At 32.9% G+C, this 57,671-nt stretch carries 49 protein-coding genes and 1 pseudogene (2 of these 50 only partly in view); 33 read left to right on the top strand and 17 right to left on the bottom strand.

What is annotated here, in order from left to right; genetic code table 11:
- The 7 genes from NNL09_RS07180 to NNL09_RS07210 all read right to left on the bottom strand — a co-directional run.
- Window positions 1-234: the start of an RNA ligase family protein gene (locus NNL09_RS07180; protein WP_196911660.1), read on the bottom strand. Its footprint begins 789 nt before the window's first position; only the first 234 of its 1,023 coding nucleotides appear in the window; its start codon is at window positions 232-234; its stop codon lies beyond the left edge, outside the window.
- A 15-nt stretch (window positions 235-249) separates the two neighbouring features.
- Window positions 250-837, bottom strand: a complete 588-nt coding sequence (locus tag NNL09_RS07185) for a hypothetical protein (RefSeq protein ID WP_196911659.1) — start codon at window positions 835-837, stop codon at window positions 250-252.
- 201 nt (window positions 838-1,038) lie between these two features.
- Window positions 1,039-1,644 (bottom strand): SIMPL domain-containing protein, encoded by a 606-nt coding sequence (locus tag NNL09_RS07190; protein WP_196911658.1) that lies wholly within the window; start codon window positions 1,642-1,644, stop codon window positions 1,039-1,041.
- 113 nt (window positions 1,645-1,757) lie between these two features.
- Window positions 1,758-2,771 (bottom strand): kelch-like protein, encoded by a 1,014-nt coding sequence (locus NNL09_RS07195; protein WP_196911657.1) that lies wholly within the window; start codon window positions 2,769-2,771, stop codon window positions 1,758-1,760.
- A 23-nt stretch (window positions 2,772-2,794) separates the two neighbouring features.
- The gene (locus NNL09_RS07200; protein WP_196911656.1) at window positions 2,795-3,592 is read right to left on the bottom strand and encodes a hypothetical protein; all 798 of its coding nucleotides are present in this window, start codon (window positions 3,590-3,592) and stop codon (window positions 2,795-2,797) included.
- A gap of 295 nt (window positions 3,593-3,887) precedes the next feature.
- The gene (locus NNL09_RS07205) at window positions 3,888-5,510 is read right to left on the bottom strand and encodes a fibronectin type III domain-containing protein (RefSeq protein ID WP_196911655.1); all 1,623 of its coding nucleotides are present in this window, start codon (window positions 5,508-5,510) and stop codon (window positions 3,888-3,890) included.
- 187 nt (window positions 5,511-5,697) lie between these two features.
- Window positions 5,698-6,972 carry a helix-turn-helix domain-containing protein gene (locus NNL09_RS07210; RefSeq protein ID WP_196911654.1) on the bottom strand — a complete coding sequence of 425 codons (1,275 nt, stop codon included), beginning with the start codon at window positions 6,970-6,972 and terminating at the stop codon, window positions 5,698-5,700.
- Between the two features lie 203 nt (window positions 6,973-7,175).
- On the opposite strand from NNL09_RS07210, the gene NNL09_RS07215 reads away from it, so the two are divergent.
- Window positions 7,176-8,903, top strand: a complete 1,728-nt coding sequence (locus NNL09_RS07215; RefSeq protein WP_025666200.1) for an AraC family transcriptional regulator — start codon at window positions 7,176-7,178, stop codon at window positions 8,901-8,903.
- A gap of 232 nt (window positions 8,904-9,135) precedes the next feature.
- Window positions 9,136-9,312 (top strand): hypothetical protein, encoded by a 177-nt coding sequence (locus NNL09_RS07220; RefSeq protein ID WP_160170115.1) that lies wholly within the window; start codon window positions 9,136-9,138, stop codon window positions 9,310-9,312.
- A 110-nt stretch (window positions 9,313-9,422) separates the two neighbouring features.
- Here NNL09_RS07220 and NNL09_RS07225 read toward each other — a convergent pair whose 3' ends face one another.
- The 4 genes from NNL09_RS07225 to NNL09_RS07240 form a co-directional block, all read right to left on the bottom strand.
- A complete protein-coding gene (locus NNL09_RS07225; protein ID WP_196911653.1) occupies window positions 9,423-10,205 on the bottom strand; it encodes a hypothetical protein in 783 nt (260 codons plus the stop codon).
- Between the two features lie 106 nt (window positions 10,206-10,311).
- Window positions 10,312-14,268, bottom strand: a complete 3,957-nt coding sequence (locus NNL09_RS07230) for a PQQ-dependent sugar dehydrogenase (RefSeq protein WP_196911652.1) — start codon at window positions 14,266-14,268, stop codon at window positions 10,312-10,314.
- Window positions 14,269-14,494: 226 nt separating this feature from the next.
- Window positions 14,495-15,292 carry a hypothetical protein gene (locus NNL09_RS07235; RefSeq protein WP_196911651.1) on the bottom strand — a complete coding sequence of 266 codons (798 nt, stop codon included), beginning with the start codon at window positions 15,290-15,292 and terminating at the stop codon, window positions 14,495-14,497.
- Window positions 15,293-15,450: 158 nt separating this feature from the next.
- Window positions 15,451-17,154 carry a helix-turn-helix domain-containing protein gene (locus NNL09_RS07240; RefSeq protein ID WP_025666196.1) on the bottom strand — a complete coding sequence of 568 codons (1,704 nt, stop codon included), beginning with the start codon at window positions 17,152-17,154 and terminating at the stop codon, window positions 15,451-15,453.
- 577 nt (window positions 17,155-17,731) lie between these two features.
- Here NNL09_RS07240 and NNL09_RS07245 point away from each other — a divergent pair.
- Together NNL09_RS07245 and NNL09_RS07250 are read left to right on the top strand one after the other, a co-directional pair.
- On the top strand, window positions 17,732-20,902 hold the full coding sequence (locus NNL09_RS07245) for a TonB-dependent receptor (protein WP_196911650.1): 3,171 nt from the start codon (window positions 17,732-17,734) through the stop codon (window positions 20,900-20,902).
- Window positions 20,903-20,905: 3 nt separating this feature from the next.
- Complete coding sequence (locus NNL09_RS07250; RefSeq protein ID WP_196911649.1) at window positions 20,906-22,276, top strand: RagB/SusD family nutrient uptake outer membrane protein; 1,371 nt, start codon at window positions 20,906-20,908, stop codon at window positions 22,274-22,276.
- Between the two features lie 99 nt (window positions 22,277-22,375).
- Here the strand turns inward: NNL09_RS07250 and NNL09_RS07255 are convergent, their stop codons facing one another.
- Window positions 22,376-25,228, bottom strand: a complete 2,853-nt coding sequence (locus tag NNL09_RS07255; RefSeq protein WP_196911648.1) for a glycosyl hydrolase — start codon at window positions 25,226-25,228, stop codon at window positions 22,376-22,378.
- A gap of 185 nt (window positions 25,229-25,413) precedes the next feature.
- On the opposite strand from NNL09_RS07255, the gene NNL09_RS07260 reads away from it, so the two are divergent.
- From NNL09_RS07260 to NNL09_RS07280, 5 genes are all read left to right on the top strand, one after another.
- A complete protein-coding gene (locus tag NNL09_RS07260) occupies window positions 25,414-25,695 on the top strand; it encodes a hypothetical protein (RefSeq protein WP_025666192.1) in 282 nt (93 codons plus the stop codon).
- A gap of 183 nt (window positions 25,696-25,878) precedes the next feature.
- Window positions 25,879-27,171, top strand: coding sequence for an aminopeptidase P family protein (locus NNL09_RS07265; protein ID WP_196911647.1), 1,293 nt, complete (start codon window positions 25,879-25,881; stop codon window positions 27,169-27,171).
- Between the two features lie 154 nt (window positions 27,172-27,325).
- Window positions 27,326-27,721, top strand: coding sequence for a hypothetical protein (locus NNL09_RS07270; RefSeq protein WP_025666190.1), 396 nt, complete (start codon window positions 27,326-27,328; stop codon window positions 27,719-27,721).
- Window positions 27,722-27,914: 193 nt separating this feature from the next.
- A complete protein-coding gene (locus NNL09_RS07275) occupies window positions 27,915-29,639 on the top strand; it encodes an AraC family transcriptional regulator (protein ID WP_196911646.1) in 1,725 nt (574 codons plus the stop codon).
- A gap of 69 nt (window positions 29,640-29,708) precedes the next feature.
- Window positions 29,709-30,092: a VOC family protein gene (locus NNL09_RS07280; RefSeq protein WP_025666188.1), complete on the top strand. Its 384-nt coding sequence runs from the start codon at window positions 29,709-29,711 to the stop codon at window positions 30,090-30,092.
- Window positions 30,093-30,119: 27 nt separating this feature from the next.
- On the opposite strand, the gene NNL09_RS07285 is transcribed toward NNL09_RS07280, so the two are convergent.
- A complete protein-coding gene (locus NNL09_RS07285) occupies window positions 30,120-31,463 on the bottom strand; it encodes a cytochrome-c peroxidase (RefSeq protein WP_196911645.1) in 1,344 nt (447 codons plus the stop codon).
- A gap of 120 nt (window positions 31,464-31,583) precedes the next feature.
- Complete coding sequence (gene brnQ / locus NNL09_RS07290; protein ID WP_196911644.1) at window positions 31,584-32,855, bottom strand: branched-chain amino acid transport system II carrier protein; 1,272 nt, start codon at window positions 32,853-32,855, stop codon at window positions 31,584-31,586.
- 219 nt (window positions 32,856-33,074) lie between these two features.
- On the opposite strand from brnQ, the gene NNL09_RS07295 reads away from it, so the two are divergent.
- Both NNL09_RS07295 and NNL09_RS07300 read left to right on the top strand, forming a co-directional pair.
- Window positions 33,075-33,854: an alpha/beta fold hydrolase gene (locus NNL09_RS07295; RefSeq protein ID WP_196911643.1), complete on the top strand. Its 780-nt coding sequence runs from the start codon at window positions 33,075-33,077 to the stop codon at window positions 33,852-33,854.
- 247 nt (window positions 33,855-34,101) lie between these two features.
- Window positions 34,102-34,371, top strand: coding sequence for a hypothetical protein (locus tag NNL09_RS07300; protein ID WP_025666184.1), 270 nt, complete (start codon window positions 34,102-34,104; stop codon window positions 34,369-34,371).
- A 7-nt stretch (window positions 34,372-34,378) separates the two neighbouring features.
- Here the strand turns inward: NNL09_RS07300 and thiL are convergent, their stop codons facing one another.
- Complete coding sequence (thiL, locus tag NNL09_RS07305; RefSeq protein ID WP_025666183.1) at window positions 34,379-35,425, bottom strand: thiamine-phosphate kinase; 1,047 nt, start codon at window positions 35,423-35,425, stop codon at window positions 34,379-34,381.
- Between the two features lie 148 nt (window positions 35,426-35,573).
- On the opposite strand from thiL, the gene NNL09_RS07310 reads away from it, so the two are divergent.
- The 12 genes and pseudogenes from NNL09_RS07310 (at window position 35,574) to sufD (ending at window position 47,974) form a co-directional block, all read left to right on the top strand.
- Entirely contained in the window at window positions 35,574-36,824 is a 1,251-nt protein-coding gene (locus NNL09_RS07310) for a choice-of-anchor B family protein (RefSeq protein ID WP_025666182.1), read from the top strand.
- Window positions 36,825-37,098: 274 nt separating this feature from the next.
- Window positions 37,099-38,277: pseudogene (locus tag NNL09_RS07315) on the top strand (choice-of-anchor B family protein); the annotation flags it as partial.
- Window positions 38,266-39,801, top strand: coding sequence for a GEVED domain-containing protein (locus NNL09_RS07320; RefSeq protein WP_256525662.1), 1,536 nt, complete (start codon window positions 38,266-38,268; stop codon window positions 39,799-39,801). The pseudogene NNL09_RS07315 and the gene NNL09_RS07320, both read left to right, overlap by 12 nt.
- A 22-nt stretch (window positions 39,802-39,823) precedes the next feature.
- Window positions 39,824-41,191, top strand: a complete 1,368-nt coding sequence (locus tag NNL09_RS07325) for a hypothetical protein (protein WP_254514217.1) — start codon at window positions 39,824-39,826, stop codon at window positions 41,189-41,191.
- A 5-nt stretch (window positions 41,192-41,196) separates the two neighbouring features.
- The gene (locus tag NNL09_RS07330) at window positions 41,197-41,964 is read left to right on the top strand and encodes an MbnP family protein (RefSeq protein ID WP_025666179.1); all 768 of its coding nucleotides are present in this window, start codon (window positions 41,197-41,199) and stop codon (window positions 41,962-41,964) included.
- Window positions 41,965-41,973: 9 nt separating this feature from the next.
- Window positions 41,974-43,017: a cytochrome-c peroxidase gene (locus tag NNL09_RS07335; RefSeq protein ID WP_081748284.1), complete on the top strand. Its 1,044-nt coding sequence runs from the start codon at window positions 41,974-41,976 to the stop codon at window positions 43,015-43,017.
- A 132-nt stretch (window positions 43,018-43,149) separates the two neighbouring features.
- The gene (locus tag NNL09_RS07340; RefSeq protein WP_025666177.1) at window positions 43,150-43,479 is read left to right on the top strand and encodes an iron-sulfur cluster assembly accessory protein; all 330 of its coding nucleotides are present in this window, start codon (window positions 43,150-43,152) and stop codon (window positions 43,477-43,479) included.
- Between the two features lie 40 nt (window positions 43,480-43,519).
- Window positions 43,520-44,965 carry a Fe-S cluster assembly protein SufB gene (sufB, locus tag NNL09_RS07345; RefSeq protein ID WP_025666176.1) on the top strand — a complete coding sequence of 482 codons (1,446 nt, stop codon included), beginning with the start codon at window positions 43,520-43,522 and terminating at the stop codon, window positions 44,963-44,965.
- Window positions 44,966-44,990: 25 nt separating this feature from the next.
- Window positions 44,991-45,380: a hypothetical protein gene (locus NNL09_RS07350; protein WP_025666175.1), complete on the top strand. Its 390-nt coding sequence runs from the start codon at window positions 44,991-44,993 to the stop codon at window positions 45,378-45,380.
- 39 nt (window positions 45,381-45,419) lie between these two features.
- Window positions 45,420-46,172, top strand: coding sequence for a Fe-S cluster assembly ATPase SufC (gene sufC / locus NNL09_RS07355; protein ID WP_025666174.1), 753 nt, complete (start codon window positions 45,420-45,422; stop codon window positions 46,170-46,172).
- Window positions 46,173-46,216: 44 nt separating this feature from the next.
- Window positions 46,217-46,594 carry a four helix bundle protein gene (locus NNL09_RS07360; protein ID WP_196911642.1) on the top strand — a complete coding sequence of 126 codons (378 nt, stop codon included), beginning with the start codon at window positions 46,217-46,219 and terminating at the stop codon, window positions 46,592-46,594.
- Window positions 46,595-46,660: 66 nt separating this feature from the next.
- The gene (gene sufD / locus NNL09_RS07365; protein WP_196911641.1) at window positions 46,661-47,974 is read left to right on the top strand and encodes a Fe-S cluster assembly protein SufD; all 1,314 of its coding nucleotides are present in this window, start codon (window positions 46,661-46,663) and stop codon (window positions 47,972-47,974) included.
- Window positions 47,975-48,047: 73 nt separating this feature from the next.
- Here the strand turns inward: sufD and NNL09_RS07370 are convergent, their stop codons facing one another.
- The gene (locus tag NNL09_RS07370; protein WP_025666172.1) at window positions 48,048-49,400 is read right to left on the bottom strand and encodes a serine hydrolase; all 1,353 of its coding nucleotides are present in this window, start codon (window positions 49,398-49,400) and stop codon (window positions 48,048-48,050) included.
- A gap of 78 nt (window positions 49,401-49,478) precedes the next feature.
- Here NNL09_RS07370 and NNL09_RS07375 point away from each other — a divergent pair, with 78 nt between their 5' ends.
- The 10 genes from NNL09_RS07375 to NNL09_RS07420 all read left to right on the top strand — a co-directional run bounded on the left by NNL09_RS07375 (window position 49,479) and on the right by NNL09_RS07420 (window position 57,336).
- Window positions 49,479-50,693 (top strand): aminotransferase class V-fold PLP-dependent enzyme, encoded by a 1,215-nt coding sequence (locus NNL09_RS07375; protein WP_196911640.1) that lies wholly within the window; start codon window positions 49,479-49,481, stop codon window positions 50,691-50,693.
- Window positions 50,694-50,766: 73 nt separating this feature from the next.
- Window positions 50,767-51,477: a DUF4377 domain-containing protein gene (locus NNL09_RS07380; protein WP_025666170.1), complete on the top strand. Its 711-nt coding sequence runs from the start codon at window positions 50,767-50,769 to the stop codon at window positions 51,475-51,477.
- A 40-nt stretch (window positions 51,478-51,517) separates the two neighbouring features.
- Complete coding sequence (locus tag NNL09_RS07385; RefSeq protein ID WP_025666169.1) at window positions 51,518-51,940, top strand: SufE family protein; 423 nt, start codon at window positions 51,518-51,520, stop codon at window positions 51,938-51,940.
- Window positions 51,941-51,990: 50 nt separating this feature from the next.
- On the top strand, window positions 51,991-52,317 hold the full coding sequence (locus NNL09_RS07390) for an SUF system Fe-S cluster assembly protein (protein WP_025666168.1): 327 nt from the start codon (window positions 51,991-51,993) through the stop codon (window positions 52,315-52,317).
- Window positions 52,318-52,369: 52 nt separating this feature from the next.
- The gene (locus tag NNL09_RS07395) at window positions 52,370-52,807 is read left to right on the top strand and encodes a PaaI family thioesterase (RefSeq protein ID WP_025666167.1); all 438 of its coding nucleotides are present in this window, start codon (window positions 52,370-52,372) and stop codon (window positions 52,805-52,807) included.
- 324 nt (window positions 52,808-53,131) lie between these two features.
- The gene (locus NNL09_RS07400) at window positions 53,132-54,334 is read left to right on the top strand and encodes a histidine kinase (protein ID WP_196911639.1); all 1,203 of its coding nucleotides are present in this window, start codon (window positions 53,132-53,134) and stop codon (window positions 54,332-54,334) included.
- Window positions 54,335-54,609: 275 nt separating this feature from the next.
- On the top strand, window positions 54,610-54,774 hold the full coding sequence (locus NNL09_RS07405; protein WP_196911638.1) for a hypothetical protein: 165 nt from the start codon (window positions 54,610-54,612) through the stop codon (window positions 54,772-54,774).
- Window positions 54,775-54,788: 14 nt separating this feature from the next.
- Window positions 54,789-55,547, top strand: coding sequence for a LytTR family DNA-binding domain-containing protein (locus NNL09_RS07410; RefSeq protein WP_025666165.1), 759 nt, complete (start codon window positions 54,789-54,791; stop codon window positions 55,545-55,547).
- Window positions 55,548-55,688: 141 nt separating this feature from the next.
- Window positions 55,689-56,198: a DUF2480 family protein gene (locus NNL09_RS07415; RefSeq protein ID WP_025666164.1), complete on the top strand. Its 510-nt coding sequence runs from the start codon at window positions 55,689-55,691 to the stop codon at window positions 56,196-56,198.
- Between the two features lie 184 nt (window positions 56,199-56,382).
- A complete protein-coding gene (locus NNL09_RS07420; protein WP_196911637.1) occupies window positions 56,383-57,336 on the top strand; it encodes a DUF3078 domain-containing protein in 954 nt (317 codons plus the stop codon).
- A gap of 80 nt (window positions 57,337-57,416) precedes the next feature.
- Here the strand turns inward: NNL09_RS07420 and NNL09_RS07425 are convergent, their stop codons facing one another.
- Window positions 57,417-57,671, bottom strand: partial view of an N-acetyltransferase gene (locus NNL09_RS07425; RefSeq protein WP_025666162.1) — the 3' portion only. Its footprint extends 189 nt past the window's final position; only the last 255 of its 444 coding nucleotides appear in the window; its start codon lies off the right edge, out of view; its stop codon occupies window positions 57,417-57,419.

Consider the following 57,671-nt stretch of genomic DNA (forward strand, 5'->3'; position numbering starts at 1 on the left):
TTCAATACGCTGTACAACCATTTGAAACCCAAAAAAATCATCCTTCCATGATAAATACTCTTTTCTTTTAGCAAATTTTAGTTGTCCATTTTCATATACAAAACTAAAATTTGCTCCGTGTATTTTTTCTGTAACAACCCATTGTAATTTTTCCAGTTTGCGAAAATCATGATCATTGATCATTAAATTTTTAAGGTTTTTAGGTATTTTCTCATATCCAGAAAATTCTTTCATACTATCCCAAAAATGTTAATCCATCGTTTCTTTACAAGCTATAACTTGTTTTACCTCTGCCTCTAAACCATAGTTTTTCCATAAAGCCACATCCTTTTTTAGTTCTAATGCATTTTGATTAGACTGAATATATCTTTTAACGGATAGTAAAATAGGATCATTATCTCCTTTTATTTTTAACATCGACTTTCCTCCCGGAATACTATAATTATCTTCGTATTCATAGCAAAAAACCAATACCCGATCTCCTTCTTTTACATCTTGCTCATAGAAGTAATCTGAAACAAAGAACTTTTGTTTATCATATCTATTCTTCTTAAGGATTCTTGAGGTTAATACCTCATCGATATCAATAATCCCTCGTTGAGAAGTATAGAGCATATCATCATTCTTAATCGGATCATCAATATGTTGAATAGTGCCTAAAAAAACTAATGCATATGTATCGCCACAATTACCAATAAAAGGCCCAGATTGTGGCCACCAATATGTATATCCCACCCTAAGGGTGTCTGATGAATATAATGGTGTATTTGCTTCTTTTTTTTGTGCATAACTCGTACTAAAAAAAAGAAGAGCAAAAATTACTATCGCTTTTGTCAATATATGGTACATTTCTATTTCTAAATTTAATTTGTATTCACTCTCTTACTTTAGCTTTTGATTTACAACCAAATAAGAATGTCAATAATAGTACTATTATTGACATTCATTTCATTACTTACTTAATTTTAGCTTAAAGTTAATCATTTTTCGTTTCGTTTTTTAGAGATACCTCTACCGTTTTATTTGATTCTCAAAAATCTATTCTAAAACAAAGGTTACTGTTATGTAATGCTTTTGTAGTTCTTGTGATTTGTTCACATTATAATATTGTTGCTTATAATTGGTATCTTTTATGCTTTGTATACTCCCTACCTTTTTATTGATACTACCTGCAATTCGAGTGGCTTTACCTCTAGCATCCTGGATAGCTTTTTTATTTAATACCATCATTTCTTCATTGGTCTTTTCTTTGGCAATAACATCCACCCAAGTGATTGTTACTCCTTTCATTTTTTGAGCATGTATTTTTTTTACTTCATCAAGGGATTTTGTAACATAAAAATAATAGGCCTGTGCTCCATAACCCGTAGAGGTAATTTTGTATAAAACATTTTCCTTAAACTTTTCAAAATCCACACCTATAGTGTTCAATTTGTTCTTATAATCCTCTTTAAGTTGTGATATACTTTTGGATTCAATATTTTGATATCCATCTGCCATAACTTCTCTGAATTCGACATTAATAATATATTTTTCGATATCAACTTTTTTAGAACATTCTCCTATTACACTTATTGTATTATTTTGTTGCTGCCCAAACATAGGAACAGTGCTTATTAGCAGAATTAGAATTAATTTTTTCATTATTTATTGTTTTTATTTAAGTAATCACAAACGTTGACACATACCATTGCTTAAAAATTGGATATAAAATTCAATAGTTAGAATAGTCACGTGTATCAGAAATGTCATTGTTATTATTCAAAAGACCAGATATCGTCATAAAAATCATCTGGACTTCCGTTATCCAACGCATACCCATTAATGATCCACAATTTCTTGTCAAAATACACAGATGTATGCTCCGTTCTTTCTTGAAATTTTTTAGTTAAATAAGTTTTTTTCCAATCTATACCATTGGTACTATACCAGAAATCATTAAAATACTCGAAGTCGTTATTTCTTGTTCCGGCAGTTAACCACATTCCCTTTTTATCTACTGTTACTGCATGATTTCTTCTGGGTAAAAAATCTGCATCTGGGGTAGCAAGAAACCATTGAAAACCATTTGGGGAATACCATACATCGTTTAAAAAGTTATTATTGATATCATAACCGCCTATAACCCATATTTTATTATCATACACTACAGAGGCATGATCTCTTCTTGCTCCAAAAGGTGCGAGGTTAGAAACTAAATTCCATTTAACTCCATCGCTACTTACCCAAATATCACCTTTTTCGACTCCATTTTCATGACCACCAATTACAAACATTCTTCCTTGTAAATCGACCATCGTATGTCCTGATCTTGGTGAAAAAGAAGCATTGCTTGTAGCTTCTTTCCAGGTCTCCCCATCTGCACTATACCAAACATCATTCATTTCATTAACAAGCCTACCACCTGTTATCCACATTTTACCTTGAGAGACAGTTGCAGCATGACCTGTTCTTGCTGAAAAAGAAGCCTTTTTTGTGGCTGCCATCCAGGTAGTTCCATCTTTACTATACCATGCATCGTTATAGTATATTCCTGGACCATTACCCGCTATTACCCACATTTTATTGTCAAATACAAGTGAGGTATGATTGGCTCTACCGCCAAAAGGCGTTTCTTTAAGAACCTTCTTAGGATGTAAACTAATTGCTTTGGTCGTAAAAGATTTGGCATTACTTTTTTCAAAGTTTTCTATCTGGATTTCTTCAGTATCACATGATAAAAAGATCGTAGATACAAATGCTAGTAGTATTATATATATCTGTGTTTTCATTGTAATTTATTTATTGTTACTATTTATTTTATCTCAATAGCGTCACAAGTCCCTACAAACGGAATACCTGCGTTACCAAAAGCATATGTAATAAGCCCTATATAAACTTTACTATCGTATGAAGGGGTGGTTCCTGGTAATTTACCCGTACCATTATAAAGTATCCATTCATCTGAAGTACTATTGCTTGTTAAATTTGGTTGTTGCCAATAAAAAGTAAGTTCATAATTTTCATCTCCAACAATACGGATATCTGCTCGTCCTAAAGGAGCCATATCTATACCTATGTCGTCTACAGAAGAAATACCATTTACCGTGTTTTTACCTTCTATAGTAAATCTTCTTGTTCCTCTGTGACCTATAACCACATGAGAAGAGTTTATAGAGTTAAAATCTTCTACATGTACTTGAATCCCCGAAAAGTTGTATTGAGTATCACTATGAGCTGGTCCTGTTTGAGAATTGGCAGTAGTGCCAATACCAATATTTCTTGCAATAAACTCAAAAGGAAACGTAACTAATTTAGCATCTAATCGCCCTTGCTCTTCGTTAAAATGTAAGGTCTGATTATTCGTATTATCGTCTAAAACTGCATGATATCTACCTGAAACCCTACTTACATTTGGCAATACTGTAGCATTGTTTGTTATATAATCTACTAGAGGACCAGTACCTTCAAAGTCATCAAAAATTCTTTTTTCTGGATTTGTAATAGGATCTGGTTCAGAATTAGAATTTAGAACATTATCATCCTTACTACATGAAATTAGTATAACAAAAAAAATTACACTTACATATTGAATTATTTTCATCCTTTTCATCTCTCATTTTTACGTTAATTAATAGCCAAATATGTATCTCACAATGGCCTTTATGAAATCTATTATTGTTTTTCTATTATGATAAAAAGCTAATGCCACAAACCTAACTACAGTCACAGTTTGAAGTATCCGAAAAGTTTGAATTTCAAAGAATTCGGACATTTTTTAAGGGGTTTACCTGTAGGTTAGAAAAAAAAGGATCCCCATTATCTTGTTAGGTTAGGTAATGAGGATCCGGGTAATGAAAAGCATGGACAAAAAAACCTAATCATTACAAACTATTATTTTACTGAAATCACTCTAGTTTTACTACCCAGTAATCCCACTTACCTTTGCCAGCACCACTAATATCTCCTCCCGGAGCATAAACATAACCGGCTACGATGTAACCATTATTGGTTTGTTGAATTGCATTTGCGTAATCAGGTTCTGGACCACCAAAGCTAATTTCCCATGACAATTCACCAAGAGGATTTAGTTTTACCGCCCAAAAATCTGCATATCCTCCGTTATTAGCACTTGCATCAAAGTCGCTTGCTCCCGAGTTACCAGCAAAGACATATCCTCCATCTGTAGTTTGTTGAATAGAGCGGGCAACATCATTCTCTGAACTACCAAGGTTAACCTGCCATACCAATTCTCCCGAAGTATTTAATTTTATAATCCAGCAATCTTTTTTTCCATTATTACTGCTTACATCAAAATCTGATGATTCTGAATATCCAGCTACGATATACCCTTGATCTGTTGTTTGATGAACATCATATGCCAAATCATCTTGTGTTCCTCCAAGGTTTGTTTCCCAAACCAAATTTCCTAAAGCATCCAATTTTACAATCCAATAATCTTTTTCTCCATAATTACCTCCCACATCTCCATCTGAGGACTCTGAATACCCTCCAACAATATAACCTCCATCAACAGTTTGCTCAACCGATTGTGCAATATCAAACCCAGTTCCTCCCAGATTTGTTTCCCATACTAAAACTCCCATAACATCTAGTTTCATTACCCAATAGTCCATACTTCCAAAATTTTCTCCTACATCACCGTTTGAAGAGCTAGTAAAACCTGCTACAATAAAACCTCCGTCTGACACTTGCTCAATATCGGTTGCTTCTTCATTTCCACTTCCTCCATAGTTGGTTTCCCAAACCAAATTCCCTAACCCATCTAACTTCACAATCCAAAAATCAGCAAAAGAAGTATCCTCACTAATATCCTGATCATTAGAATCAGTCATTCCTGCTATTATATATCCACCATCTGTAGTTTGTTGTATACTATTTGCTGCTTCATCACTAGATCCTCCCAGGTTTGTTTCCCATATCAAATCGCCAGAACTACTTAGTTTAATCACCCAGTAATCTCCTCCTATATACCCATCTGCATCGTTATTGCCACCAACATCTCCATCATCAGAATTTGACGTACCCACTATAATATAACCTCCATCTACTGTTAGTTGCAGCGCATTTGCAACATCAATTTCAGAACCTCCATAAGATTTTTCCCATGCTATTGATACTTCTTCACTAATTACTACTTCGTCTTCTGTATCAAAAGCAAATGTGTTTTCTGATGTTCCTCCTTTTCCATCAGAAGCTACTATCTTACCATTGTAACTGGTTTGAGCATCAAGTCCTTCTAATAAAAATTCTGTAACCTTCACATCTGATTGTATGGAATTCTCTCCCAAAAAAATAGTATACGATACATCATCATCATCTGGATCAACTGCGAGAGTCCATTCTAATAGTGCGTTATTATCAGTTATCTGGTTAACCTGTATGGTAAAATCTCCTGGCACCTGATTCTCGACTGATACAGGTGGTATAACTCTATCATCATCATCTTTGCACCCTACAATCAACACGCAAAAGATGATTAAACGATATAAAAACTCTTTCTTTTTCATTTGTTTATGTTTTTATGGTTTGTTTATAAAAATCTATCCTTATTCTTAGCCTACTATAGAGCAACAAACTGCTTAAGCTAAAAACAAATACTTGGTTTGTACTAGTGTAGTACTTAGATGATAAAATTAATTAGGGTGAAGTGTACGAATGTCCAGAAAGTTTGAATTTCAAAGAATCCGGACGTTTTTAGGAAGTTTTTCTATATTCTTTTGGAGAAATGCCTGTTCGTTTTTTAAAAGCGCTATAAAAAGTAGATTTCGAATTAAACCCAGACTCTAAAGCGATCGATATAATAGTGTAGTTTATAAAATTAGGGTTTCTTAATTTAAATTTTGCATCCTCTATTCTATATCTATTTATATAATCGGTAAAATTATACCCGCTCAATTTATTAACCAATTGTGACAGGTAGTTACCACTTATATTTAGTTTTTTAGCCATACTGTCTAACCCTAGATTTGGATCCCGATATATTTTGGCTTCTTTCATCAAAAAATCTAGCTCTTTAAAATACACATTATCATCGGTAATATGAGATTCACTTTTTGTATGAATTTGTTTTAGTTTTTTTCCGGTTAGTTTAGCAATTAACTGAAATAAGAACACATGATCTTTATTGAAAAAATCTTTTTGAGAATGCTCAGAATCCAGAACACCTACTACCTCATCATCTATTAAAATAGGAACAGACAATTCAGACATTCTACGATCATCGTCTATGATATATCCAGGATCATTGGTCAAATCGGGCACATACTCAAATGTTCCTGATTGAGCTACTCTACCAACAATTCCTTTACCTAATGGAATTTGGATAGGGCTTATGACTTTTCTTTCTCCATTATTTTTATGGCCAAATGCTGCTTTTTGTATCAAAACTTTATTTTGGGTATCCAACATGTAGATTACACAGTCCTCTAGTTTAAGTTTCGAAATACAATTCTCTACAATATCCCACAATACCTCTTCAAGTTTGTTTTTTTCGAACAGCGATGATGCAAAATAGGTTAGTATTCCTATGGTTTCATTTGATGCGTTTTGATGTTGTATCTGGTCTTTTTTAGAAAAAATCTGATACAGATTATGAGTACTAAAATTTGATACTAAACTTCGAATCACATCTTTCTTAGCCTTCGCCTGATCAAACCTTGGTGTTAGTTCTTCTGTAGTAGTAAAAATACCATCATACCCTACTTCAAATACTTTATTAAAAAGAAGAGGGATCTTAAAATAGAAATTAGAGAAATTCTTCAGGACTATACTCGAAAAGAAAAAAACAAATACTGTAATGAGCAATACTATGTTTAATACTATCAGCATTGCAAACATATGTCTTGTATCAAAACCTGTACTTAGCATCTTATAACACACAACATATATCAAGAAAAATACAACCCCACATATTAAAATTGTAGAAATTTTCGCTACTAGTTTATCACCTATGTTTTTTTTGATATTCATGATGATTGATTTTTTTGTCCAATCCAAATATATAATGACAATACCCTTGAAAACAAACGAAATATCTCGATATTCTGAGAATTTCGAGATTCATTTTCAACATTAACTTATTTATAATCAGTTTTTTATATCAAATTAATATTAAGACATTACAAAAACCAGAAAATAGTATCTTTATAGCTAGATAAATAGATAAAAACCCCTTGAAAGCAAAAAAGACATATCTCTTTTTCACTTCCTTTTGTAAAAGGATAACTATTGTTTTTTTACTATGCTGTGTACAAATTACTACCGGACAAGAAGAAGATTTTGTAATTCCTGATTCTTTAAAAACATTGGACTATGAGAATTTATATAATTCTTATCTAAAGGTCTACAGAGATACTTTGTCTGCAAAGATTTATCTTAATACGTATCTAAAAAAAGCTATTCTAGAAAATGATAAGATAAAAATGGCTAATGCATATAGTAGATTATCCTATTATATTGAAGAAGAATCAGAAAAAATAGCTTTATTAGATCGTTCTATTACTTTAAGTACAGGTTTAGATCAAGATATCATAATTAGATCATACTCTTTTAAAGGAGGATATTACTTCCGTAAAGGTAATTACACTCTTGCACTTGACAACTACTTACAAGCTTTGATGCTTGCAGAAAAAATTCAAAATGTTGAATACATCTATATCACCAAGCATAATATTGCTTGTATCAAGACGGAAATAAGAAAGCATGAAGAAGCTTTACCTCTTTTTAAAGAATATTATACACACATAATAACAAAACATACTACCGATACAATCCGATATTTAAAAGCAACCGTTCCTTTAGCAGAATCTTATCGCTATAATAATCTCCTGGATTCTGCTTCAACATATCATTATAAAGCAATTAAACGATCACAAAAATCAGAACATTATTATAATAGGTTTTATAGTCGGATTATCATTAATGAGGGTATCAATCTCTTTTATAAAGAGAAATTTAAGGATGCATATGATAGTATTGCTAAAGGTTTGTCTGTTCTCGATAAAACCAGATCAGAAAACAAAAAAGCATATATTTTGGGTGAGTTTTATTTGGGAAAGCTACAATTATTAAAACAAGACATCTTATCTACTAAAAAGCATTTTCTTACTGTAGATTCGATTCTTCACTATGAAAAAATTACTCCTATTGAAGTTCGGGAAGGTTATGAGTTTATGATCAATTTTTATAAAGAGAATGACAAAAAAGAACAACAGCTCGAATATATCAATAAACTTCTACGATTTGATAGCATTATTAACCAGGAAACTTCTTCTTTATCTAATCGTTTATTTAAAGAGTTTGATACTCCTTTACTGATAAAAGAAAAAGAGGTCTTAATTAATGAACTGAAAGGCAATAATAAAAACCTAAATTCATTAGTGATTTTTCTCTCATTACTTACTCTTGTCGCTATTGTTTTTTTATATCGCCAATATCAAAAGAGAAAAACTTATCAGCAAAAATTTGAACAATTAATTGCTCAAAACAAGGTGGTCGAAACACCTAACGAAAAACCTCAAAATGATATAGGAGTATCTAATGATATCGTTGAAGAAATCCTGAATAAGTTAGTTTTATTTGAACAAAATCATTATTATCTAAAAAAGAATATTAGTACTACCTCTTTGGCCAAAGACATTAAAACCAATACAAAGTATTTGTCAAAGGTCATTAATCATCATAAACAAAAGAATTTTGCCAATTATATCAACGATCTTAGGATTGCACATGCTGTAACCCAGTTAAAAGAAAACAAAACGCTTAGGAACTATACCATACAAGGTATTGCAGAAGAAATGGGGTTTAATACTGCCGAATCTTTTTCGTCTGCATTTAAAAAGAGTACAGGAATCAAAACTTCTTATTTTATAAAGAAATTACATGACTTAGATACTATGTAATTTATCGAAATTCTGTGAATTTCGACTAATAACCACCTCATTCATAGCATGTTTACTGTTTTTTACCCTATATTTATTCTTGGAATTCAAAAAAAGTAACTTACATATACTTTTTATACTGTTAGGCATTTTTATTATCACTTTATGTGATTTTTAATAAAAAATTGTATCAATAATATTCTGATACTGGTAGAGAAGATATATGTATAATAATCTTTAAAAACTAAAAATTATGAGAAAAGCAAAGGGGAAAAAATTAAGTCTTGCAAAACTAAAAATTGCAAAATTAGAGAATCCGTCATCTATAAAAGGTGGTTACGTAGATAGTAAAAACCCTTCTAGATGTCCTCTATTCTATAAGCCAAAATTTACTATTATTACTTGCCCAACTAATTTTGAATGGGATTAAAAAATTTACAAAACCAATAAAGAATTAAAACCCCTCAAACTATAAAAAGGGAAAATATAGTTTGAGGGGTTTTTCTATGGATTTAATCAAATGATTCGATTTATTATTTTTTAGTTTCTAACATCAGTCCAACCCTTCCAGTGACCTAAAAAACCTCCTGGCACTGATCGCCAAGATCCTCTATATCTTTTTTTCCCTCCGATATAGGTAATTCTTTTCCCGTGTCCTTTATAAATTTTATGAGTTGCTTTATCATTTTCTTTCCAACTTCCATTTGCTTTTTTATACTTAAACTTAACTGTCATATGAGGTACTCCGGTTCCACTATCGGAAAAAAGATGAGTATACCCTTCTATTTTCTTTTTTTTATTTCCTGACTTCCACACATCTTCAAGATCCCATCCGTCTCCCTCACAATAATCAGCATATTCTTTATCACAAAAACCTCGGTTAACCGGGAATTTTTGTAACAATGATTCAGGAATTTTTGTCATTCCTATTGTAACGGGAATATTCATAGTAGGTACTATCTGTCTTTTTTCTAATAATTTCTGATTTTGAAAAGATTTAGACATATCTATCAATACCTTAGGTATAGGAGTTTTTTCTGAAGTAAGAGCCAGATACACATCCAACATAGAATGCCTGTCAAAATCAATAAACATTTTGTTCTGTTCAAATCCTGATTCTATCGCAATGATAACAGGATCTCCCTCTTCGTCACTTTCGATGAGTTGTAGTTTGTTGCCATTGGCAAAAGTAAAAACAGCAAATTCTCCACTACTAGTTTGCTCTAGAATTGGCTGTATACCTTCTACTTCATCTTCACAAGAGGTAGTAAAAAGTACTACGCAGATAATGCATAAAACTTGTATGAATTTAATACGTTTCATAAGATTTATATACTAAAGATTTATGTGATAAAAATTACCCGAACCTTTTTAAGACACTCGGGTTTATGTCTACTCTTGCAAGAATATTTTTAAAAACCCTCTGGATTTAATCCTTAATAATTTTATAGGTTTGTTCATCATCTTCAACATTAATCTTAACAAAATACAACCCTCTGCTATAATTCAAGATATTGATTGTTACAGTATTACTATCCAGAATTCTTGAAGTAGTAATTAGTTTTCCGTTAACATCAAACACCCTTACCATAAAACTGGTATATCCTGGTACCAGAACATCAACATTGTCTCTTGCGGGATTTGGAAACAATACAGCACTAAGGCCTTCTACGTTTTCATTATCACTTGATCGTACGGGGCTGATTTCTGCAATACCCGCCTCAACAATAGTATTACCACTGTAAGCAATAAAAATGGTCCCTTCTTCAGAAATGTGTATATCCCTGATTCTTCCAAAAACGCCTTGTTCATTACCTCCAAACAGGTGTTCTATGTTTTGCATTGGTAAAAGAGCATTATCCAGAGGTATTTTGATAACAGATTGACCTCTTAAAGTAGCCATAAGAAGACTATTATTAAGCTGCGGAAAAGCGGTATGATCATAATAATCTAATCCAGCGGGAGCAACAGACCCCAGATCGATAAAAGAGCAATCAATATCCGGATTATTGCAAGGTGTAGTCACATCTGGCCATCCATAGTTATTTCCAGAATTAATCAGATTGATCTCATCTCCTCCTACTTCACCGTGTTCACTTATATAAATATATGATCCGGCTTGTGTGATCCCTTGAGGGTTTCTATGCCCCGTGGTAAATACAGAACTACCAGGTATAGGATTGTCTACCGGTATAGAACCATCTGTATTGATTCGCAGGACTTTCCCTTCCAAACTATTTATATCCTGAGCATTATTATTGGGAGATGCAGTTGTGATATATAAAAATCCATCTGATGATAGTAAGAGATCACACCCATGCATTGAAGGCGAAGGAATGTTTTCTAAAAGTACAGTTTCATTGGTTAAATCACCATCTACAATAGTATATTTTGCTATTCGCAGTTTAAGATTACCATCATTATATGTATATGCAACAAACAGTTCTTCGTTACTCAAAGTCAAACCAAGCAATCCTCCTCTAGGAGAAGTATTGGCATCAAAACCTTGTGTTTCACCTAGTCTAAGTACTTCTTGTTTATCCCCTGTATTTCTGTTTATTTTACTTACCACTCCAAGATCCCTATCTGTCACCCATAAAAAACCATTACTATCTAATTCTATAGACCACGGGACTTCTATATCATTAGTAAGTAGTCTTACATATCCTCTGGTATCTCCAATACTTATATTTTGAGTAAGTAAGTTTTGATCATCGGTTAGTTCGGCTAATTGTGTACAACCTGCAACCGTAACTAGGAGACCATAATCCTCTATATTAGATTGAATATCTATAGAATTACCTGTCTCTCCTGCAATAGGAGTATTATTTAAAGTCCATTGATACAAATATCCAATCCCCGACGTAGCAATTAATGTTTGGTCTTCATCTACAAAATAGACATTTACAACATTAGAGTGATTTATAACAATACTACCATTCATTAATCGATCACACCCTTCACTCATTGCCCGAACTGTTACTACATCATCATTTCGAATATGGTAGTAAGGAATATCTATCGATAAAGATTCTCCCGATCCCATTGCCGAAATACCAATTTCTGTAGTATTTATCAATACCACATATTCTAGCCCGTTTTCAGAATCTGATAACTGAATGGTTACATCCTCTCCGCTACAAATAGAGGTGTTACCCGATAGATCAAATGCATTTAATTGCCCAGTTACTGTTATGGTTACTGTACCAGGATTACTCTGGCAACCTTCTGAAGTTTGGGTAGCATAAAATGTAGTAGTGGTCGATATATCGGTATTTAATATATTTCCTGTAGCAATAATATTTTCGAGATCGGGATCAGAATACCAGGTGATGTTTTCTCCTACTGCTTCTAACTGTATAAATGAATCGAAACAGATACTATATTCTTCTGGCATTTCGGGAACAGAAGCACAGATAAATACTATTGTGTTAGAAATTACATTACAACTACCATTATCAACAATTACATAATAGGTTCCTGATCTTGATAATTGCAATACCGGATCATCACCATCGATTAATTCCTGATCTCTATACCAGGAAAATGTCAACCCTCCAGGGCTTACCGAGGGAGTGGCTTGTAGTTGACTATCTACTGCTTGTAATACAACATTAAACGGATCGGATATCTCAATATCAAAAGAACCATTCATTATAGATGTGCAATTATTCAACGAAGACCGAACCTGGATATTCCCAGAACTTAATCCTCCGATTGTATTTAAAGTAATCAAACTTCCTGTTCCTTCAACAACATCACCAATAGAAACATTATCCAACAAGGTTTGATAGGTAGCTCCAATCTCTGATCCGTTAAGTGAAAAACTTAGTGTATCTCCAGAACACAATTGCATACTGGCACTTTGATCAATTGAAAAGGGCTGTGGATCAGAAAGAATCGTTATGGTTACCGAAGAGTAGGCAGAAGTACAATCTGTATTTGATTGTGTAAGATAATATGTTGTAGTCTCTGTAATGCCGGTGGGTTCAAATTGTTCTCCTGTATGTAACAGATTGGTTAATCCAGTATCAGAATACCATCGAATAGTGCCACTACCCAATGCTGTTAACACAGGTATAGGGTCACTACTACATAAGGGATCAGGGTTTTCAATCGTTGGGGCAGATAAACAGTAATTTTCATTTCTTAGCACTACTATTCTATCTTGATTATGAGATGCCATAAAGACTTCGCCATTAGGGGATATACAATAATCCCGTGGAGAAACCTGAGTCCCATCATCACCCCAGACCACATATTGATCATCATTGGTCAATACTATATTATTGGCAGGATTTAAACTGGTATCTTTATTAATAACACTTAGCCCATCTGAAGACATCAATATCCTAAAAATTCTCGCGCCTTTTGATGATCCTCCTATGAACGTACCTTCCCATTCAGGTATAGCCGGATGGTCATAATACAACAATCCCGTTGGGGCAAGATCAAAGGTAACCAAGGGGCATGTGTTTTCATTTGTATTAGAAGAAGGGTCGCAATATCCCTCATATACAATATTATCATTAATATCCAGAAAGCCCCACCCATAACTATTACCCGGCTCTATACGGTTAAATTCATCATTAAGTTGTGCACCATGTTCTAATGCATAAATAGCATTGGGATATGTAGGATGATCTGCGGGAACCTGTGCAATACCCTGTGGATTTCTATGTCCGTAGCTGTATATATAGCTTGCTGGTGATGTAGGATTACCCGAGTCATAAAATGGATTATCGATAGGTGCTGATCCATCCAAATTTATGCGTAAAACTTTACCTACTATATTATCAAGTCTGGAAGCATACTCCTCATCATTTGCTCCTGTAGTCATCAATAACTTTTGGTCATTTGATATCAACAACCTTGAGCCATGATTATCTGGTCCCAAAGTGGACTGAAGTAAAATTTCCTGATTTTCTAATCTTTGATTGGTAAAATTATAGGTATATCTTGAAAGTGTTTGTAGGTTTTGAATATTGCTGTGTGCCAAATATACATGGGGGCTGCCATCATTAAAATCTGGATGTATAACCATGCCTAACAACCCTCCTGTACCAGGCCCTTGTTGTATTTGATTAGATGGTAATGTAAGCAAGATTTCTTTTGGGGATGAAGAATCGTAGGGGTCAACTCTGCAAACATTTCCTGCATCCCTCTCGGTAAACCAAATCATATCATCTGGACCCCACAAAATCTCCCAAGGCTTCTCAACATCGGTTCTAAGAAACGAATATGAAACAGTGGTATCTCCCACTTCAAATGTTCCTTGAGCAGATAACAAGGTGATATCAATATTGAGTATGACTATTATAAAAAATACTTTTAAGATAAACTTATCTAGAAATGGTTTTGTTCTGTTAAGAGTTTTACTTCTCATAAAATACCTTTAGAATCATAAATAATGTCTCTGGATTTGCTCTTATATTATCTTTCTGGAAAATTGAATGTGCTTTTTTTAAATCATATACATTTTGATAAAAAAGCAGCAGGAGAATCAAAATTTTCTTCCTGCTGCCTACCAAACCATCATTTCAAACTGTTGAATTACTCACTAATAAAATTCTTATTATAAAATCATTATTCTGGTAATATCAATTTTATTTTTAGTTCCGAAAATCAGTATATCCTTTCCAATACACATATTCTGTTCCAAGGCCAGTTATTGCATTAACCCCACTACGCGCTGCTCTTCTGTATCTTTTCATTTTCCCTGGTATCGACAATCGTTTCCATTTTCCGGGATATACCTTGTATTTCCCTTTGACATGTGTTGCCCATCCTCCAGATGCTTTTCTATATCTATGTCTTACTTCCATATACTTCCCTTCATTGTATGATTCTTTAAACACAGAGGTATAATTTTTCATTACTTTACATCTACTACTTGATGTAATATTAGACACTTTGCTTTTTTTTCGGTTAAAACAATGATTATAACTCTCAGGAATATCATCGCAAAAATTTGCTTTAGTATTATTCTTCATTTTAAGTGTTTCAGGGATTTTTTCAACACTAAATTTTAGTGCAGCATCAAAATCCTTAACAACGCTTCTATGATGCAAATGGTCATTGTCTTCAGAGATATTTGCAATTATTTTTGGGAGAGGAGAGTCATCAGGAGTTAATTTAAGGTATATGTCTAATATAGAATTAGAGTCAAAGTCTATCAATTCTATATTTTTATTTGAGCCAGATTCGATAGCCAGGATAACTGGATCTCCTTCTTCCTCACTTTCAATTAATTGTAAGGTATTTCCATTAGAGAATGTAAAAATCGCCAATTCTCCATTATTATTTTCTTGTAATGTTTCATTATTAACTCGCTCGCAAGAGAATGTAGCAAATGCCAGAAGTGAAATGTATTCGATTAGTGTAATTCTTTTAGGGATAAGATTTTTCATATTATTAGATTTTAAGATATTTAAAAAAGGTGAGTACATTTTAAGGGCCCAAAACCTACTCACCTTATACACAAACTCAACTGTATAAAATACAAATGAGATGCAATTCTAATAACATTAAAAATTATAAGTGTCCTTAAAGTTTGAATTTCAAGAAATCAGGACATAATTTGTTGCTGTTGTCTATATTCTTTGGGAGAGACTCCTGTGTGTTTTTTAAATGCAGAATAAAAAGGTGATTTCGAATTAAATCCACATTCCATGGCAATACCAAGTACGGTATAGTTATCATAATCTGGATCTTTTAGTTTGGATTTTACTTCTTCGACCCTATAACTATTTATATAATCAGAAAAATTACAGCCTCCTAGTTTATTGATCAATTGGGATAGATAGTTACTGCTTATTTGTAGTCTTTTTGAAATATTTTCTAGACCTAAATTAGGGTCTACATAAATTTTTTCTTCTTTCATTAAAAAATCCAACTCTTTAAAGTAAGCATTGTCATTTGTAATATTAGTGAGTACTACTGGATTGGTATTGGTGTTGATTTGAGAAAGTTTTATTTCTGTTAATTTAGCTATCAATAGAAATAATGCAATATGATGTGACTTAAAATATGCTTTCTCGTCGTGCTCGGCATCCAAGACTCCTACTACCTTCTTTCTTATAAATATAGGAACAGAAAGTTTTGATCTTCTTGTAATGTACTTCTCATTATCACCTATAATTACACTTAAGTTTTCTACACATTGATATTTCTCTAATTGTACTACTTTACCCAAGGTTCCTTCTCCGATTGGAATAGGTATTTGTTTTTTTCTTTTTATGATTTCACAATTGTTTTTGTTACTATATATTGCTTTGGGAATTAATGTCTTATTTTCTTTACATATCATATAGATACTACATTCTTGTAGTTGTAATTGAGAAATACAATTCTCTACAATATCTGATAAAACATCATCTCTTTTATTTTTATCAAACAAAGAAGTAGCAAAATAACTTAATATTCCTGTAATAGATATGGGATTAGAGTGTACTAATTGAAGTTCTCTTTCTGAGAAAACATGATCTAGTCCTGATAGCTGAAAATTAATAATCTTCTTCTGTATTGGGTCTTCTAAATTAGTAACGCTACCCGATACTTTGTTTAAATGTTTCATCCCCAAAAAGAGAAAAGCGTAGCAAAAAATCATATATAGCATCCAAATTGGATAATATGCAGAATGACCCGTTATCTCTTCTTTAATAAAAAACAAAGTAATAGTAAGCATCCATAACACCGACAGAATCACTAATGCAACAAAAATATTCTTTATCCATTTTGTTTTTTTTCTAACATAAACAAAAGATAATCTTCCTAAAGAATTCTCATATCTCTGTATAATACGATAATTCCATATAGAAAGCATAAAACAAAAAATAACGGTGAAATTTTCATCTATTTCATTAAGAAGAAAAGAAGCTGTGTTTTTTGAAAAAATAGAATAATCAATCAGAATATTAATCTTTATTAAGGTATATACAACAAAAAACACCATAAATGGGATTAAAAGATATCGTTGATACCTTTTATATATTTCCTCTTTCTCAAGATAATAACAGGTAAATGCAGTAAAAAAAACAGGTGACAAAAATTCGAATGGAGTATACAGTATAAGAATCCAAGGATATAACTTGGTAATTCCAAAATCTATTAATAGTATTTGAATGATTACCAAATTTGCGGTAATCAAAAAATAATAAAAAAACTTAAATGTCTTTTCTTTTTTTTTGCAACAACATAATTTAAGAATTGCAAAAATTACAATACCCAGACACCCTATAAGCAAAATAATATTGTATGGGTTTATTTTCATTGATTACGCAAATGTATTCCTATCTACACTATCTATAACGTTTAATAACGCACAGACCCCACCCTATATTTCAGGTTATTTTTATCATTTATTATAAAATTATATTAATATGACAAGGTTTCTTGTTAATATATCATAAAATACTTACTAAATTTAAAATTATCTCCTTTTTACACTCTTACTACACTGAATAATATTCTGTTTTTGACAAAAAAACACAATGCCATTCGAATTGTTTTCATTTTATGAAAAATAAAGCAGTCTTGCTGAATAATTATCAAAATTTATCTACAAAATTTGAAATATCAACATTTAGTTCTCTTTGATGATGTTAGACTGAATATAGGGAAAACAAGTACTTAACAACATTACTGAAAATATAATATAACGGTAGACACATCTATATCGATAGATGTGTCAAGCTCGGCCTATACGAAAAAAACAGAGCACGAAATCAATATTAATACAAACTTAAAACAACACTTTATGGAATAAAATCAGACTCTACGAAGCATTAGAGTAAACTTCTTACACAAGGGGAAAAGAACAACAAAATCAATTTTTAGAAAAACGAATTATGAATAAAAAAATCAACACTTATTTTTTGAATTCAGCAGAAATTATTAAAAATCAACTGTTTACAACCACAACAATTTTTATGTTATGTTTATCTGTGGGGCTGTTTAATGCATATGGAAATACTTACAAAGCACATAAAATTGGTGATGTTCTGCAGGAAAGAGAAATAAAAGGAAAAGTAACAGATGATAGTGGTATTCCATTACCTGGAGTAGCAGTAATTATCAAAGGATCAAACCTGGGTGCTCAAACAGATTTTGATGGCAACTATATCATTAATGCCAAAGCTGGTGAGATATTGATGTTTTCTTATATCGGAATGAAAACAGAAGAGAGAATAATAGATGCCATATCAAACACTATTAATATCGAAATGGTATCAGATACCCAGGAACTCGAAGAAATCGTTGTACTTGGATATACTACGAGAGGTAAAAATGAAATTACGGGTAGTACTGTGCAAGTTGTTGCCGATGAAATTAATGATGTACCTGTAGTAACAGTAGATCAGGCATTACAAGGTAAGGTCGCGGGTTTAAACATAGCTTCTTCTTCGGGAACTCCTGGATCAACACAACAAATCCGAATTCGGGGAGTAGGCTCTATTACTTCATCTAATGCTCCACTTTTTGTAATCGATGGGGTGCCTATGGTTAATTATAATACTTCTGGTAGTAGTTCTGCCAGTTCATTAAGCTCTCTATCCAGTATCAATAGCAGAGACGTAGAAAGTATTACCGTTCTTAAGGATGCTTCTGCAACCGCCGCTTACGGGGCAAGAGGATCTAACGGGGTTATTGTAATCACTACAAAGAATGGTAGAAAAAATAGAAAAACGACATTTAATTTTACTTCTACTTATGGGTATCAGGAGCAAGCAGTAAAGGGTCCGAAAATGTTAACTGCAGCACAACGAGAAGAACTTTTTTATGACGCTGTATTTAATACCTATGGAGAAACATATAGTATAGACAGATCTGAAGCTAAGGATCTTTATGAGCGGTTTCCTGGATTCTGGGGTACTTCATATACCGACTGGAATACAAATGGAAGGCCAGAAGCAAACTGGCAGGAAATTGTAAAGACTGATAATCCTGCTTTGCAAACATTTGATTTCTCTGCGACAGGAGGTAGTGAAACCTCTACTTTCTATACTTCTTTAGGATATAACAAAACCGAAGGTATCGTTAAAGGAACAGATTACGAAAGAATCACTGCAAAATTTAATTTTTCGAAAGACATGACTAATTCGCTAAAATTTATAAATAATCTTAGTGTTTCTAATATCGATCAAAATGGATTGTTTGAACAAGGAGCATTTTTTGCAAGTGGACTTTCTGCTCAATTCTTTGTACCACCAACACTACCTGCATATAATGCAGACGGAACCTTGAATCTTACTGACTTTGGAAGCGCTACCAACTACTTTAATTATCTTTATTTAATAGAGAACGATATCATTAATAATGATGTTACTCGCGCAATGAATAGTACTACTTTAGAATGGAAAATTCTGAAAGGCTTAAAATTTAAAACCAATTTTAGTATAGATTATAATTTAGCTAACTACAAAAATTTTTCTAATAGGGTTCATGGGAACGCTGTAGAAGAAGGTGGTAGTTCTTATGCTTCTACCAGTCGTAACTTTAATTGGGTCACTCAAAATTCTTTAAACTATAAAACCAGCCTGGACAGACATAATTTTGATATTACTATACTACAGGAGTTCCAAAAAAATAAATACAACTTCATAAGTGCTCAAGGCGAAAAATTTCCAAAAGATGGATTAACCTTTGTAGACGAAGCCAGTATTAATTTTGAAGCCAGTACTTCTTTTAGTGATTGGAAGAACCTTTCTTACCTGGGAATGTTAAACTATAATTTTGACGATAAATATATACTAGATGCTACTTATCGAAGAGAAGCTTCTTCACGTTTTTCACGAAATCAACGTTTTGGCGACTTCTGGTCAATAGGTGCAGCATGGAACATCACTTCAGAAGAATTTTTATATGACAGCACTTTATTTAGTAATTTAAGATTAAGAGCCTCTTATGGAACTAGTGGTAGTGCAGGAGTAGACATTAATGAATATCAATCCCTTTTGGCTTACGACGCAGATTACAATGCTAATCCGGGGATATATCCCATAGGATATGGAAACGAATTCTTATCCTGGGAAAAAAATAATACACTAGATATGGGTATCGATTTTGGGCTTTTCAACGATAAAATATCGGGGTCAGTTGCCTATTACAATAAAAAAACCTTTGATATTTTACAAGAAGTAGGATTATCCCGAACCACTGGATTTGCAGATGTTAACAGAAATATTGGAGAAGTTGTAAATAAGGGTATTGAAATAGAACTAAACTATAATATAATAAGCGGGCAAGATTTTAACTGGAGTATTTTTGGAAACATAGCTACTGTAGATAACGAAGTCAAGAAACTGGCAAAAGATGCTTCTGGAAACGATATTGTAATTACCACAGGAACGCGAAGAGTAGAAGTAGGACATCCAATATATGAGTGGTATATGAGAAAATGGGCAGGTGTAGATCCAGAGAATGGTGATCCTTTGTGGTATATTAATGGTGTAGATGGTGAAACTACAAATAATTTTAATGAAGCAGAAGTAGCTTTTCAAGGTAGTAGCGCTATCCCAACTTATAGTGGTGGTTTTGGGACTCATATAGATTATAAAGGATTCTTTATAGATGCTAATCTATATTTTACAGGTGGTAACAAAGTATACGAAAGCTGGTCGTATTATACCAAAAGTAACGGGTTAAACAGTACCTTATATTTTAATGGTACAGAAGAACTCTTACAAAGCTGGAAAAAACCCGGAGATATTACAGATTATCCAGCTCTACAATCAAATACAGGAGCAGGAAATCAATCTTCCTCAACTTCCACTCGATTCTTATATGATGGCGATTATATACGATTAAGAGAATTGGTATTAGGATATAACCTTACTAATAGTACTTTAGAAACAATAGGAGTAGATGGAATCACTTTTACCTTAAGAGGAACCAACCTATTTACCTGGGTAAAAGATGATCGATTAAAACACGATCCAGAAGTAAGAACCGATGGATTTACCAGATTAACTACACCACCTGTAAAATCATTTGTATTTGGCGTTAACCTAAAATTTTAAATCATGACAAAAAAAATAATATACCTCGTATATAGTGCTTTATTTATAGCATTAATACCCTCTTGTAGTAATGATGATTTAGAGCCTACTTTACTCCAAAATCAGAACTTAGAAGGCAATATAAGTACTATAGAAGATTTATCTAATCTTTTAAATGGTACCTATAGTTGGATGACTCAATCTACCTATTATGGTAGGGACATTATCATATATGGAGAAGCAAGATCAGATAATACATATTCTACTGGTGAGTCTGGTCGTTTTATTAGTGTAAGTGATATGAATATGACTGATGCCAATGGATATGCTTTAGATACCTGGTCTGTAATCTATACAACCATATCTACAGCAAATATTGCTATTAATATAGAAGGTGTTGAAGGAGATCAAGATCAAATCAATCATATTAAAGGACAAGCTTATGTCATAAGAGCACTTGGTCATTTTGATTTGCTACGCTTATATGGCCAACAACATGTTGATAATGGCGGATTAGGAGCTTTGGGAGTTCCTTATATCGATAAGTTTAAAGATGATAATGATCTTCTGCCTGGTAGAAAAACTGTAGAGGAAGTAAAAAATTTAATTCTTGCAGATCTCGACAAAGCGTCATCCTTAATGTCAGAAACTCTTAATGGTACATCTAGCTATGTAACTAGCTATACTGCAAAAGCAGTTAAGGCAAGAGTAGCATTGTATTTTGAAGAATATATAACAGCCAGAGATGCAGCAAAGGCTATAATCGATTCTGGGCAATTCTCTATATTAGATAGAGATTCGTATGTAGATAGTTGGTCTGTTGATAACGCCCCTAATTCTATTTTTGAATTAGCATTTGATAATGTAGATAATCAAGGAATAAACGGCTTGGCAAATATCTACCGGTTTGGGTATGCAGATATTGTAGCTTATAATGATTTTACTTCTATTTTTGATGCTGGTGATATTAGAGGAACTGCCAGTATGATAGATACCGATGGGGATAAATTAAGAAACGTTGGTAAATATCCTTCTCAATCTTTTGATGACAATGTTAGCCTAATAAGATATGAAGAAATCATTTTAATTTATGCAGAAGCATTATTAGAAACAGGGGCTATAGGTGATGCTTTAACCTGGCTAAATATGATTCCTGATAATAGAGGGGCTAACCTATATACAGAAGCAACCAAAGAAAATATTCTTTTAGAAAGAAGAAAAGAACTATGTTTTGAGGGGTTTAGGTTTGATGATTTAGCACGAACAAAACAAGATATCCCAAAACTAAATGTAGTTTCTGCAGGGCCTGTATATGGTAGCTATAATTATGCCTTTCCTATTCCTTTAGCCGAATTAAACGCAAACTCTAATATGATACCCAATAAAGGATACTAAAGAAAATATGATTGTTTTATATCATAAATGTTTGAATTGCTTAAACCCCATCAAAATATTTTGATGGGGTTTATACATATAAGTTGTTAGAGGTTCCTTTTATTTAATTTCCCACAAGGCTTTTTCTGTTTGCTTTCCATCAGAAATTTCTATTGAATATCTTCCTGTAGGAAGGTAATATTTCCCGTTTTTTCTTTTAGAAACTTCTTCATCAGGAAATTCTTTTTCGAGTATATTTTTTCCTTTTTCAGTAATCGTAAGATCGTATTCTACATAATTAAGCCCCTTATCAGCTTGTGTAGAAAATTTCTGAAGTACTTTTCCTTCTTCGGTAGTAATTTTAATAGAGAAATCTCCTGATTTTCCAGCATAAAACTTGATGGTAATTGTTGGTTCATATGGTGTAGACCATTTGCTCCACGAAACACCCCATCGATCTGACCACTGCATTGCAGGTATATCAAAAACATGAAGTCCCTTGTTTATTACTTTATCATCAAGAAGCTGTACCGCTTCTATATTTGTTTTGTATATACTTCTACCGTGTGTTCCTAATAATAAATCATTAGCTTCTGGTTGGATTACAATATCGTGAACCGCTACATTAGGTAATCCATTAGAAAAAGCTTGCCAGTTTGCTCCTTTATCTAGTGAAACATAGGCACCATTATCTGTTCCTATATATAATACATTTTCATTTTTAGGATCTTCTTTAATCACATTTATTGAAGATACAGGTAAGCCATTTCCTATATTTTTCCAACTCTGTCCATAGTTTTCACTTACATAGACATAAGGTTTAAAGTCATCCCATCGATATCCATTTAATGCAACATAAACTCTTTCTTTTTTATGAGAAGAAGCAATCACTCTTGATACCCAAAGATCTTTAGGAAAAGAATCCGAAATCTTGCTCCAACTCCCACCAGAATTTTTGGTTACATACACTAACCCATCATCGCTACCTGTGTAGATAAGTCCAAATTGAAATATAGACTCGGCAATTGTAGTCAACGTTCCATAAGCAACATTTCCTTTTTTACCACCATTTGTTAAATCATTAGATATCGCAGTCCAGTCATCCCCCTGATTCATCGATCTCATTAATTTATTTCCTCCTAAATACAAAATATCTTGATTGTGAGGCGATAATAAGATTGGTGTTTGCCAATTAAATCGATAAGGAGATTCGCCCAATTCGTGTTTAGGTTGAATATAGATTTGTTTATTTGTAGCGCGATGTATTCTAAAATAATTTCCAAACTGAAACCCGGTATATACAATATCTGCATCCCGATCATCAATCTGTACCTGCATACCATCACCACCCATAATACTTTCCCAAGGATAATGACCACTTTGATGCCAGGAATCGTCTTCTTTAGCATTATGTGCTCCTACCCAAACTCCGTTATCTTGCAATCCGCCATATACATTATATGGTTTTTCATGATCAATATTAATTGCATAAAACTGTCCCACACTAGGTTGATTAGCTTTTATCCAGTTTTTTCCATCATCATAAGAGATATTTAGTCCTCCATCATTACCATTTACCAAATGCATCGGGTTTTTAGGGTTAATCCATAACGAATGATGATCGGCATGAACATTTTTTCCATTAATATTGGTAAATGTTTTTCCGGCATCTTTAGATTTCAAAATGGGGACTCCAGAAATATATATATGATCCTTATTAGCAGGGCTTACCTGTATCTGAGCAAAGTAATATCCATAACTATAAAATAGATCATCAATATAGTCTTTATGGGTTTTTGCCCAGGATTTACCACCATCATTACTTCTGTATACTTCTGCTCCTATAACAGGAGTATCAAATAACATTGCATTAGCATTTTCGAGGTATTTAGCAAGATCTATTGGTTTTACCGTACCCCCACGCACAAGTTGTTTTACATTATCTGCTCTATACTTTTCTTGAAACCCATTGGTTTTTAAAAATGCATTTAGCTTTTTATTTTCCAATTTTAAAAAAGTTTCTGATGACATCGTTTTAAAATCCTCTTTGGTTAATCCGCTGTTACTTTTTTTGGTATCATTTTCCTTTCTTCTATACTGGCTATCATGAACAGCATATACCGTGTTTTCATCAAAAACAGCAAGGCCTATTCTACCTACTCCTTCTCCCGTAGGAAAACCACTTCCTTCTATAGATATTTTACTCCAGGTAGTTCCTGCATCAGTACTTTTATAAATCCCTGACCCTAATCCATTACCTTCAAAATTCCAGGCTTTACGATCTTTATCCCATGCAGCTGCATACATAATACTAAAGTTTTCAGGTGCATATGCTAAATCAATAATACCTGTTCGATCGTTAATAAATAATGTTTTTTTCCAGGTAGCTCCTCCATCTGTTGTTTTATAAACTCCCCGTTCTTGATTAGAAGAATATAAGTGCCCGGTTACTCCCACTACGACCTCATCTGGATTATTAGGATTAATAACGATTCTACCTATATGATGTGAATCGAGTAGTCCTACATTTTTCCATGTCTTACCATTATCTGTAGATTTTAGAATTCCTACTCCTGCATAGGATGACCTAGATGAATTATTTTCGCCAGTTCCTACCCAAATGATATTATTTTTCCAGTCTACTGCAATATCACCAACATTAATTGTTTCTGCAGAATCAAGAACAGGTTCAAAAGTAGTTCCATTATTTACAGTATGCCACAATCCTCCAGAAGCATATCCAACATAAAACTCTGTAGTATTTTCTGGATTCACATCAACATCTACTACACGACCACTCATTACAGTCGGCCCAATATTTTTAAAAGGGACATGTTTCACTAAAGAAGACTTTTCCATTTGCTTTTTATTCAGCAATCCTTTCTGTACCAATTCTGCATTAGTAGCTGGTTGTTGAGAAAAAATAAAAGAAGAAAGAAAGAAGAAAAATAATGATGATGTAAATGTTTTCATTTTGATGGGTGTTTAGTGCGCTGAAAGTAGATATTGTTATAACAAACTCAAAATTTTTAGATATTGTTTAACAATCATTTGTTTTAAAACAATAATCGTAAACCACTAAGGATATTGTCTATTTTTTGCGTTTCTCGTAAATTTTTAGTTAATTTATTAAGTACTAATCAATTAAACACACAATCATGGAAGAGTATTTACCATTAATTATTCAATTAATCAGTGGGGCCGTTGGAGGAAATATTGCAGGCTCATTACTAAAAAATGTATCCTTAGGTAAAGTAGGAAATTCAATTCTGGGAATACTCGGAGGAGGTTTAGGTGGATATTTGCTAAATTATCTGGGAATAGGCACTTCTGGCGGAATGGATTTGTCTGGGATACTAGGAAGCATTGCAGGTGGTGGTGTCGGAGGTGGTGTGTTAATGGCTATAATAGGTTTAATCAAAAATGCAATAAGCAAATAAAAATACACTCATATTGATAAAAAAAGTAAGGTAAATTCAATATTTAAAAAGGAACTCAAAATCTTATGAGTTCCTTTTTTTATTACGCAAATAATAATCATATTTTTGAAGAAAATCAGTATTCTTAATCCTCGTTTGGTCTAGAGGGCTTATGAGGTTTGTAATTAAACAACATATCATACAATGAAATATCACCAGATCGATAGCAATCTCTTCATCAAAAACCGTAAAAACTTTGCTGCACAAATGAAACCTAGTAGCATTGCTGTATTTAATAGTAATGATATATATCCGATTAGTGCCGATAGTACTATGCCTTTTGAGCAGCATAGAGATATATTTTACCTAAGTGGCGTTGATCAGGAAGAAAGTGTATTGTTGCTTTTTCCCGATGCTCCTAAGGAAAAGCATCGTGAGATTTTATTTCTAAAAGAAACCAATGAGCATATTGCAATTTGGGAAGGTGAAAAACTAACCAAAGAACGAGCTTTTGATGTTTCGGGAATCAGAACCGTATATTGGCTTCAGGATTTAGAGAAGGTTTTCTTTGAAGTCATGACGCAGTGTGAAACTGTATATGTAAACACTAATGAGCACTACAGATCAAGTGTAGAAACAGAAACTCGTGAAGATCGTTTTACCAAATGGTGGAAAGCAAAATATCCTGCACATACCGTAGCAAAAAGCAATCCTATTTTACAACGATTACGAGCAATAAAAGATCCTATCGAAATTGAGCTTATGCAAACAGCTTGTAATATTACCGAAAAAGGATTTCGAAGACTTTTAAGCTTTGTAAAACCTGATGTTTGGGAATATAATATTGAAGCCGAATTGTTGCATGAATTTATCAATAACAGATCTAAAGGTTTTGCATATACTCCTATAATCGCAAGTGGAAACAATGCCAATGTGCTTCACTATATAGAAAATAATCAACCCTGTAAAGCAGGTGATTTAATCCTTATGGATGTTGCTGCAGAATATGCAAATTACTCTAGTGATTTGTCTCGTACAATTCCGGTATCAGGAAAATACTCTAAACGTCAGCGAGATGTTTATGACGCTGTACTTCGAGTTAAAAATGAAGCTACCAAAATGTTGATTCCAGGAACTATCTGGGCCGATTATCATGTCGAAGTTGGTAAAATTATGACTTCTGAATTATTAGGATTAGGGCTTATAGATAAGGCCGATGTACAGAAGGAAGATCCAGAATGGCCTGCATACAAAAAATACTTTATGCATGGTACTTCTCATCACATAGGATTAGACACCCATGATTATGGTATCCTTACCGAGCCTATGCAAGCAAATATGGTGTTTACTGTTGAGCCTGGGATTTATATTCCTGATGAAGGTTTTGGAATTCGTATTGAAGATGATGTAGTAATACAGGAAAAAGGAGAACCTTTTAACCTCATGGCTAATATTCCTATTGAAGCTGAAGAAATTGAAGAATTAATGAATAATTAGAATTCGATAAAATCAAATACATACCCCACCCATTCTTATGTGTGGGGTTTTTACTATCTCCTAAACACAACTCAAAACTCGGTGGTAAAGCCGTAAGGTAATCTCTCTTATTTTTTTTAGTTTAGTCGAACACAACTCTAAAACCTGTTCTATCATGAAAAAACTTCTTCTTTGTTTTTTTATCATTACTTTTTGCAATGCTTGCACTAAAAAAAAGAAATCACCATTAGTTGGTAAATGGAAGCTAACACATGTGCTGGTAGATCCAGGAAATGGAAAAGGAGTCTTCCAAAAAGCGAATCAGGAAAAAATTATCGAATTCTTTGATGATGGCACTTTAAAAACAAATGTATCTTACTGCCCATTAGATGATGATAAAACCATCGGAATGTCTGGAACATATGACATGAATCATACTCTACTTATCGTTCCTTGTACATCTTCAGACTCTAAAATAAATTTTGAAATAAATGAGTCCATGTTGATCATCGACTATCCGACCCAGTGTATGGAACCTTGCAAAGAAAAATATACCAAAATTGATGAATAGCCTTCTTTTTTTAAACAATTAAATTTATAGTTTGCATAAAACCTTATCATCACTGGTAAAAATCTCTCGTCTTATTATATAGAAATGAATGAAGAATTTCTCGTAATTGATAAAAACCGTATTTCTTTTGTTGACTTTAATATCAGTATTTAAATACTTTTAATGCTTAATTTGAAACTCTAAATAGTATGGTATGTATTTAAAACTGCTTAGAAACATCTTCATTCTTTCTGTCTCGTTTATGGGGTATGGCCAATCTCTTCACGTTTCCGATTCCTTGATGCAAAAAACATATAAACAGCTTAGTGAAAACTTTCATGCAAGTTTAGATAGTAGTATACCAGCAGCAAGATTATATGCTCAGGCTTATTTCAACAAAGGAAAAAACAGCAAAGACAGTAGTCGTATAGCTTGGTCTTATGTCTATAAAAGTCTATTGTATAATGATTCGAAAAAAAGAAAAATAGAAGCTTTAGACAGTGCTGTTTTTTTCGGGAAAAATATAGTTAAAAAGAACCACCCAGAGGTTTTCTATAACAAAAGAGCAATTGCCTATGGGGAGTTTGGGGATCTTAATCATAGTCTTAAAGACTACTTAACAGCATTAGATCACTCTAGAAAAAACAATAATGTACCGTATATATACCTTCTTAAGCATAATATCGCAAATCTAAAGAGGAAGCTAGGAAAATATGGTGAGGCAAAAAAGCTATACAAAGAATGTATCATTTATGAAAAAAGCATCAAAAACAAAACAAAACGAGATACTATCTCTTATCTACTAACGCTAACAGAACTCGTCTCTGTATATAGATTAAATAATCAAATAGATTCTGCAAAAATTTTAAACAAAGAAGGAGTTAAACTATCTAAAGGTAAGCCTGTTGAATTTCTGTTCGATTTAAATGATGGTATTCTAGATTATTACAACCAGGAATATAGTTTGGCCATAAAGAAAATTAAACCAATATTACCTAAAATTATTAATCCAAAAAGAGGATATGAAAGTACTACAGATTTAATTAATGCATATTTATATATAGGAAATTCTAATAAAAGCTTAGGTAAAACCTCAGAATCTATTTCTTATTTCAAGAAAATAGACTCTATTTCTGAAACTTTAAATTATTTTTTACCCGAAAGTAGAACTGCCTATGTACAACTGGTTGATTATTACAAATCTATTGGTGACCATACCAATCAATTACTGTATATAAATAAATTACTAAGTGCAGATAGTGTTTTAATAAAGGATTATTGGATCATTAATGATAAACTTTTAAGAGAATTTGACACCAGGGAGCTTCTTGAACAAAAACAGAAAATCATAGCTTCATTAGAAAAAGAAAACAATAAGATATCCTCTCAAAATATTATCATATCAATACTTCTGTTATTAAGTCTAATCGGTATTGGTTACTATTATTATCGGCAACAACTTTACAAAAAAAGATTTTTAAAACTCTTACATCAAATCTCTGATCAAAACCAAAAAAAAGATCGATCTACTGATGAGTCTACCTCTTCATCTATTAACAAAGAAACCATAGACAACCTGCTTGATAAGCTTAAGCAATTTGAAGAAAAAAAAGAGTTTTTAAGGCCTCTAACCTCAAAAGATCTTGCCAAAAAGTTTGAATCAAACTCTAGTTATCTCTCTAAAGTGGTGAATACTTTTAAAGAAAAAAGCTTTAGCAATTATATCAACGATTTACGAATCGATTTTGTAATTGATAAATTAAGCGAGGATTCGATATTTAGAAAATATACAGTGCAAGCCATTGCACAAGAAATCGGCTTTAATAATTCTGAAGCATTTTCTAAAGCATTCTATAAAAAGACTGGAATTTATCCTTCTTATTTTATTAAAGAGCTAGAAAAGCAAAAAAATGGTAAAATTAATCCGCCTTCTCGTTGATATTTTTACACATTTATAGAATATTTTCTATACTTCCTTCGTTGAATACAAAAACTCTCTTTTTATATTATGCAACGAATGAAAATCACTGCTGGTCACCAGCAAGCTATGCCGTATATAGTAGTCGAAAAGGCTGAAGATTTTATTGATTTCATTCGAAAAATCTTTCAGGCACAGGAAATGATACGAAGCCTCGATGTTGATAATAGAATACAACATTCAGAAATTAGAATCGGCGATGCTACTATTCTTCTTACAGAAGCTTCAAAACATAATCCTGCACATCCCGGTTGTATGTATGTCTATGTAAAAGATACTGATCAAACGTATTATGAAGCAATAGATGCAGGAGCCAAATCCTTGATGGAACCTATGGACGAAGATTATGGTGCCAGAGGAGCTGGTTTTCGAGATCCATTTGGTAACACCTGGTGGATTGCTACATTAAATTAAGTTTGACCAAAAACGATTACGCTATATTTAGTTACATCCTAAATCTTGTTGAGATTGCACATCATTAACCGGAAAGCATAATCCTGATTTCAACGTTTCAGGCACATATCGATTAAGATCAGTATCCCGTAAACTGATTTCAATAAAAGCTGTGAGGTTATCTATTTCCTGATCTGTCAAATCAATTGTCCCAAATTGAGTTGCCAGATTTTCTGCAGTTACCTCGGTAGATTGAGCAACTCCCTTATTTTTATAAACGATAACATCTCTTACCGATGTAAATGTGCCTCCATGACCATAAAAACTATTATCAGTCAGATTATAAAGAGTTGGTGTTTTAAATTTATAATTATCATTTGGATTTTTAGTAAACCCTCCTCTTCCTTTCTTTACATTTTCAAAACCTGCATTATCTAACACTAATGCTTTATCAGAATTATCAAAATCTCCCATCCCAAAAGCATGAAAGCTTTTATCATTTAGTGCTGGTCCAGTATGACATTGGTAACATTTTCCGTTTCCAAAAAATGCAATTGCTCCTTTCTTTTCTACCTCACTCATCGCATCATAATCTCCTTTTAACCATTCTTGCCAAGGCGATTTATTGGCAAGTAATGTTCTTTCATAAGCAGCCATGGCAAGTCCTGCATTCTTGGTAGTATACCGCTCGCTTTCTATAACATCACTAAAAGCATTATCAAACATTTCTTTATATCCTAGTGTATTTACAAAATCCTCATCAATTAGCAATCTATGAACCCCTTGACCTTTTATCGCTTGAACTTCTATACCTTGAAATCCTAGAAAATTCTCTTGAATATTTGCCCAATTACTTTCTGTTCCTGCATTAGTTCCTGTACCTCCAAATTGCCCATTCCATAACATTACATCTTGGTATGCTACGTTTAAAAGAGTAGGAGAGCGAAGTGGCTGGATGTCTACAGAATCCACAGGAACATTAGTATTTATTACTCTACCATTACCATTGGTTCCAAAACCTACACCACATTCTCCAATACCTTGCCTTAATCCAGAGCTAAACCCCGCAGCAACTTGATGACAAGAGGCACAAGAATATGTAGCTTTCATCTCATCTATTTTGGGGTTTTTGCCAAGAGCTGTTTCATGTAATAATAGCTTTCCTAATTCAACTTTTTCCCTGGTAATTGGATTTAGTGGATCTTGAGGTATTTTAAGGTAATCATCACTTTTCGGTAAGGTAAAATAAGCAAGACCTTTATCTTCAGAAATATCGGTTAAAAGAGTTTTTAAATCTTTATCCAAACTTGATGCTATAGGTACATAGTTATCATCATTAGAACAAGAAAATAAAAATAATGTAATAAGTATAAGAGTAGTTATTTTTCCCATAGATTTCCCTTTATATAAATATTAAAATTCGTTGTTTTCTGGCGCGAATGTAACAAAAACTAACACAATACAAAAGGGGAAATTACCCCTAAAAATCTTTAATTTTTATGTTTAGAAAAATCACTCTGTTTTTGAAAAGATATTCATAACAACCAGCGTTACCAATGCTGGCAATAACCAAGCCAAACTATACACTCCTAAAGGGAGGATTTTTAAAATCGGAGCAACATGGTCTTGCATTCCTATAGACCCTAAAAAATCAGGAATACTAAATAAAATAGTTACGATAACTACAGTTCTAAATACTAATGAAGAAGTAAATCTATTAGGCAAAACATTTAACAGAATCAAAACAATAGTCAAAGGGTAAATAAACATAAGTGCTGGTATTGCTACATCAATGATATAATGTACATCAAACTGTCCCATTAATACCCCTAGAATACAAGCTACAATTGCAGTAATAAGGTATGCTTTTTGAGATCCATTACAAATTCCTTTTATAAAATCTGCAGTACCGGTTACAATACCCACAGCTGTAGTAAAACAAGCTAACCCAACCAGAATACTTAAAAAAACTTTACCTATACTGCCTAGTGTTTTTAAACTCATTCCTGATAATAAATCTGTTCGGGAAATAGTTGTGTCAAAATCAGCACCAAATAATGCACCGCTATAAATCATACCTGCATAAATAACAAAAAGACCTATTCCTGCCAAAACACCAGATCCAATAATCAGTTTTCGATTTCTGTCAAAATTATTTTCTCCTTTAATTTTTAGAGATACAATAATAACTCCACCTACAACAACAGCTCCTATTGCATCAAATGTTTGATAGCCTTCTAGCAACCCTTTAATAAAAGGAGTTCCAAATTCTGAAGGATTAATCGCAGGAGTTTGCATTGAAAAAATACTAATACATATGATGCTAAGTACAACGATAAATATAATAGGAGAAAGAAATTTACCTAATAAGCTAAGAATCTTAGATCGATTAAGTACAAAAAGCAACACTAATGCAAAATAAATAGTACTAGTCAACCAGGCATTTGTGCCAAAAAAAGGTTCAATTGCCATCTCATGGGTTACAGATGCGGTTCTCGGGGAAGGTAATGTGATAGAGATCAAATAAACCAATATACAATAAACAAGACTAAATGTGGGAGATACTTTCTTTGCAAAATCAAGCATAGTTCCTTGTAAGCGGGCGTGTGCAAAAATTCCTAATAAAGGAATGACTACTGCCGAAATAGCAAAACCCATAATAACCAGAAACCACGCATCACCTGCTTTATACCCCAAAAGTGGAGGAAGCATTAGGTTTCCTGCACCAAAAAACATTGAAAATAATGCAAATCCTGCAACAAAAGTTTCTTTATTAAATCTCATTTGGTTAGGTATTTATGTCCCTTTAATAAGCAATAATAATGAAACCATAATAAGCATACAAAATAATCGTAATAGTATTTGTAAATATAAAAGCAATAACGAGTTAAAAATTAATATATAACTGTAGCCAAAAACTTAGTGCATTCATAAAAAAATATTTATTTACATTTTAAAAGAGTATTGTTTCTAGTTTCTTTGCTCTTTAAATTAAAAAGTAAAATGATAATAACGTATAAAGGGATCAAAGTAAATTATAATACTTCGGGAAAAGGTACTCCTGTAGTCTTTCTGCATGGATTTTTAGAAAATTCTACCATGTGGGAAGAAACCATCGATCATATATCAAGTACATATCATTGCATTTCTATCGATCTTTTAGGTCACGGTCTTACCGAATGTATGGGGTATATACATACTATGGAGGATATGGCACAAGCAGTCAAAGTCGTTTTAGATAACCTAAACATCTCTAAGGCTTCTTTTGTAGGTCATTCTATGGGTGGCTATGTAGCTCTAGCCTGTATAGATCTTTTTCCAAATATAGTTTCGGGATTAGCATTGTTAAATTCTACTTCGTTTCCTGATAGTATAGAGAGAAAACAAAATCGCAGTAGAGCTATTGAGATAGTCAAGAATAATCCCGACGCATATACTAGCATGGCAATTGCAAATCTTTTTGCTGAAGGAAATCGATTGCGATTTGCAGACAGAATAAATATGATCAAAGATCAAGCCTCAAAGATTTCTTTACAAGGAATTATTTCTGGTTTAGAAGGAATGAAAGTAAGAAAAGATCACACATCTCTTCTATCCAGTTTTAATAAGCCAAAAATCATCTTTGCCGGAACCAAAGATCCTATTTTACTATATGACCAAAGTATTAAAGAATCGAAACAATGTAATATCGATCTTGTTAGTTTTGATGGTGGCCATATGTCATACTTGGAGAATAAAGACGAATATATTGCAGAACTTCACCAGTTTCTAAGCTCTTTTTAACACAAAACTTAGAAGATAATAAACTTATTTTTGATTTCTCCAAAAGGTAGGTGATTTCATATTTTTTTTAGACGAAATACTTCTTTTTGGGTCAAAAAACACTATAAAAGAAGTATTTTATCTAAAAATCAATGATTTATGGCGATTTTTTCTTACAAAAATGCGGATAATAATAAAAAAAATATTATTATTGTATTGATAATGAACCAATAACCCTTTTCCATGAATTTTTAACCCCCTAAGAATAATGAAAAAAACTACCCCAACCTCCGCATTTTCTTTTTCAAAAATTTACTGTTCTCTATTTGGCCATGACTATCTTCTTTCTAAAAATGTTACTCATCACATTAAAGAATATACCTGTTCACACTGTGGTGAACAAGCCACTACTAATAGTAGAGGACGATTAGAAGCAATGACGCCTAAGTTAAAAGAAATTAATAATGCTTTGGCCTCTGTACACGCTAAGAAACAGGCAAGAACTAATCGTGATACTCCATTTCAGGCAGCTTCGTAATTATTAATTATTCCTCAATCGGATTCCAACCCTGGGCTTGTATTGCTATCTTTTCGTTTGCTCTGGTCACTAATCCAATTCCACTTTTCTCATCTGTTATATGACCTATAACTGTAAGACTGGGATTTGCTTTTATTTTAGGATAATCTTCTTGTTTTATGGTAAATAATAATTCATAATCCTCACCGCCATTTAGTGCTACTGTTGTACTATTCATTTTAAATTCTTCGCATGTAGATATAACTGTAGGATCTAATGGAATTTTTTCCTCATATAAATTTACGCCAACTTTAGATTGAGAACAAAGATGTATTACTTCTGAAGACAATCCATCACTTATATCAATCATACTTGTTGGTTTTACATCTAATGCTTTAAGAAGTTCTGATATGTCTTTTCGTGCTTCTGGTTTAAGTTGCCTCTCAATGATATAAGTATATTGATCCAAGTCTGGTTGCGAATTAGGATTAACCTCATAAACTTGTTTCTCTCGCTCTAATACCTGAAGTCCCAAATATGCTGCTCCCAAATCACCGGTCACAACCAAAAGGTCATTTTCCTTAGCTCCACTACGATATACCAAATCTTCTTCATTTGCGTATCCAACAGCTGTAATACTAATAAGTAGTCCTGTTGTTGAAGAAGTCGTATCTCCTCCTACTACATCCACATTATAAATCTTTGCTGCAGTTTCAATCCCTGCATATAATTCTTCTAATGCTTCCAAAGGAAATCTGTTTGATACCGCAATAGAAACCGTGATTTGTGATGCTGTTGCATTCATAGCATAGACATCAGAAAGGTTTACTATTACAGCTTTATACCCTAAATGCTTTAATGGCACATATGACAAATCAAAATGTACTCCTTCTACCAATAAATCTGTTGTTAATACGCACTTTTTATTTTCAAAATCCAAAACTGCTGCATCGTCCCCAATTCCAAGAGAAGTTGTTTTTTGGTTGATATCAAAATTCTTGGTCAAATGGTTAATAAGTCCAAATTCTCCTAATTCAGATAGTTGTGTTCTTGGTGTATTCTTGTCTTCAATCATTTTGCAAAGGTAGGTAACAAAGTGATTTCAATTCATAAAAAACTTCTGATTTTTCAGCCTTCTAAACCTAATGTAGAAGTCTTATGGCTTTGGGATATTAAAACAATACTCAAAAAAGTTTAGTACATTTATTAAAATTGAAAACAATATGAAAAGGTATTTTATGTGCAATTTGTTATTATTTACAACTCTTATAGGTTGTAGTGGTGACGATAATGGTAATGACGTTTTTAATAATCCTTCTGTTGCTACAAATGATGTTAAATCTGGCCCCTGTGAAAATGGCCTTGCCGGCGGGTTTTATCCTTGTAGCGGATACGATCTGATCACTAGAATATCACTCACAGAAATGTCTGCAGGTGCAGGTAATGATAGTTGGGGATGGACAGACTCACAAAGCGGTAAAGAATATGCTTTGATAGGACTAGACAACGGTACAGCTTTCATAGATATTTCTACACCTAATAGTCCAATCTATTTAGGCAAACTACCAACCGCAACTGTAAATAGTCCTTGGAGAGATGTAAAAGTGTATCAAAATCACGCTTTTATTGTAAGTGAAGCTACTAATCATGGAATGCAGGTTTTCGATCTTACAAGGCTGCGAAATGTAACAAATCCTCCTCAAACTTTTAATGCAGATGTACATTTTACTGATTTTGGAAGTGCACATAATATTGTTATTAACGAAGACTCTGGATTTGCATATGCAGTAGGAACAAGTAGATCCGGAACGTATCGAGGAGGTCCTGTATTCATTAATATACAAGATCCTAAAAATCCAATTGCCGCAGGAGGGTTTCTTTCTACAGGAGACAGGGCCTATAGTCATGATGCGCAAGCAATTAATTATCAAGGACCCGACACCGATTATACAGGTAAAGAAATATTAATTGGTAGTAATGAGATAGAAGTTGTAATCGCAGATATTACAGATAAAAACAATCCTATTACTATATCTACTATTAAATATACAGATGTGGGGTATACTCATCAAGGATGGTTTACAGAAGATATGAGATATTTTATATTAGGAGATGAAACTGACGAACAAGGAGTTGGGTTTAATACCAGAACTATAATTTTTGATTTTGAAGATCTTGATAATCCTAAGTTTCATATGAATTATACTGGTCCTACTACAGCTATAGATCATAATGGATATGTAAAAGGAAATCTATTTTATCTGGCAAATTATAGAGCTGGAGTTAGAATACTTGATATTTCTGATATCGGAAATAAAAATATGACAGAAATAGGCTTTTTTGATACTTTCCCATCAAGTGATAGTGCAAGCTTTAATGGTGTATGGAATGTATACCCATATTTTGAAAGTGGAAATATTGTAATTAGTGATATCCAAGGAGGGTTTTTGTTGATTCGAAAAAGTACTCCATAAATATATTAAAATATGATCCCAGTCGAGATCTTTAAATAATCTTTCTGGATTTTGCTTAAAATTGAAAAATGCATGTCACTTTAATACAATTTCTCATTTTTTAACTCATAATTATGTGAAAAAATGTTAAAAACAGTTAAAAGAATGCAAACTGTATATAAAATTCACAAATACCTACACATAAAATCGATAAATTAGTTAATTATTTAAAAACTAAACTATTAGCATATGACATAAACTTCAGTTTCTAATTAACTCTTAAACCACAAACTCAATGAAAAATCTAACTACTCTTCTACTGATATTATCAGTAGTATTCTCTTATGGTCAGACCCCTTGTCAAAACGGGCTGGCAGGTTCTTACCCTTGTAACGATTACGATTTAATGTCTCACATCACACTATCTCAAATGAGTGCCGGAGCCGGTAATGATAGCTGGGGATGGACAGATCCACAAAATGGTAATGAATATGCAATTATTGGTTTAAATAACGGAACCGCATTTATTGATATTTCGAATCCAACTAATCCCGTTTATCTTGGTAAATTACCAACAGCTACCTCTAACAGTGATTGGAGAGATGTAAAAGTGTATAAAAATCATGCTTTTATAGTAAGTGAAGCTGCTAATCATGGAATGCAGGTTTTTGATCTTACAAGATTACGTAACGTAGCAAATCCTCCTCAAAATTTTACCGCAGATAAAAGGTATACAGAATTCGGTAATGCTCACAACATTGTAATCAATGAAGATTCTGGGTATGCTTATGTTGTAGGTGCTCAAAGAAGTTCTGGCCCTTATAAAGGAGGCCCTCTTTTTATTAACATCCAAGATCCAAAAAACCCGACCAATGCCGGAGGGTTTCTATCTGGTGGACAACGCGCATACACACATGATGCGCAGGTAGTAACCTATAATGGTCCTGATAGTAATTATTCGGGTAAAGAAATACTAATCGGTAGTAACGAGATAGAAGTTGTGATTGCAGACATTACAGATAAAGCAAACCCTGTTACTATTTCAACCATTAAATACTCTGATGTTGGATACACACATCAAGGTTGGTTTACAGAAGACATGAGATATTTTATATTAGGTGACGAAACCGATGAGCAAGGAGTTGGATTTAATACCAGAACCATAATCTTTGATTTTCTGGATCTAGACAACCCAAAAGAACATATGACTTATACAGGTCCTACAGCAGCAATTGACCATAATGGCTATGTAAAAGGTAATAAGTTTTATCTAGCCAATTATCGTGCAGGTATTAGAGTTATTGATATTTCTGATATAGGAAATAAGAATATGACCGAAATAGGATCTTTTGATACCTATACCTCTAGTAATGGAGCTGCCTTTAACGGAGTATGGAACGTATATCCATATTTTAATAGCGGAAACATTGTTCTAAGTGATATCGAAGGAGGTTTTTTTTTAATACGAAAAAGTGCACCTGCGGTATGCCAGGCAACCGTTCCTACCGGTGTTGGATCTTCTAATATAAATGCAACTTCTGCTACTATTAATTGGACAAATGTTGCCAATGCTACTTACGATTTAAGATATCGTCAGACAGGGACTTCTTCCTGGACAACTACAGCTGTAAATGGAACGTCTAATACTATAACTGGCTTGTCTGCCACCACATCTTACGAAGCACAAGTAAGAAGTAAATGTCAGGACGGGACTTCATCTAACTACAGTAGTTCTGTTAATTTCACAACTACAGATGTGCAAGTGAATTATTGTAATTCTAATGGAAATAGTGTTTCTGATGAATACATTAGTAATGTATCTATCGGAAGTATAAATAATACGTCTGGTGCATCTAGTGGTGGTTATGCAGACCACACCTCTATATCCACCAATCTTGCAAAAGGCACATCACATACGATTACGATCACTCCAACATGGTCGGGTACAGTATACAGTGAAGGGTATAGTGTATGGATCGACTTTAATCAAGATGGTGATTTTGCAGATTCTGGAGAACAAGTATGGTCACAGAATGCAACGAGAACTACCCCGGTTAGCGGAACGTTTTCAATCCCATCTAGTGCTTCTGCAGTATCAACCAGAATGCGTGTCTCTATGAAATATAATGGTGTTCCTACATCTTGTGAATCGTTCCAATATGGTGAGGTTGAAGATTACACAGTTACTATTACCGAAGGTAGTGGTGATGTATGTGCTGGTGGAGTATCATCATTTCCATATAATGAAAGTTTTGAAAATACTTTAGGCTTGTGGACACAATCATCATCAGATGATATCAATTGGACCGTAGATGCTAATGGAACTCCATCAAGAAATACAGGACCATCAAGCGCAAATCAAGGAACATATTATGTCTATGTAGAGGCTTCGGGAAATGGAACAGGATTTCCTAATAAGCGAGCAATACTAACATCTCCTTGTTTTGACCTAAGTGGTACTGCTTCTCCTGCATTTACATTTACATACCATATGTTTGGTGCATCTGATATGGGAAGTATAGCGGTTGAGGCATCAACAAATGATGGTGCTTCATGGACAAGTATTTGGAGTAAAACAGGTAATCAAGGAAATTCCTGGAACACCATTAATCTTGATCTTTCTCAATATATTGGTGAGGCTCTAAGACTAAGATTTAACAGAGTCACAGGATCTACCTGGCAAGCCGATATCGCCATTGATAATATTGCTCTTACAACAAGTGTTGCTACTAATTCATCTTTGATTTCAACAGAAGACATCTCTTTTTCGATCTTTCCAAATCCAGTTCAAGGGTCAATTATGAATGTATTTATGGGCGATAAAAATGCTGCTAATGAGACTTCAAATTTTGAAATCAAAAATTTTATAGGGCAATTAGTAGGCAAAGGAACCGTTAAAAATACTATTGATGTTTCTAATTTGAAAACAGGAGTTTATTTTTTACAAGTTACCACCAAAAACCAAGGTACTACTACCAAGCGTTTTGTAAAAAAATAATGTCTATAAAATATACTAACAAATGAACCGCTCTAAATTCTTATTCAATATACTTATCATCTGTATTACAACATTAACTTTGATTGCTTGTGGTAGCGATGATGAAGATAATGTGACACCCGTTCCTCCTTTAGAAGGATTTTTAGGTGAAATAGACTGGGTAAAAACGTTTGGAGGAAGTAATGAAGATAATGCCCTATCAGTAGTCGAAACTACTGATGGGGGTTATGCAATAGCCGGATATACCCAAAGCATTGACGGAGATATTACCGATAAAACCGCTCCTGATAGTGACTATTGGTTACTTAAAATAACCAAAGAAGGAGAAATTTCATGGAGTAAAACTTATGGAGGTTCTGGAGATGAAAGAGGAGAAAAAATCATTCAAACTACAGATGGTGGATATGCATTGGTAGGATATAGCAGAAGTGCAGATGAAGATGTAAGTACAAATGCCGGATTACAAGATTATTGGATTGTAAAAACAGATGCCTCTGGAGGTATTCAATGGGAAAAAAGTTTTGGGTTTCCTGGAATAGACAGAGCCTTTTCTGTTGTACAAACTCGTGATGGCGGGTATTTCATTACAGGTTTTCTAGATGTAACCGCTAGTGGTGGAGAAGGCAATGACAACAAAAGTGGTTTTTCAAAACATGGAGTTGGAGAATTCTGGGGTATCAAACTTAATTCTGCTGGAGAAAAAGAGTGGCGGCGTTTTTTTGGCGGCACCAATAATGATCGTAGTAGTTACGATGTGGTACAAACTCAAGACGACGGCTTTATAATGATCGGTTCATCAGAAAGTGTTGATTTTGATATTACTAATAGTAAAGGAAGTTATGATTTTTGGGCTGTAAAAATTAATAAAGAAGGTACCAAGTTATGGCAAAAATCATTTGGCGGATCAGAAATTGACGTAGGATATGCCATTGCAGCTACTGGTGATGGAAAATTTCTTATTGTAGGAGACTCCAGAAGTGCAGATGGTGATATTTCTAGTGCCAACGGAAATGCCGATCTTTGGTTGATACAAATTGATGGTAATGGTAATCTACTTTGGGAAAAATCATTGGGCGGCACAGCCTTTGATACCGGTAGAGCTATTGCCAAAATGCAAAACGGTGGTTTTGTTATTACAGGTAACTCTAGAAGTAATGATATTGATGTTGCACAAAACAAAGGACAAAGTGATGTCTGGAGCATGATCATAACTACTAATGGAGAAGTTCAATGGAAACTAACTAGTGGCGGTAGCCAAGCAGAATTTGGAGAAGGCTGCATAGAAACAAGCGACAAAAAAGTAATTGTTGTAGGCAACTCTGAAAGTAACGACTTTGATATCCCCGCCAATAAGGGATCTAAGGACGTACTAATAATTAAATATAAATAAACACAATGAAAAACATCATATATATCCTCATAGCAACATTAGTAATTGTATCCTCCTGTAAAAATGATGATGACGGAGCAACAAATACTTTCGGAAATGCTATCCTTGATTTTAAAAACACAATCAATAATAATGGCATCGAATTAACTACTGATTCCTATACCAACGCAAGTAATGAAGTCTATACCATTTCAGAATTAAAATATATTATAAGCAATATTGTTTTAATTAAAGCTAATGGCCAAGAATTTGTATATCCTGTAGATCGAAGTTATTTCTTAATTAACGAAGAAGTTTTAGAAAGCAAAAAAGTGAGCCTTGCCGATATTAGTGCAGGAGAATATACTAAAATCAAGTTTGGTTTTGGGGTCGACCAATCAAAATATCCACTTAACGGAATGGCGAACTTTATTCCTACAGCAGAAGAAAGCGGAATGTTATGGAGTTGGTCTGCTGGATATAAATTCCTTAAATTTGAAGGAACATATACCGTAAATGGTGGCGCTAATATGGATTTTTTAATTCATGTTGGAAGCCATGGTACTACTTTAGACAATTATAAGGAAATCACAATCGAATTACCCAGCACATTAACTATTGAAGAATCAAAATCACCAGAAATAGCAATTAATGTAGATATTGCAAAGATATTTGATGGTACAAATACACATTCACTAGAAGTAAAAAATAGTATTCAGGTAGATGCAGAGTTTGCGCCAAAAATTGCAGAAAATATAAGCGCTATGTTTACTGCAACTAGCGTATCTAATTAAAGTAATATTTTGAAATTATTATCATATATAGCAATTATCCTTATCGGAACTGCATGTAGCTCTGATAAGGATAACTATGTTCCTATAGAAAATGCAAAACTAGAATTTACTGTACCCTCAAACTTTCCCGACCCTACCTATAATATAGCACTTAATCCTCCTACCGAAAAAGGTTTCGAATTAGGAAAAAAGTTGTTTTATGATGGTCGTCTAGCCTCTGATGGTGTAATTTCTTGTGGTTTTTGTCATATTCAGGATTTTGCATTTACCCATCATACACATATTGTAAGCCATGGTGTAGGCGGTGCCTTAGGAACTCGTAATGCACAGCCATTACACAATATGGCTTTTATGAAAGAGTTCACATGGGACGGAGCTGCAATGCACCTGGATCTTCAGCCTATTATACCCATCACTGCAGAAGTAGAAATGAATGAAACTTTTAATAGTATTCTTAAAAAGCTAGAAGAGCAACCAGAATATGTAAAATTATTTGCAGAAGCATTCGAAGATCAAAAAATAAATTCTGATAATATGCTCAAAGCAATTTCTCAATTTATGATTATGATGATTTCTGCAAACACCAAATACGACAAAATTGAAAGAAATGAAGGCTCTGTTTTTACAGCAGCAGAAGCTACTGGTTTCGAACTCTTTAAAGCTAAATGCGCTTCTTGTCATAAAGGTACATTATTTACGGATCAATCGTATCGTAATAATGGACTACCCATTGATCCTCAATACAATGACATAGGAAGAAAACGTGTTACAGGATTAACCGAGGATATGCAAAAATTTAAAGTTCCTAGTTTAAGAAATATTGAACTTACTTTTCCGTACATGCATGATGGTCGATTAAAAACTTTAGATGATGTTTTAAATCATTATAGTGATGGTGTGGTAGATTCTGAAACTTTAGATCCAATGTTTAAAAATCAAAATGGAACCTTGGGAATCCCAATGACAACTGAAGAAAAACAGCAAATTATCGCTTTTTTAAAAACACTTACAGATGATGATTATGTAAATGACACTCGTTTTTCAGAATTCTAAAGTATTTTTCTATAGACCATTATAACTTTTACCTATTCTAATATATAACAGATATATGTTAGGTTTTGTGTATAAAATCTACTTATGTAGTATATTTGCATTTCATTTAGAATTAATCTATATTATAAAAGTATGATTAAGGTATCAGACATAGCAAAAAATAAGGTCATCGAGTTGATGAGTGAGGATGGATATAATGCAGTTACCGATTATGTGCGTGTAGGTGTAAAAAGTGGGGGGTGCTCTGGTTTATCATATGATTTAAAGTTTGATAAAGCACAACAGGAAGGAGATAAAGTATTTGAAGATAATGGTGTAAAAATCATTGTAGATAAAAAAAGTTTTCTCTATTTAATTGGTACAACTCTAGAATATTCTGGTGGTTTAAATGGTACCGGTTTTGTGTTTAATAATCCGAATGCCAGTAGAACATGTGGCTGTGGAGAAAGTTTTTCCCTTTAATCTATAAAAAAAGTCCTGAATTAATTCTAGGATAAAGAAAATGGCGTATACTGAAGACGACTTAAAAAAAGAACTAGAGACCAAAGAGTACGAGTATGGATTTTATACCGATATAGAATCTGATACTTTTCCTGTTGGTCTTAATGAAGATATAGTTCGTGCAATCTCTAAGAAAAAAGAAGAACCCGAATGGATGACAGAATGGAGGCTTGAAGCTTTTCGAGCATGGGAACAGATGGAAGAACCCGAATGGGCAAATGTTACTTATGAAAAGCCTGATTTTCAGAATATTTCTTACTATTCTGCACCAAACAAAAAGCCTAAATACAATAGTATTGATGAGGTAGATCCAGAATTACTCGATACTTTTAAAAGACTTGGGATTTCATTAGACGAACAAAAGAAATTAGCAGGAGTAGCTGTGGATATAGTAATGGATTCTGTATCAGTAGCTACGACGTTTAAAGAAACCCTTGCAGAAAAAGGAATTATATTTTGTTCTATTTCTGAAGCTATTCAAGAACATCCAGAGTTAGTTAAAAAATATATCGGAGCTGTGGTTCCTCAAAAGGATAATTTTTATGCTGCTTTAAACTCTGCTGTTTTTAGCGATGGTTCGTTCTGCTATATTCCTAAAGGTGTTCGTTGTCCAATGGAACTATCTACCTATTTTAGAATCAATCAGGCAGGTACGGGACAGTTCGAGCGAACTTTAGTAGTGGCAGATCAAGGGAGTTATGTAAGTTATCTAGAAGGATGTACTGCTCCTTCTCGTGATGAAAATCAGTTGCATGCCGCTGTTGTTGAATTAATAGCATTGGATGATGCAGAAATAAAATATTCTACAGTACAAAACTGGTATCCCGGAAATGCTGAAGGAAAAGGAGGAGTTTATAATTTTGTGACCAAAAGAGGAATTTGTGAAAACAACGCTAAAATTTCTTGGACACAAGTAGAAACAGGATCAGCAATTACCTGGAAATACCCTTCTTGTATCCTAAAAGGTGATAACTCTGTAGGAGAATTTTATTCTATTGCAGTAACCAATAATTTTCAGCAAGCAGATACTGGCACAAAAATGATACACTTAGGCAAAAACACCAAAAGTACTATCATTTCTAAGGGTATTTCTGCAGGGAAGTCCCAAAATAGTTATCGAGGATTAGTGCAAATAAGTAGTAGAGCGACCAATGCGCGTAATTTTTCGCAATGTGATTCATTATTGATGGGCAATGAATGTGGCGCACATACGTTTCCTTATATAGAAACTAAAAACAAAACCGCTCAAATAGAACATGAAGCAACTACAAGCAAAATAGGAGAAGATCAGATTTTTTATTGTAACCAACGAGGAATCGATACAGAAAAAGCAATCGCTTTAATCGTTAATGGTTTTAGTAAAGAAGTATTGAATAAGCTACCTATGGAGTTTGCAGTAGAAGCTCAAAAACTTCTGGAGATTTCTTTAGAAGGTTCTGTAGGCTAATTGTAAAACCATCAAATCTACATTAATGAAAAAAACATGTATTTTAATTGCACTAAGTCTTATTCTTTTTTCCTGCAAATCCGAAAACAAAAATGAAGAACCTAATTTAATTCGTGGCGAATTTATTCTTATAGATGATGCAGCAGTCTTAAAAGGTAATGATTTTATATATGGTGTGATAATTAATGATGTCACTCTAGAACTCGCTAAAAAAGTAGAACCTCTGCAAAGAGAAGAATATGACATGGTTCCTGTAGTAGTAAAGGGAATCATAAAACCCAATCCAGAACAAGGATGGGAAGAAATAGTAGAAATAAAAGAAATTATCGGGGTAAGTGCGCCAACTTCAGAGTTGCCCACTAAAATTAAATCTTCTGAAGAAGATAAAAACTCTGATCCAGAAAAAGAAAAATAAATAAATTATATCTCAAAAGAGATAAAAGTTTTATATAACATGTTAGAGATAAAGGATTTACACGCAAGTGTCGAAGGGAAAGAAATTTTAAAAGGTCTTAACCTAAATGTAAAAGCAGGAGAAATACACGCAATTATGGGTCCTAACGGTGCTGGAAAAAGTACATTAGCCAGTATCGTTGCGGGTAAAGAAGAATATGAAGTTACCAAGGGAGGAATTCTTTTGGAAGGAGAAGATATTGAGGAACTTGCAGCAGAAGAAAGGGCTCATAAAGGAGTTTTTCTGTCGTTTCAATATCCAGTAGAAATTCCTGGTGTAACGGTAACTAATTTTATGAAAACCGCCATAAATGAAACACGAAAAGCACAAGGTCTTGAAGAAATGCCTGCCAAAGACATGCTTAAAAAAATTCGTGAAAAATCTGAATTATTAGAAATCGATCGCAAATTCTTATCCCGTTCTCTTAACGAAGGATTCTCGGGTGGTGAGAAAAAACGTAATGAAATCTTTCAGATGGCAATGATGGAACCTAAATTGGCAATCCTTGACGAAACAGATTCTGGACTTGATATAGATGCTCTACGTATTGTAGCCAATGGAGTGAATAAACTAAAAAGTGAAGACAATGCTATTGTAGTAATTACTCACTATCAACGTTTGCTAGACTATATAGTTCCAGATTTTGTACATGTATTATATGACGGTAAAATCGTGAAATCTGGTACCAAAGAATTAGCTTTAGAACTAGAAGAAAAAGGATACGATTGGATTAAAGAAGAAATAAACGCTTAATTGTTAGTTTGGTTTGTTGTTTAAAGTTTCAAATTAGCTAAAATATGGCAACTATAAAAAGATTTGAAGATTTAGAAATTTGGCAAGAAGCCAGAAGATTGTGCAAAGAAATTATTCTTTTATCAAAAACAACTGGTTTAGAAAATGATTATAAACTAAAAGATCAAATTAAAGGTTCTTCTGGCGCTGTAATGGATAACATCGCTGAAGGTTTTGAACGAGACGGAAATATAGAATTTAGACAATCCCTCTCTATAGCCAAAGCCTCTTCGGGAGAAACAAGATCTCAATTATATAGAATTTTCGATTCAGGATATATTGAAGAAAAAACATTAAAGATATTAGTTAATGACTATGAAACTTTGAGCAAAAGAATTGCTGGTTTTATTAGTTATTTAAATAAAAAGAGTCTAGAGGTGTAAAGAATAAGAATCCCGACCTTAAAACTCGAAACAGTTTCGTAAAAGAAACAAAACTTGAAACTAAATATGGAATTGAAAGATAAGTTGGTATCTTCTTTTTTGGCCTTTGAAAATACGGTAGATGTTGACACAGCTGTTCATGATATCAGAAGTCAGGCTATTAAAACTTTTGAAGAAAAAGGATTTCCTACCAAAAAAGAAGAAGCGTGGAAATATACCTCTCTAAATACTGTGCTAAAACATGATTACAGTATTTTTCCAAAAGAAGAAAATGCTTTAGATTTTAAGGATATAAAAAAGTACTTCCTTCATGATTTGGATACATATAAAATTGTATTTATTGATGGTAAGTATTCGTCTCATTTATCTGAAACGACTCATGATAAAATCGATGTATGTTTAATGTCATCAGCACTAACTAATGAAAAATATCGATTAATCATTGAAAACTATTTTAACAAAGTAGCTCCTAAAGATGGGCTTACTTCTTTAAATACAGCTTTTTCCAGAGAAGGAGCTTATATCTATATTCCAAAAAATAAGCTAGCTGATAAACCTATACAGATTATACACTTTTCTACAGGAAATGAAGCTGCACAGATGTTACAACCTCGTAACTTGATTGTTGTTGGAGAAAATTCTCATGTGCAAATCATTGAGCGCCATCAGAGTTTAACAGATAACCCTGTTCTTACAAATGCTGTAACCGAAATTTTTGCAGATAAAAGAGCAATCGTTGATTACTATAAAATCCAGAATGATAATCAAAATGCTTCATTGATTGACAATACATATATCGAACAGCATGCGCAAAGCGTAGCATCGGTACATACTTTTGCTTTTGGTGGAAATATCACCAGAAATAACCTTAATTTTTATCAAAAAGGAGAAGGGATTGACTCTATTCTTAATGGTATAACAATTATTGAAGGAAAACAGCATGTAGATCACAATACCTTGGTACATCATACAGAACCAAATTGTGAAAGTCATCAGGATTATAAAGGAATTTTTGGAGAAAAAGCCACAGGGGTTTTTAATGGAAAAATCATTGTCAATAAAGAAGCACAAAAAACAAATGCTTTTCAGTCTAATAACAATATCTTGTTAAGTGATAAGGCAACCATCAATTCTAAACCACAATTAGAAATTTTTGCAGATGACGTAAAATGTTCACATGGTTGTACTATTGGGCAATTAGATGATAATGCATTATTCTATATGAAATCCAGAGGTATCGGAGAAAAAGAAGCTAGGGCTTTATTAATGTATGCATTTGCAAACAATGTATTGTCTAGTGTAAAAATACCTCAACTAAAAAGTAGAATTAATAAACTAATCGCTACTAAGCTTGGTGTAAACATTGGTTTTGATTTGTAAAACAACTGTTTCAGCAACAAACAAAAACACTAAAGCCAAATCTTCTACGATTTGGCTTTAGTGTTTTTTATTTCTACTCTATCGAGTCAACCATATTCTTTAAAAACGTATTAAAATCTACTCCCGCATCTCCAATGAGTCCAAATCGTACAATAACCAAATCTTTAGAAGGAATAATAAACACCCGTTGTCCCTGAAATCCATTTGCAGAAAACATATCCCTTGGAGCATCTGGATAAAACCCTCCTGCATTTAACCAAAAATGCCCTCCATAATCTCCTTCAGATGTAGGACTTGGTGTAGTCACATAATCCACCCATGAAGGTTCAAAAACCTGCTCTCCGTTCCAATTCCCTTTATGCAGATATAACAATCCAAATTTACCCCAATCCCTTACTGTTGCCCAAGCATAAGAAGAGCCTACGTAATTACCTGTCATATCAGTTTCTATAAGCATAGAATTCATTCCTATTTTATCAATAAACTCTCGATATGGATAATCAAGATACTCCTGATAGCTTTTGAACTGTTTTCTCAAAATCCCGGATAACAAATTAGACACACCAGAAGAATAATACCAGTATTCATTGGGTTTGTAAATCGCTTTTTTATGAATTTGGGCAATTGTCATGTCTCTATCTACATATAGCATTTTTGTAACATCAGAAATAGAGCCATAATCCTCATCCCATTCTAACCCACAATTCATTTGTAACAGATTATTAATTGTTATCTCTTTTCTTTTATCATTTTGCCATTCAGATACCGGGGCTTTATCATGTATGTTAATAGCTCCTTGTTTTTGTAACACTCCGTAAACCGTAGAGAGAATACTTTTGGTCATAGACCACCCCAGCAACTTAGAATCTTTATCTAATCCATCTATATACTTCTCGGCAATAATCTGATCTTTATAAAGTACAAGAACAGCTCTTGTTTTCTTTATATACTCCCCATTCGAATCAAAAATTGAAGCAACAGTTCTATTTATTTTATCATAATCTACCGTTTTAAAAACTGTGTCTTTTTGTTCTAATTCGCCATATGGATATGACTGTCCTGTTTCTGTTTTAGTTCTATGCGGTATTAAAACAGGTGTGTTTTCATCAAAATCATCGTCAATGAGAACACTCCCTAATCCTTCTCTATAAATCGCTTTTCTCTCTTTAAGTCCAAAAACAGAGGCAACAGATGTTTTGTTTTTCAAATTTACCTCATCATCTGCCAGATCAACCGGTGCAAAATTATTGTCATTTAAATCTGTAAACTCTAAAGTTCTATTGGCAATAAAAACCGATGAATTCATATGCTTTGCAGAATATCCAGTTAGAATTGTAAGTTTTGGGTAATTCAGTACAAATGCAATACAAATTCCTGCAAACAGAATAAGAAATGTAATCCCAATAATTTTTTTAAGTCGTTTCATTATAAAAAGGGTTAAATCATTCTAAAAATAAACAATCCTAATTAGAAATACTTACTACTTTTGCAGAAAGAAATTAATATGCTAGATGTACAGAAAATACGAGACGATTTCCCAATACTTACCAGAGAAGTAAACGGAAAACCTTTGGTATATTTTGATAATGCGGCCACATCTCAAACACCGCAGGTAGTTATAGATGCTATTGTAGATTATTATAGTAGTTACAATGCGAATATTCATCGTGGTGTTCACACCTTATCACAAGAAGCAACAGATGCATACGAAATTGCTCGTAAGAAAATACAAGAGCATTTTGGTGCAAAATACGCTCATGAGATCATTTTAACTTCGGGAACAACTCATAGTATTAATATTATCGCTACCGGCTTTACCTCTCTTCTTTCTAAAGGTGATGAAATTATCGTTTCGGCATTAGAACATCATTCTAATATTGTACCATGGCAAATGTTATGTGAACGTACTGGTGCTATTCTTAAGGTCATCCCAATGAACGAAGATGGTGAATTAGTAATGAATGTATATGATCAATTACTTTCTAATAGCACTAAACTTGTATTTACCAATCATATTTCTAACGCATTAGGAACTATAAATCCTATCGAAGAAATTATTGAAAAGGCGCATCGTGTAGGTGCAGCTGTATTGATCGATGGTGCGCAAGCTTGCCCTCATGTCAAACCAGATGTTAAGGCTTTGGATGTAGATTTTTATGTGGCCTCTGCACACAAACTTTGCGGGCCCACAGGAGTAGGTATGCTTTACGGAAAAGAAGATTGGTTAAACAAACTACCTCCTTATCAAGGTGGTGGTGAAATGATCGAGCAAGTTACTTTTGAAAAAACCACCTATGCCGGTTTACCACATAAATTTGAAGCCGGAACTCCTAATATCTGTGGTGGTATTGCTTTTGGAGTAGCACTTGATTATATGAATAGTATTGGTTTTGACAATATTGCCGCATATGAGAATGAACTTCTTGAATACGGTACACAAAAATTATTAGAAATTGAAAGACTAAAAATTTACGGCACCTCCAAAAACAAAACTTCGGTAATCTCTTTCAATCTAGATAATATACATCCTTATGATGTAGGAACTATTGTGGATAAACTTGGTATTGCAGTACGCACAGGACATCATTGTGCACAGCCTATTATGGATTTTTATAAAATACCAGGAACCGTACGAGCTTCTTTTTCGTTCTATAATACCAAAGAAGAAATTGATGCTTTGGTCGAAGCTGTTAAAAAAGCCAAGATGATGCTCTCATAATTTATTTATAACATTTGGTTTTGTATAACGTTATTTAATTACCATACAACGTGTTAAATAAAACAACCAATCTATGAGCAAGTTTTTTTCATTATTAAGTATCGTTATTTTGTTTTCTTCATGCCAGGAAACCAAACGAGTATTTATAGCAAATACTCTGGTAGATTGTGTTGGTGTTGGTCCTCAAAAATGCATGTTGTATAAAGAAAACCTAAACGATAAATGGACTTATTTTTATGATACAATCGAGGGTTTTAAGTATGAAGATGGATACAATTACGAAATTGAAGTTATCATTACCAAAATAGAAAATCCTCCGGCTGATGGTTCCTCATTACACTATACTCTAGTTAAAATAATATCAAAAGAAAAAAATCAATCTGTAGCTCAAAAAATTCCTGTGAAGTATAAAAAACCCAAGGAAAATATAGTCAATATCGAATATCAGGCACTTTCTAGAGGTTCTTTTTTTCAAATCAAAATCAATAAAGATCGCATTGAAAAAACTACAGATAGAAACTTAAAAAATAGTGATTCAAAAAAATGCTCAAAAAAAGATTGGGACACTATTACTTCACTCCTCGAAACTATAGATCTTGATAAAATAAGTGAGCTAAAAGCACCTACAGAAAAAAGACTCTTTGATGGCGCTGCACATGCACAGCTAAAAATCATTTCTTCTACCAAAACGTTTGTTTCGAATGGTTTTGATCATGGATATCCTCCTCAAGAAATACAAGAATTAGTTAATACTATGCTATCATTGGCAGAAAGTATTGAATAGCAATTATTCTTGTTGTATTTTTGTTGAAAATTTGTACGTAATGACAATACAAGAAATTCAGGAAGAAATTGTTGACGAATTTAGCATGTTTGATGATTGGATGCAACGATATGAATACATGATTGAGTTAGGAAAATCACTACCTCTTATTGAAGAAAAATATAAAACAGACGACAATATCATAAAAGGATGCCAGAGTAAAGTATGGGTACACGCCGAAATGAAAAATGATAAAGTTGAATTTACTGCAGATAGCGATGCCATTATTACCAAAGGTATTATTGCAATATTGATACGTGTTTTTTCTGGGCAACACCCTTCGGCTATTATTGAGGCTGATACCGATTTTATCGATGAAATTGGCTTAAAAGAACATTTATCACCAACACGTGCTAATGGTTTGGTAAGTATGATTAAACAGTTAAAAATGTATGCTATCGCTTATCAAACACAATTGAATTAAATCAATTTCTGTTGTACAATGCTTGTTAAAGCAATATTAAAACTAAAAAAATGAGTGAAACCACTATAGATACAAACGACTTAGGAGAAAAGATTGTAAGAGTACTAAAAACCATTTATGATCCCGAAATTCCGGTTGATATATATGAGCTAGGGCTAATCTATGATGTCTTTGTTAATGAGGACTATGATGTAAAAATCTTAATGACACTTACTTCTCCCAATTGCCCTGTAGCAGAGTCCCTTCCTGAAGAGATTCGAGAAAAAGTAAAGTCTCTAGATGCAGTAAATGATGTAGAAATGGAGCTTACTTTTGATCCGCCATGGTCACAAGATTTAATGAGTGAAGAAGCAAAATTAGAACTGGGTATGCTGTAACTGATACTGCAATCATTTTGGAATAACTTTCTAAAATAAATAAACAAGGAAAATGAATCCTGAACATTATAGCAAATTAGAAAGAATGTATTTGCAGGCCAATATTAATACTGCACTCTATGATACCACCACAGTTAAAATTTCTGAAGGGTTAGCACAAATCGAACTTAAAATTTCGGAGAAGTATTTTCATGCATTGGGAGCAATACATGGTTCTGTCTATTTTAAATTGCTCGATGATGCCGCTTTTTTTGCCGTAAATTCTATTATAAAAGATGTTTTTGTCCTTACTACTTCGTTTAATATTAATCTAATACGACCTGTTGATAAGGGAATAATTACAGCAGTTGGAAAAATAAAATTTAAATCCAGAAATCTATTTGTTGCAGAATCAACACTATACAATAAAGACGGAAAAGAAGTTGCATTTGGAACCGGAAATTTTGCAAAAAGCAAGATAGAGCTTTCAGAAAAAATAGGATATAAATAGCTTCTTTATAAAAAGAAATAAAGCTTTATAATACTACTTCACTTATATACTCATCTTTCTGTGATATACAATCTCGTCTTCATTCATTTACAGATATTTTACTGTTTTTAAAATCTTTTGGTGCTAAAAAGGATTCTGTGCTATGTAATTATCGATAATTCAACCATTGATCAATTACCACTTACTATCTGTCAATTACTGAAACGAATATCTTCAAAAGCATTTTATGTTTGTCCTAAAAACTTGGTTAGTTATGCCAGCTTTTTATCACACAACCTTTTTAACTCTTGTGATATATGAATCAATTTTAAAGCAAACTAGATTATGATCAATCTAAAAAAACACCTTAGTTTAAACCAAGATCAGTTTGAAGATATTTTAGTGTATTTTTCAAAATCACTTTTGGGTAAAAAAAATGAAGAAGCAATTCTTTGGGATCTAGCTAAAAACTGTATTTCTAAATTGGGTTTTATAGATTGTGTTATCTATCTGATAGATCAAAAAAATAAATCATTAGTTCAAAAGGCGGCTTATGGTCCTAAAAACCCTAAAGATTATTTGGTATACAATCCTGTAGAAATCAAATTAGGAGAAGGTATTACAGGAAGTGTTGCTGTTTCTGGAAAAGCCGAAATTATTTATGACACTTCTAAGGATCCTAGATATATTGTCGATGATGAAACGCGTTTATCAGAAATAACAGTGCCCATTGCAACTGATAATGTTATTTATGGAGTTATTGATTGTGAGCATCCTGATAAAGGTTTTTTTACAAATCAACACCTAAAAATGTTGTCTGCTATCGCTTCAATTTGTGCAATAAAAATTAAAAGCGTTAGAGATACTAATGCGCTACTAAAGGAGCAGCAAAACTTGCTACAGCTTAAAGAGGAAATGCTCGATTTAAAATTAAGGGTTTTTAAATCTCAAATGAACCCCCATTTTGTATTTAATGCTCTCAATGCTATTCAATATTTTATTGTTTCAGAAAACAAAAAAACAGCTTTACAGTATTTATCTGTTTTTAGTAAACTTATACGGTTTTATTTAACTCATTTAGAAAAAGAAACCGTTGATTTAACTGAAGAAATTACTATGCTTAATTGGTATCTAACACTTCAAAAACTACGCTATAATAATACATTTGATTATAGTATTTCTTTTAATCAAAAGCCTTCTAAGCATCTAAATGTAAAAATTCCTTCATTTATTTTACAAACTTTATTTGAAAACCTAATAGAGCATGCTATCCATAATCAGCATAAAAATCAAACGATAAATATAATCTTCGAGATAAACCCATCCAATATTATTGTAAACATACATTATAACTATACTACTGAAATTATTGATAAAATCAGATATACACCAGAATATAGAAAACAAATTGTAAAATGCCTTGACCTTATTAGATCTATAAATAGGATTAAAAAGTATAAGATTAAGAAAAAAGTAATCCCTATTCTAAATACCGATAAGAGCATTTTTGGTAATAAAATCACTCTAACTTTCCCAAACATCGAATAAGCTTTATGAGAATAATATACTTTTAATCGGGTGTAGATCAGAAAAATATAAATTTCATTACCGCTTCGTACTCCTCAAAAACAGATCCCAACGAAACATATTGTATAAAAATAGATTTCATAAACTATATGAATGAAATAAAAAAAGAAGAGTATTGGTATGTAAAAGTAGAATGAGAAAAGCTTGATTGTTTCATTTTTCAAAAAAGAAAATTATCTAATTTGCGAAGTGATAGATAATGGTTAGGGAGAAAAGCTTTAAATTCAAGAAATGACATGATAGAAAAAACCAAATCCAGAGGGCAGGAAATGATTTCTGAGCATCTTAAAAAACTAAATAAATCAGGTAATACTATAGAACGTGTACAATTTGTTGATCTGGAAGATGACAATGGCAATCCTATAGGCACAAAGGTTATCATCAAGATACCTGTACTTTAAAATATATTCATAACATGGATTTAAAAGCAGTAATTGTAGAAGATGAAAAACATAGTAGAGAGAATTTAAAACAGTTCTTAGAAGAGTTCTGTACAGATATAACAGTAACAAGCATGGCTACTTCGGTTTCTGAAGCTATTACGATCCTTTCATCTACCAAACCCGATGTTGTTTTTTTAGACATAGAATTACAAACCGGAACTGGTTTTGATGTACTTAACCAAGTATCAAATTTTAATTTTGAAGTTGTTTTTACCACAGCTTTTGATCAATATGCAATTAAAGCAATAAAATTTAGCTCTCTTGATTATTTATTAAAACCTATTGATCTTGAAGAATTACAAAATGCAGTTGAAAAAGTACGGAAGAAAAAAAACCAGGAAATCTACAAAAAACAACTGGAAACTCTAATGCTAAATCTTAAACAACAAAAACCAAAGCTTAATAAAATATGTTTAGCCACTGCCGAAGGTTTTGAGTTTGTAAATATCGACGATATCATATTTTGTAAAGCCAATGGTTCTTACACCTCTTTTGTTATGAAAAATGAATCAAAGTTGCTGGTTAGTAAACACCTAAAAGAATATGAAAGCCTATTACTTGAGCAAGACTTTATGCGTGTACACAATAGCTATTTAATAAACTTAAAAGAGGTCAGGAAATTTGTGAAATCAGATGGCGGCTACATTATAATGAATAATGATATCTCTGTGAGTATTTCCCGCTCAAAAAAAGAGGATTTTCTTAAGGTAATGTCTACTTTTACAAAGTAATAATTTCTTGTTTATTTTTTTGTTACTATTAATCTGGTATTAAAAATAATATCTTAATCATTTTTAGACTTATATCAGGGTTATAACACTCATAAAAGTCGTAAGCTCAAAATTTAAACAAGTAATAAAAATGACTATGTAATGGCCGATGAAATTGTAAATAGAGTTGCTAATAATAAAAACCTCATCACTTTTGATTTAGAAGAGTATTACCCTAAAGGTAACCGTATTCTTTTTGATATTAAAGACTGGCTTTTTGAAGGGTTAATTTTACGCGAAAAAGAGTTTAGAAAACACATTTTAGATCATGACTGGAGTCAATATCAAGACAGCTATATTGCCTTAACTTGTTCTACAGATGCTATTATTCCCGGATGGGCATATCTTTTATTAACAAGTGCATTACAGCCTTTTGCAAAAAAGGTAGCTGTAGGATCTTTAGAAGCCTTGGAAACTATACTTTATGCCGAAATTATAAATACTATTGATATTTCGGCTTATCAAAACAAGCTTATTATTATAAAAGGATGTACAAACAAGCCTGTTCCTAATGGGGCTTATATCGATTTGATTCAAAAATTACAACCCGTTGCCAAGAGTATTATGTATGGAGAAGCATGTTCTTCTGTTCCTCTATACAAAAGGAAATAAACCCTTTTATCTATTAATGTTGTTTTTTATCGAAAAACAATAGCCTGCTAACATACTTTTAAAGCAAAAAACGTTTCTTAAAATATATTTGCCAACATAAAAATTTACACTGGTTATTTGTACAGGATAATAAATTATTTAACCCTTAAAATAACCTGATTAAATTCCTTAAAACTATCATCAAATGAAAAAAACATTGCTTACTGTAGTTCTATTAATTAGCTCTACAATTCTATTTGCACAAGAAGAAACAAAAAAAGACGAAGCTCCTAAAGAAGGATGGACCAAAGGAGGAAACATTAGCCTATTAATAAATCAATCTGCTTTTAATGCAGAATGGCTTGGAGGAGGGACATCTAATGTTGCAGGAAATCTCTCTATATCCTATGATTTTAATTACCGCAAAGGAAAACTCACTTGGGATAATAAAATTCTTGCAGATTACGGACTTACCAAACTTAAAGATCAAGAGTTTATACGCAAAACCAATGATCGCTTAGAGTTAAATTCATTATTGGGTAGACAAATCAAGGAATCATTATGGTACTATTCTTTTTTCTTAAACTTTAGAACACAGTTTGATAAAGGATTTGAATATGGAGAAGAACCTATTCTAGATACAACTACCGGAAATGTTATTGGTACAAGAGAAATCAGAACAGAAACTACTCGTGTTTTTTCTCCAGCTTATTTACAATTAGGCCCAGGCTTATTATGGAAAAAAAGTGATAATCTCAAAGTTAATATCGCTCCTGCAACAGCACGATTTATTTTTGTACATGATATGTTTACAGATGTGGGTAATGATCAGGCAGCAATAGATGCTTTTAACGATGCCGGAGGTTACTTTGGAGTAGAAGCAAACGATACGTTTCGTTTTGAATTTGGTGCTGCACTTAATGGGTATGCTAAATTTGAGATCATGAAGAATGTATCTATGGAAAACATTTTAAATTTGTATTCTAACTACTTAGAAGATCCACAAAATGTAGATATAGATTATACTGCAAACATTGTTATGACGATTAACAAATATTTATCTACTAATCTAACTTTTCAGGCCATCTATGATGATAATGCTGTTGGTGCTTTTCAGATTAGAGAAGTGTTTGGTCTAGGAGTAAATTACGGGTTCTAGAAACAAGAAACTATAGTTATTTAAAAAAGCATCTTTTATTTGATAAAAGATGCTTTTTTTCTTTAGTAAGTCTACTATTTTTATCCTTTATTAGATGCTAATTGCATATGAAACTCATATTTATCCTCATCAACTGTCTTAAAACCCATACGTTCGTATAAATATCTCGCTGGGTTTTCTTTTAATACTTTTAGTACCATATCTTTATTTGAAGCTTTGGCAGTCTCTATTAGGTCTTTAATCACATATTTCCCTATTCCATGACCTTGATATTCGGGTAATACTTGTATTTGTAGTATTTCTATTGCATGTTCTGTTTCAATATATTTCAATAC

The organism is Aquimarina sp. EL_43, assembly GCF_943422735.1.
In the GTDB taxonomy this organism is placed as follows: domain Bacteria; phylum Bacteroidota; class Bacteroidia; order Flavobacteriales; family Flavobacteriaceae; genus Aquimarina; species Aquimarina megaterium.

What these genes read in the sequence shown, in the direction of transcription:
- NNL09_RS07190 (WP_196911658.1), bottom strand. Translation starts at nt 1,644, where the DNA reads ATGAAAAAATTAATTCTAATTCTGCTAATAAGCACTGTTCCTATGTTT.
- NNL09_RS07195 (WP_196911657.1), bottom strand. Translation starts at nt 2,771, where the DNA reads ATGAAAACACAGATATATATAATACTACTAGCATTTGTATCTACGATC.
- NNL09_RS07200 (WP_196911656.1), bottom strand. Translation starts at nt 3,592, where the DNA reads ATGAAAAGGATGAAAATAATTCAATATGTAAGTGTAATTTTTTTTGTT.
- NNL09_RS07205 (WP_196911655.1), bottom strand. Translation starts at nt 5,510, where the DNA reads ATGAAAAAGAAAGAGTTTTTATATCGTTTAATCATCTTTTGCGTGTTG.
- NNL09_RS07210 (WP_196911654.1), bottom strand. Translation starts at nt 6,972, where the DNA reads ATGAATATCAAAAAAAACATAGGTGATAAACTAGTAGCGAAAATTTCT.
- NNL09_RS07220 (WP_160170115.1), top strand. Translation starts at nt 9,136, where the DNA reads ATGAGAAAAGCAAAGGGGAAAAAATTAAGTCTTGCAAAACTAAAAATT.
- NNL09_RS07225 (WP_196911653.1), bottom strand. Translation starts at nt 10,205, where the DNA reads ATGAAACGTATTAAATTCATACAAGTTTTATGCATTATCTGCGTAGTA.
- NNL09_RS07230 (WP_196911652.1), bottom strand. Translation starts at nt 14,268, where the DNA reads ATGAGAAGTAAAACTCTTAACAGAACAAAACCATTTCTAGATAAGTTT.
- NNL09_RS07235 (WP_196911651.1), bottom strand. Translation starts at nt 15,292, where the DNA reads ATGAAAAATCTTATCCCTAAAAGAATTACACTAATCGAATACATTTCA.
- NNL09_RS07240 (WP_025666196.1), bottom strand. Translation starts at nt 17,154, where the DNA reads ATGAAAATAAACCCATACAATATTATTTTGCTTATAGGGTGTCTGGGT.
- NNL09_RS07245 (WP_196911650.1), top strand. Translation starts at nt 17,732, where the DNA reads ATGAATAAAAAAATCAACACTTATTTTTTGAATTCAGCAGAAATTATT.
- NNL09_RS07250 (WP_196911649.1), top strand. Translation starts at nt 20,906, where the DNA reads ATGACAAAAAAAATAATATACCTCGTATATAGTGCTTTATTTATAGCA.
- NNL09_RS07255 (WP_196911648.1), bottom strand. Translation starts at nt 25,228, where the DNA reads ATGAAAACATTTACATCATCATTATTTTTCTTCTTTCTTTCTTCTTTT.
- NNL09_RS07260 (WP_025666192.1), top strand. Translation starts at nt 25,414, where the DNA reads ATGGAAGAGTATTTACCATTAATTATTCAATTAATCAGTGGGGCCGTT.
- NNL09_RS07265 (WP_196911647.1), top strand. Translation starts at nt 25,879, where the DNA reads ATGAAATATCACCAGATCGATAGCAATCTCTTCATCAAAAACCGTAAA.
- NNL09_RS07270 (WP_025666190.1), top strand. Translation starts at nt 27,326, where the DNA reads ATGAAAAAACTTCTTCTTTGTTTTTTTATCATTACTTTTTGCAATGCT.
- NNL09_RS07275 (WP_196911646.1), top strand. Translation starts at nt 27,915, where the DNA reads ATGTATTTAAAACTGCTTAGAAACATCTTCATTCTTTCTGTCTCGTTT.
- NNL09_RS07280 (WP_025666188.1), top strand. Translation starts at nt 29,709, where the DNA reads ATGCAACGAATGAAAATCACTGCTGGTCACCAGCAAGCTATGCCGTAT.
- NNL09_RS07285 (WP_196911645.1), bottom strand. Translation starts at nt 31,463, where the DNA reads ATGGGAAAAATAACTACTCTTATACTTATTACATTATTTTTATTTTCT.
- brnQ (WP_196911644.1), bottom strand. Translation starts at nt 32,855, where the DNA reads ATGAGATTTAATAAAGAAACTTTTGTTGCAGGATTTGCATTATTTTCA.
- NNL09_RS07295 (WP_196911643.1), top strand. Translation starts at nt 33,075, where the DNA reads ATGATAATAACGTATAAAGGGATCAAAGTAAATTATAATACTTCGGGA.
- NNL09_RS07300 (WP_025666184.1), top strand. Translation starts at nt 34,102, where the DNA reads ATGAAAAAAACTACCCCAACCTCCGCATTTTCTTTTTCAAAAATTTAC.
- thiL (WP_025666183.1), bottom strand. Translation starts at nt 35,425, where the DNA reads ATGATTGAAGACAAGAATACACCAAGAACACAACTATCTGAATTAGGA.
- NNL09_RS07310 (WP_025666182.1), top strand. Translation starts at nt 35,574, where the DNA reads ATGAAAAGGTATTTTATGTGCAATTTGTTATTATTTACAACTCTTATA.
- NNL09_RS07325 (WP_254514217.1), top strand. Translation starts at nt 39,824, where the DNA reads ATGAACCGCTCTAAATTCTTATTCAATATACTTATCATCTGTATTACA.
- NNL09_RS07330 (WP_025666179.1), top strand. Translation starts at nt 41,197, where the DNA reads ATGAAAAACATCATATATATCCTCATAGCAACATTAGTAATTGTATCC.
- NNL09_RS07340 (WP_025666177.1), top strand. Translation starts at nt 43,150, where the DNA reads ATGATTAAGGTATCAGACATAGCAAAAAATAAGGTCATCGAGTTGATG.
- sufB (WP_025666176.1), top strand. Translation starts at nt 43,520, where the DNA reads ATGGCGTATACTGAAGACGACTTAAAAAAAGAACTAGAGACCAAAGAG.
- NNL09_RS07350 (WP_025666175.1), top strand. Translation starts at nt 44,991, where the DNA reads ATGAAAAAAACATGTATTTTAATTGCACTAAGTCTTATTCTTTTTTCC.
- sufC (WP_025666174.1), top strand. Translation starts at nt 45,420, where the DNA reads ATGTTAGAGATAAAGGATTTACACGCAAGTGTCGAAGGGAAAGAAATT.
- NNL09_RS07360 (WP_196911642.1), top strand. Translation starts at nt 46,217, where the DNA reads ATGGCAACTATAAAAAGATTTGAAGATTTAGAAATTTGGCAAGAAGCC.
- sufD (WP_196911641.1), top strand. Translation starts at nt 46,661, where the DNA reads ATGGAATTGAAAGATAAGTTGGTATCTTCTTTTTTGGCCTTTGAAAAT.
- NNL09_RS07370 (WP_025666172.1), bottom strand. Translation starts at nt 49,400, where the DNA reads ATGAAACGACTTAAAAAAATTATTGGGATTACATTTCTTATTCTGTTT.
- NNL09_RS07375 (WP_196911640.1), top strand. Translation starts at nt 49,479, where the DNA reads ATGCTAGATGTACAGAAAATACGAGACGATTTCCCAATACTTACCAGA.
- NNL09_RS07380 (WP_025666170.1), top strand. Translation starts at nt 50,767, where the DNA reads ATGAGCAAGTTTTTTTCATTATTAAGTATCGTTATTTTGTTTTCTTCA.
- NNL09_RS07385 (WP_025666169.1), top strand. Translation starts at nt 51,518, where the DNA reads ATGACAATACAAGAAATTCAGGAAGAAATTGTTGACGAATTTAGCATG.
- NNL09_RS07390 (WP_025666168.1), top strand. Translation starts at nt 51,991, where the DNA reads ATGAGTGAAACCACTATAGATACAAACGACTTAGGAGAAAAGATTGTA.
- NNL09_RS07395 (WP_025666167.1), top strand. Translation starts at nt 52,370, where the DNA reads ATGAATCCTGAACATTATAGCAAATTAGAAAGAATGTATTTGCAGGCC.
- NNL09_RS07400 (WP_196911639.1), top strand. Translation starts at nt 53,132, where the DNA reads ATGATCAATCTAAAAAAACACCTTAGTTTAAACCAAGATCAGTTTGAA.
- NNL09_RS07405 (WP_196911638.1), top strand. Translation starts at nt 54,610, where the DNA reads ATGATAGAAAAAACCAAATCCAGAGGGCAGGAAATGATTTCTGAGCAT.
- NNL09_RS07410 (WP_025666165.1), top strand. Translation starts at nt 54,789, where the DNA reads ATGGATTTAAAAGCAGTAATTGTAGAAGATGAAAAACATAGTAGAGAG.
- NNL09_RS07415 (WP_025666164.1), top strand. Translation starts at nt 55,689, where the DNA reads ATGGCCGATGAAATTGTAAATAGAGTTGCTAATAATAAAAACCTCATC.
- NNL09_RS07420 (WP_196911637.1), top strand. Translation starts at nt 56,383, where the DNA reads ATGAAAAAAACATTGCTTACTGTAGTTCTATTAATTAGCTCTACAATT.